At 64.3% G+C, this 56,914-nt stretch carries 52 protein-coding genes (2 of these 52 cut by a window edge); 38 read left to right on the plus strand and 14 right to left on the minus strand.

All coding sequences use genetic code 11. The annotated features are described in order from the left end of the window. Positions 1-407, plus strand: the 3' portion of a protein-coding gene (locus tag BM436_RS04445; protein WP_093553949.1) for an Lrp/AsnC family transcriptional regulator. It extends 67 nt beyond the left edge of the window; only the last 407 of its 474 coding nucleotides appear in the window; its start codon lies off the left edge, out of view; its stop codon occupies positions 405-407. A 476-nt stretch (positions 408-883) separates the two neighbouring features. Further along, complete coding sequence (locus BM436_RS04450; RefSeq protein WP_093553951.1) at positions 884-1,264, plus strand: phosphopantetheine adenylyltransferase; 381 nt, start codon at positions 884-886, stop codon at positions 1,262-1,264. 173 nt (positions 1,265-1,437) lie between these two features. On the opposite strand, the gene glmU is transcribed toward BM436_RS04450, so the two are convergent. Next, complete coding sequence (gene glmU / locus BM436_RS04455; RefSeq protein ID WP_093553953.1) at positions 1,438-2,814, minus strand: bifunctional UDP-N-acetylglucosamine diphosphorylase/glucosamine-1-phosphate N-acetyltransferase GlmU; 1,377 nt, start codon at positions 2,812-2,814, stop codon at positions 1,438-1,440. Between the two features lie 25 nt (positions 2,815-2,839). Here glmU and BM436_RS04460 point away from each other — a divergent pair, with 25 nt between their 5' ends. The 5 genes from BM436_RS04460 (at position 2,840) to BM436_RS04480 (ending at position 5,994) form a co-directional block, all read left to right on the plus strand. Next, complete coding sequence (locus BM436_RS04460; protein WP_177306955.1) at positions 2,840-3,739, plus strand: DUF6279 family lipoprotein; 900 nt, start codon at positions 2,840-2,842, stop codon at positions 3,737-3,739. Between the two features lie 46 nt (positions 3,740-3,785). Beyond that, the gene (gene rsmD / locus BM436_RS04465; protein ID WP_093553957.1) at positions 3,786-4,424 is read left to right on the plus strand and encodes a 16S rRNA (guanine(966)-N(2))-methyltransferase RsmD; all 639 of its coding nucleotides are present in this window, start codon (positions 3,786-3,788) and stop codon (positions 4,422-4,424) included. A gap of 115 nt (positions 4,425-4,539) precedes the next feature. After that, positions 4,540-5,043, plus strand: a complete 504-nt coding sequence (coaD, locus tag BM436_RS04470) for a pantetheine-phosphate adenylyltransferase (protein ID WP_093553959.1) — start codon at positions 4,540-4,542, stop codon at positions 5,041-5,043. A gap of 26 nt (positions 5,044-5,069) precedes the next feature. Beyond that, positions 5,070-5,321, plus strand: coding sequence for a YfhL family 4Fe-4S dicluster ferredoxin (locus BM436_RS04475; protein ID WP_093553961.1), 252 nt, complete (start codon positions 5,070-5,072; stop codon positions 5,319-5,321). 76 nt (positions 5,322-5,397) lie between these two features. Beyond that, the gene (locus tag BM436_RS04480; RefSeq protein WP_093553963.1) at positions 5,398-5,994 is read left to right on the plus strand and encodes a chalcone isomerase family protein; all 597 of its coding nucleotides are present in this window, start codon (positions 5,398-5,400) and stop codon (positions 5,992-5,994) included. A 55-nt stretch (positions 5,995-6,049) separates the two neighbouring features. On the opposite strand, the gene BM436_RS04485 is transcribed toward BM436_RS04480, so the two are convergent. Then, positions 6,050-6,343, minus strand: coding sequence for a hypothetical protein (locus BM436_RS04485; protein WP_093553965.1), 294 nt, complete (start codon positions 6,341-6,343; stop codon positions 6,050-6,052). A gap of 127 nt (positions 6,344-6,470) precedes the next feature. Between BM436_RS04485 and BM436_RS04490 the strand changes: the two genes are divergently transcribed. After that, positions 6,471-7,439, plus strand: coding sequence for a LysR family transcriptional regulator (locus BM436_RS04490; RefSeq protein ID WP_093553967.1), 969 nt, complete (start codon positions 6,471-6,473; stop codon positions 7,437-7,439). Positions 7,440-7,544: 105 nt separating this feature from the next. On the opposite strand, the gene putA is transcribed toward BM436_RS04490, so the two are convergent. Beyond that, complete coding sequence (gene putA / locus BM436_RS04495) at positions 7,545-11,189, minus strand: trifunctional transcriptional regulator/proline dehydrogenase/L-glutamate gamma-semialdehyde dehydrogenase (RefSeq protein ID WP_093553969.1); 3,645 nt, start codon at positions 11,187-11,189, stop codon at positions 7,545-7,547. Between the two features lie 203 nt (positions 11,190-11,392). On the opposite strand from putA, the gene BM436_RS04500 reads away from it, so the two are divergent. The 3 genes from BM436_RS04500 to BM436_RS04510 all read left to right on the plus strand — a co-directional run bounded on the left by BM436_RS04500 (position 11,393) and on the right by BM436_RS04510 (position 14,291). Continuing rightward, positions 11,393-11,848 carry an Lrp/AsnC ligand binding domain-containing protein gene (locus BM436_RS04500; protein WP_028833852.1) on the plus strand — a complete coding sequence of 152 codons (456 nt, stop codon included), beginning with the start codon at positions 11,393-11,395 and terminating at the stop codon, positions 11,846-11,848. 40 nt (positions 11,849-11,888) lie between these two features. Next, positions 11,889-13,448, plus strand: coding sequence for a methyl-accepting chemotaxis protein (locus BM436_RS04505; RefSeq protein WP_093553971.1), 1,560 nt, complete (start codon positions 11,889-11,891; stop codon positions 13,446-13,448). Positions 13,449-13,601: 153 nt separating this feature from the next. Then, complete coding sequence (locus BM436_RS04510; RefSeq protein ID WP_093553973.1) at positions 13,602-14,291, plus strand: transposase; 690 nt, start codon at positions 13,602-13,604, stop codon at positions 14,289-14,291. 69 nt (positions 14,292-14,360) lie between these two features. On the opposite strand, the gene BM436_RS04515 is transcribed toward BM436_RS04510, so the two are convergent. Next, positions 14,361-15,068 carry a 5'-methylthioadenosine/adenosylhomocysteine nucleosidase gene (locus BM436_RS04515; protein WP_093553975.1) on the minus strand — a complete coding sequence of 236 codons (708 nt, stop codon included), beginning with the start codon at positions 15,066-15,068 and terminating at the stop codon, positions 14,361-14,363. Between the two features lie 525 nt (positions 15,069-15,593). After that, positions 15,594-18,611, minus strand: a complete 3,018-nt coding sequence (locus BM436_RS04520) for an EAL domain-containing protein (RefSeq protein ID WP_143132968.1) — start codon at positions 18,609-18,611, stop codon at positions 15,594-15,596. Positions 18,612-19,054: 443 nt separating this feature from the next. On the opposite strand from BM436_RS04520, the gene BM436_RS04525 reads away from it, so the two are divergent. From BM436_RS04525 to BM436_RS04560, 8 genes are all read left to right on the plus strand, one after another. Beyond that, the gene (locus BM436_RS04525; RefSeq protein ID WP_093553979.1) at positions 19,055-20,092 is read left to right on the plus strand and encodes an NAD(P)H-dependent flavin oxidoreductase; all 1,038 of its coding nucleotides are present in this window, start codon (positions 19,055-19,057) and stop codon (positions 20,090-20,092) included. Positions 20,093-20,124: 32 nt separating this feature from the next. After that, the gene (locus BM436_RS04530) at positions 20,125-21,750 is read left to right on the plus strand and encodes a GMC family oxidoreductase (protein WP_093553981.1); all 1,626 of its coding nucleotides are present in this window, start codon (positions 20,125-20,127) and stop codon (positions 21,748-21,750) included. Between the two features lie 155 nt (positions 21,751-21,905). After that, entirely contained in the window at positions 21,906-22,676 is a 771-nt protein-coding gene (locus BM436_RS04535) for an ABC transporter ATP-binding protein (RefSeq protein ID WP_093553983.1), read from the plus strand. Between the two features lie 5 nt (positions 22,677-22,681). After that, positions 22,682-23,395: an ABC transporter ATP-binding protein gene (locus BM436_RS04540; protein WP_093554368.1), complete on the plus strand. Its 714-nt coding sequence runs from the start codon at positions 22,682-22,684 to the stop codon at positions 23,393-23,395. A gap of 37 nt (positions 23,396-23,432) precedes the next feature. Then, a complete protein-coding gene (locus tag BM436_RS04545) occupies positions 23,433-24,641 on the plus strand; it encodes an ABC transporter substrate-binding protein (RefSeq protein WP_093554370.1) in 1,209 nt (402 codons plus the stop codon). Positions 24,642-24,716: 75 nt separating this feature from the next. After that, entirely contained in the window at positions 24,717-25,601 is an 885-nt protein-coding gene (locus tag BM436_RS04550) for a branched-chain amino acid ABC transporter permease (RefSeq protein WP_093553985.1), read from the plus strand. Between the two features lie 12 nt (positions 25,602-25,613). Next, positions 25,614-26,585, plus strand: a complete 972-nt coding sequence (locus BM436_RS04555; protein ID WP_093553987.1) for a branched-chain amino acid ABC transporter permease — start codon at positions 25,614-25,616, stop codon at positions 26,583-26,585. 73 nt (positions 26,586-26,658) lie between these two features. After that, positions 26,659-28,731, plus strand: a complete 2,073-nt coding sequence (locus BM436_RS04560; protein ID WP_093553989.1) for a 3-hydroxybutyrate oligomer hydrolase family protein — start codon at positions 26,659-26,661, stop codon at positions 28,729-28,731. 79 nt (positions 28,732-28,810) lie between these two features. Here BM436_RS04560 and BM436_RS04565 read toward each other — a convergent pair whose 3' ends face one another. After that, positions 28,811-29,968: an iron-containing alcohol dehydrogenase gene (locus tag BM436_RS04565; RefSeq protein ID WP_093553991.1), complete on the minus strand. Its 1,158-nt coding sequence runs from the start codon at positions 29,966-29,968 to the stop codon at positions 28,811-28,813. Positions 29,969-30,100: 132 nt separating this feature from the next. Between BM436_RS04565 and BM436_RS04570 the strand changes: the two genes are divergently transcribed. The 15 genes from BM436_RS04570 to BM436_RS04640 all read left to right on the plus strand — a co-directional run bounded on the left by BM436_RS04570 (position 30,101) and on the right by BM436_RS04640 (position 43,359). Beyond that, positions 30,101-30,871 (plus strand): sulfite exporter TauE/SafE family protein, encoded by a 771-nt coding sequence (locus BM436_RS04570; protein WP_093553993.1) that lies wholly within the window; start codon positions 30,101-30,103, stop codon positions 30,869-30,871. Between the two features lie 202 nt (positions 30,872-31,073). After that, positions 31,074-33,005: a tRNA uridine-5-carboxymethylaminomethyl(34) synthesis enzyme MnmG gene (gene mnmG, locus BM436_RS04575; RefSeq protein WP_093553995.1), complete on the plus strand. Its 1,932-nt coding sequence runs from the start codon at positions 31,074-31,076 to the stop codon at positions 33,003-33,005. After that, the gene (gene rsmG, locus BM436_RS04580; protein WP_093553997.1) at positions 33,002-33,658 is read left to right on the plus strand and encodes a 16S rRNA (guanine(527)-N(7))-methyltransferase RsmG; all 657 of its coding nucleotides are present in this window, start codon (positions 33,002-33,004) and stop codon (positions 33,656-33,658) included. Before mnmG ends, rsmG begins: the two co-directional genes overlap by 4 nt. 103 nt (positions 33,659-33,761) lie before the next feature. Then, positions 33,762-34,532 carry a ParA family protein gene (locus BM436_RS04585; protein ID WP_093553999.1) on the plus strand — a complete coding sequence of 257 codons (771 nt, stop codon included), beginning with the start codon at positions 33,762-33,764 and terminating at the stop codon, positions 34,530-34,532. A gap of 80 nt (positions 34,533-34,612) precedes the next feature. Continuing rightward, the gene (locus BM436_RS04590; RefSeq protein ID WP_093554001.1) at positions 34,613-35,509 is read left to right on the plus strand and encodes a ParB/RepB/Spo0J family partition protein; all 897 of its coding nucleotides are present in this window, start codon (positions 34,613-34,615) and stop codon (positions 35,507-35,509) included. A gap of 288 nt (positions 35,510-35,797) precedes the next feature. Then, positions 35,798-36,166 carry an ATP synthase subunit I gene (locus tag BM436_RS04595; protein WP_093554003.1) on the plus strand — a complete coding sequence of 123 codons (369 nt, stop codon included), beginning with the start codon at positions 35,798-35,800 and terminating at the stop codon, positions 36,164-36,166. A gap of 19 nt (positions 36,167-36,185) precedes the next feature. After that, on the plus strand, positions 36,186-36,989 hold the full coding sequence (gene atpB / locus BM436_RS04600; RefSeq protein ID WP_093554005.1) for a F0F1 ATP synthase subunit A: 804 nt from the start codon (positions 36,186-36,188) through the stop codon (positions 36,987-36,989). Between the two features lie 62 nt (positions 36,990-37,051). Then, positions 37,052-37,333: a F0F1 ATP synthase subunit C gene (atpE, locus tag BM436_RS04605; protein WP_057154289.1), complete on the plus strand. Its 282-nt coding sequence runs from the start codon at positions 37,052-37,054 to the stop codon at positions 37,331-37,333. A gap of 38 nt (positions 37,334-37,371) precedes the next feature. Next, positions 37,372-37,842: a F0F1 ATP synthase subunit B gene (locus tag BM436_RS04610; RefSeq protein ID WP_093554007.1), complete on the plus strand. Its 471-nt coding sequence runs from the start codon at positions 37,372-37,374 to the stop codon at positions 37,840-37,842. A 2-nt stretch (positions 37,843-37,844) separates the two neighbouring features. After that, a complete protein-coding gene (locus BM436_RS04615) occupies positions 37,845-38,378 on the plus strand; it encodes a F0F1 ATP synthase subunit delta (protein ID WP_093554009.1) in 534 nt (177 codons plus the stop codon). 81 nt (positions 38,379-38,459) lie between these two features. Next, positions 38,460-40,001, plus strand: a complete 1,542-nt coding sequence (atpA, locus tag BM436_RS04620; RefSeq protein WP_093554011.1) for a F0F1 ATP synthase subunit alpha — start codon at positions 38,460-38,462, stop codon at positions 39,999-40,001. A gap of 61 nt (positions 40,002-40,062) precedes the next feature. Continuing rightward, a complete protein-coding gene (atpG, locus tag BM436_RS04625; RefSeq protein WP_093554013.1) occupies positions 40,063-40,938 on the plus strand; it encodes a F0F1 ATP synthase subunit gamma in 876 nt (291 codons plus the stop codon). Between the two features lie 30 nt (positions 40,939-40,968). Then, a complete protein-coding gene (gene atpD / locus BM436_RS04630) occupies positions 40,969-42,369 on the plus strand; it encodes a F0F1 ATP synthase subunit beta (protein ID WP_093554015.1) in 1,401 nt (466 codons plus the stop codon). Positions 42,370-42,429: 60 nt separating this feature from the next. Next, positions 42,430-42,852 carry a F0F1 ATP synthase subunit epsilon gene (locus BM436_RS04635; protein WP_093554017.1) on the plus strand — a complete coding sequence of 141 codons (423 nt, stop codon included), beginning with the start codon at positions 42,430-42,432 and terminating at the stop codon, positions 42,850-42,852. A gap of 84 nt (positions 42,853-42,936) precedes the next feature. Then, positions 42,937-43,359: a F0F1 ATP synthase subunit epsilon gene (locus BM436_RS04640; protein ID WP_093554019.1), complete on the plus strand. Its 423-nt coding sequence runs from the start codon at positions 42,937-42,939 to the stop codon at positions 43,357-43,359. A gap of 14 nt (positions 43,360-43,373) precedes the next feature. On the opposite strand, the gene BM436_RS04645 is transcribed toward BM436_RS04640, so the two are convergent. The 3 genes from BM436_RS04645 to rsgA form a co-directional block, all read right to left on the minus strand. Next, a complete protein-coding gene (locus tag BM436_RS04645) occupies positions 43,374-43,925 on the minus strand; it encodes a hypothetical protein (RefSeq protein ID WP_093554021.1) in 552 nt (183 codons plus the stop codon). Between the two features lie 38 nt (positions 43,926-43,963). After that, complete coding sequence (locus BM436_RS04650; RefSeq protein ID WP_093554023.1) at positions 43,964-44,329, minus strand: VOC family protein; 366 nt, start codon at positions 44,327-44,329, stop codon at positions 43,964-43,966. A gap of 184 nt (positions 44,330-44,513) precedes the next feature. Further along, a complete protein-coding gene (gene rsgA, locus BM436_RS04655; RefSeq protein WP_093554025.1) occupies positions 44,514-45,563 on the minus strand; it encodes a ribosome small subunit-dependent GTPase A in 1,050 nt (349 codons plus the stop codon). 397 nt (positions 45,564-45,960) lie between these two features. Here rsgA and BM436_RS04660 point away from each other — a divergent pair, with 397 nt between their 5' ends. Beyond that, positions 45,961-48,408, plus strand: coding sequence for a beta-galactosidase (locus BM436_RS04660; RefSeq protein ID WP_093554027.1), 2,448 nt, complete (start codon positions 45,961-45,963; stop codon positions 48,406-48,408). Between the two features lie 289 nt (positions 48,409-48,697). Next, a complete protein-coding gene (locus BM436_RS04665; RefSeq protein ID WP_093554029.1) occupies positions 48,698-51,280 on the plus strand; it encodes a TonB-dependent receptor in 2,583 nt (860 codons plus the stop codon). Positions 51,281-51,373: 93 nt separating this feature from the next. On the opposite strand, the gene speD is transcribed toward BM436_RS04665, so the two are convergent. The 5 genes from speD to BM436_RS04685 are packed head-to-tail and all read right to left on the minus strand — an operon-like array spanning position 51,374 to position 54,884. Continuing rightward, positions 51,374-51,769 carry an adenosylmethionine decarboxylase gene (speD, locus tag BM436_RS04670; protein WP_093554031.1) on the minus strand — a complete coding sequence of 132 codons (396 nt, stop codon included), beginning with the start codon at positions 51,767-51,769 and terminating at the stop codon, positions 51,374-51,376. Positions 51,770-51,774: 5 nt separating this feature from the next. Continuing rightward, positions 51,775-51,954, minus strand: coding sequence for a hypothetical protein (locus tag BM436_RS36930; protein ID WP_177306945.1), 180 nt, complete (start codon positions 51,952-51,954; stop codon positions 51,775-51,777). Continuing rightward, entirely contained in the window at positions 51,951-53,426 is a 1,476-nt protein-coding gene (locus BM436_RS04675) for a DUF4178 domain-containing protein (RefSeq protein ID WP_093554033.1), read from the minus strand. The genes BM436_RS36930 and BM436_RS04675 overlap by 4 nt, the downstream gene beginning before the upstream one ends. Positions 53,427-53,436: 10 nt before the next feature. Continuing rightward, entirely contained in the window at positions 53,437-54,477 is a 1,041-nt protein-coding gene (locus BM436_RS04680) for an SPFH domain-containing protein (protein WP_093554035.1), read from the minus strand. Between the two features lie 20 nt (positions 54,478-54,497). After that, on the minus strand, positions 54,498-54,884 hold the full coding sequence (locus BM436_RS04685) for a DUF350 domain-containing protein (RefSeq protein ID WP_093554037.1): 387 nt from the start codon (positions 54,882-54,884) through the stop codon (positions 54,498-54,500). 61 nt (positions 54,885-54,945) lie between these two features. On the opposite strand from BM436_RS04685, the gene BM436_RS04690 reads away from it, so the two are divergent. Together BM436_RS04690 and BM436_RS04695 are read left to right on the plus strand one after the other, a co-directional pair. Continuing rightward, positions 54,946-56,457, plus strand: a complete 1,512-nt coding sequence (locus BM436_RS04690) for a polyamine aminopropyltransferase (protein ID WP_093554039.1) — start codon at positions 54,946-54,948, stop codon at positions 56,455-56,457. Further along, positions 56,457-56,914 carry the start of an NAD(P)-binding protein gene (locus BM436_RS04695; protein ID WP_093554041.1) on the plus strand. It continues 1,186 nt past the right edge of the window, so the window shows 458 of its 1,644 coding nt (coding positions 1-458); it begins with the start codon at positions 56,457-56,459; the stop codon falls past the right edge of the window. The genes BM436_RS04690 and BM436_RS04695 overlap by 1 nt, the downstream gene beginning before the upstream one ends.

The raw sequence follows: 56,914 nt of genomic DNA on the forward strand, positions 1-56,914 counted from the left end.
CCTCGCTGAACAACGCGGAGCTGGCCCGGCTGGTGCATGTGTCGCCGCCGACGTGCCTGCGCCGCGTGAAGCAGTTGACCGACAGCGGCGTGATCGCGCGTCAGGTCGCCATCCTGTCGCCGGAGATGGTGGGCGCGCGCCTGACCGCCATCGTCGAGATCACCCTGGACGTGCAGGCCGCCGAGCGGATGGAGGAGTTCGAGCGCCACGTGGCGGACCAGGAGGCTGTGCTGCAGTGCTACCGCGTGTCGCCGGGGCCGGACTTCGTGCTGGTGGTGCAGGTGGCGGACATGCCGGCCTACCACGCGCTGGCGCACCGGCTGTTCGCCACGCACACCAATGTGCGCAATGTGAAGGCCTACTTTTCCACTTTCCGCAGCAAGTTCGAGACGCGCATCGGCGTCTAAGTTATACAGGGTTTTCAAGGTGGTTTCCCCAGCTTGCCCACTCGCTTATCCACGGGGTTATCCAGCGCTCATCCCTGGTTGTCAGTCACTTTTCCAGCGGTTCTACACAGGGTTATGTACATTCCGTGATTTCCGTGACGCGATGCGCAATGGGGATAGGCACAGCAAAGTTATCCGAAGGTTACGCGCCGATTATCCACAACTTTATTCACACCAAAACAAGTTATCTGCCCTTATCCAGCGGTTTTCCACCACTTGCTCGACGGGTTGCACACATCTTTATGCACAGGCCGGGCTGGTTGCGTGCGCGGAGTTATCAAGCGTCTGCCCACACCTTATCCGGAGCTTGTCCGCAGGCTTACTCACAAATTTATCCACAAGCGAAACGGGCTTATGTCTAGAGCGCATAACGGTAGGCCCGCCATGCGCCATCCAGTAAAATCCGGCGACTCATATCAGACACGGGAGAAGCTCTAATGCGTCATGTTTTGACCGCCGCACTCATCGTCACCGGAGTTATCCACATCCTGCCGCTTGCCGGCGTGCTCGGACCGGAGCGGCTTCAGTCCTTGTACGGGGTCGCATTGACCGATCCCAGCCTGGTCTTGCTCATGCGGCATCGCGCGGTGTTGTTCGGCATCCTGGGAACATTCTTCCTGGCATCCGCGTTCGTTCCGAAATTGCAGCTCAGCGCGCTGGTTGCGGGATTTGCCAGCGTCGTGTCGTTTCTCGCCCTCGCGGCCATGACCGGCTCGTACAACGCCTACATCGGCAGGATCGTCACGGCGGACTGGGTGGCGCTCGGCGCGCTGGTGGTGGCTACGGCCGCCTACGCGCTCCCGCAGCAACGGACCTGACCAGCACAAACCGCGGCGCCAAATAAAAAAGGGGTCAGGTTCGGTATTAAAAAATACCGAACCTGACCCCTTTTGGAAGCCGCGTTTCCCGGAAAATCCGTGAAGACTATAAGAAAGCCTCCTGGATTGACAATCCCAGGAGGCTTTTTAGCTTGCACGGCCTGCGCGCCCGCTTACTTTTTGACTTTGACCGGGCGCTTCCAGCCGTCGATGGTCATCAGCTTGGCGCGGGAGATGGTCAGCTTGTCGGCCGGCGCGTTCTTGGTCAGCGTGGTGCCGGCCGCGATGGTGGCGCCGCGGCCCACGGTGACGGGCGCCACCAGCTGCGAGTCGCTGCCGATGAAGGCGTCGTCCTCGATCACGGTGCGGAACTTGTTGGCGCCGTCGTAATTGCAGGTGATGGTGCCGGCGCCGATGTTCACGCGCGAACCCACGGTCGCGTCGCCCACGTAGGACAGGTGGTTGGCCTTGCTGTGCGCGGCGATCTGGCTGTTCTTCACTTCGACGAAGTTGCCGATATGGACGTCCTCCGCCAGCTCGGTGCCCGGGCGCAGGCGCGCGTACGGGCCGATGACGGAGGCGGCGCCGACCACGGCGTCCTCGATGTGGCAGAAGGGCTTGATCTGCGCGCGGTCGGCGACGCGGGCGTTGACCAGCACGCTGTGCGCGCCGACGGTCACGCCGTCGCCCAGCACGACCTTGCCCTCGAACACGCAGCCGACGTCGATGGTCACGTCGCGGCCGCAGTGCAGCTCGCCGCGCACGTCGATGCGGGCCGGGTCCATCAGGGTCACGCCGCTTTCCAGCAGCGCCCGCGCGATGTTGGCCTGGTGGATGCGCTCCAGTTGGGCCAGCTGCACCTTGCTGTTCACGCCGGCCACTTCCCACACGCCGGAAGGCTGGGCCGACACCACCGGCACGCCGTCCGCCACGGCCTGGGCCACGATGTCGGTCAGGTAGTACTCGCCCTGGGCGTTGTTGTTGCGCAGCGCGGCCAACCATTTCTTCAGGTGGCGGGTGGGCACGGCCAGGATGCCGCTGTTGATTTCCTTGATCGCGCGCTCGGCGGCGCTGGCGTCCTTTTCCTCGACGATGCGGACGATGCGCCCGTCCTCGCGCACGATGCGGCCCAGGCCGAAGGGATCGTCCTGCTCCACGGTGAGGATGCCCAGCTTGTCGGCGCCGGCGGCCTCCACCAGCGCGTGCAGCGAGGCAGCCGTGGTCAGCGGCACGTCGCCGTACAGGATCAGCGTGGGCAGCTTGTCGTCCAGCGCGGGCAGCGCCTGCATGACCGCGTGGCCGGTGCCCAGCTGCGGTTCCTGCAGCGCGGCCGAGATGTCCGCCCCGGGCACCAGCTTCTCTTTTTCAAGGTGCTCCAGCACGGCTGCGCCGCCGTGGCCGTAAATAACGCATAATTTGGACGGGGACAGACTGCGCGCGGTGTTGATCACGTGCGACAGTAATGGCTTGCCGGCAAGCGGATGCAGCACCTTGGGCAAAGCGGATTGCATACGTTTTCCCATGCCGGCGGCGAGGATGACTACGTTCATAGGCCACTATCTAAGAGTTAAAAATATGAAAAAGTTTAACATGCAAGACCCGCGCTTCCGGGGCGCACGCTACTTTTTCCTGATCGCCGTGCTCGCGCTGCTGGGCGCCTGCAGCTCCCTCAAATTGGCCTACAACAACGGCGACACGCTGCTGTTCTGGTGGCTGGACGCCTACGTGGACGTGACCTCGGACCAGAAGCCCGAGGTCAAGGAAGACATCAACGACCTGTTCCGCTGGCACCGCAAGACCCAGCTCCAGGACTACACGCAGGTGCTGCGCACGGCGCAGAAACAGCTGCAGGGCAACGTCACGATGGCCGACCTGCAGGCCGACTACCGCGAGATCCGCGGCCGCACGGAAACCGTGATGATGAAGGCGGTGCCGGACTTGGCCGAGCTGGCGCTGAAACTGACGCCGGAGCAGATCAACCGCCTGGAGAAGAAGTTCGACAAGAACAATGTGGACTTCCGCAAGAAGAACATGAAGGGCGACCGCAGCGACCAGCTCAAGTTCCGCTACAAGAAATCGATGGAGCAGTTCGAGCTGTGGTTCGGCGACTTCAGCAAGGAACAGGAGGCGGCGATCCGCAAGGCTTCCGACGCGCGTCCGCTGGACAACGAACTGTGGCTGGATGAACGCATGCGGCGCCAGAAGGGCATCCTGGAACTGGTGCGCAAGATCCAGCAGCAGAAACCGCCCCAGCCGGCGGCCGAGGCGATGATACGCGAGCTGCTGAAGGAGAACTTCGACCGCATGGAAAAACCGTCCGACCGCAAGCCCTTCTTCGACGCCTACCAGGCCGGCACGCTGGAACTGGTGCACACGGTGATCCGCATCGCCACGCCGGAGCAGAAGCTGCACGCGCACAAACGCATGCAGGGCTGGATCGACGATCTGAACACGCTAGCGGTGCAGGCCAAGTAGGCCGGGGCGTGATTGGGCCTGTTAGGGCGCATGCTATAGTTCTGCAATGCAAAAGAAGCCAGCCAAAAAACCCCATAAAGTGCCGGTCCACGGCCCGAAACACAGCAACCAGGTGCGCATCATCGGCGGCGCCTGGAAGCGCACGCCGCTGCCCGTGCTCGAGGCGCTGGGCCTGCGTCCCACGCCGGACCGCGTGCGTGAAACCGCCTTCAACTGGATCAACCACCTGCGCGACGGCGACTGGGCCAGCGCCCACGTGCTGGACCTGTTCGCCGGCAGCGGCGCGCTCGGCTTCGAGGCCGCCAGCCGCGGCGCGCAATCGGTGCTCATGGCGGACACCAACACCGCCGTGGTGCGCCAGCTGGACGCGGTCAAGACCAAGCTGAACGCGGCCAATGTGCAGCTGCTGCGCTCGGACGCGCTGGCCACCGCCCAGTCGCTGGGCGTGCGCGGCCAGCGCTTCGACGTGATCTTCCTCGATCCGCCCTACCAGCAGGATTTCCTGGCCCGCGTACTGCCGCTGTGCGGCAAGCTGCTGAAGGAGGACGGCCTGGTGTACGCCGAGTCCGGCCTGCCCTTGAGCTTCGAGGACGGCGAGCCGCCCGAGTGGATGGCGGGCTGGGAAGTGATCCGCGCTGACAAGGCCGGGATGGTGTTCTATCATTTACTGAAGTACGTGGGATAAGACCGGTTCGCGGCGCGGGCGGACGGCGGCGAAAATGCTGCTATGCGGAAAAACGCCTGATTTTCAGGCATAATGCGCTTTCTATCTTTATTTGGTGCATCTCCAGGGAGCCGCAATGGTTGTAGCCGTTTATCCGGGCACGTTCGATCCGCTCACCCGCGGCCATGAGGATCTGGTGCGCCGCGCATCGGGCCTGTTCGACAGCCTCGTCGTCGGCGTCGCCGACAGCCAGAACAAGCATCCCTTCTTCTCGCTGGAAGAACGCCTGACCATCGCCAACGAAGTGCTGGGCCACTACCCGAACGTCAAGGTGGAGGGCTTTTCCGGCCTGCTGAAGGACTTCGTGCGCAAGCACGACGCCCGCGTCATCGTGCGCGGCCTGCGCGCCGTGTCCGACTTCGAATACGAGTTCCAGATGGCGGGCATGAACCGCTACCTGCTGCCCGATGTCGAAACCCTGTTCCTGACCCCGTCCGACCAATACCAGTTCATCTCGGGCACCATCGTGCGCGAGATCGCCCAGCTGGGCGGCGACGTGTCCAAATTCGTTTTCCCATCCGTGGACCGCTGGCTGCAGAACAAGATTTCCGCGATGCAGGCGGCGGCGGCGGGCAACTAAGCAGTCCCTTAGCAGCGAGCAATATCATGGCCTTAATGATTACCGACGAATGCATCAATTGCGACGTGTGCGAGCCCGAGTGCCCGAACGACGCGATCTACATGGGCGTCGAGATCTACGAAATCGACCCCAACAAATGCACCGAATGCGTCGGCCACTTCGACGAGCCGCAATGCGTGCAAATCTGCCCGGTCGAATGCATCCCGCTCAATCCCGCCTGGGAGGAAAGCAAGGAACAGTTGCACGCCAAATACGAACGGCTGACCGCGACAAAATAGTATGCACGTACTAATCCATGGGGTGTAGGCCGGTGGTATATTCATCGGCACACAACAACCACCCCATGGAGACAGCATGACCTTCCCCCGCAGGACCATCCTGAAAAGCGCCGCCGCGGCCGCCTTGCTCGCTGTCGCCTCGCTGCAACCGACGTTCGCGGCCGAAGTGGCCGGCGTGAAATTCGACGACACCATCACCCTGGCCGGCCAGCCGCTCAAGCTGAACGGCGCGGGACTGCGCACCAAGGTCATCTTCAAGGTCTACGCGCTGGGCCTGTACCTGACGGAAAAGAAAACCACGGTGGCCGACGTGCTGGCCGCGTCCGGCCCGCGCCGCGTGCAGATCGTGGTGCTGCGCGAATTGACGTCCGAGGAATTCGGCAAGGCCTTCATGGCCGGCCTGAACGACAACACCGACCAGGCCGAGCGCGGCAAGATCGTGCCACAGACCAAGCAGTTCGGTGAAATGTTCGCCGCCATCCCGGCGCTGAAAAAGGGCGACACGCTGACGGTGGACTGGATCCCGAACAGCGGCACGCAAGTGGCGCTGAACGGCAAGAACGTGGGCGCGGCGCTGCCGGACGTGGCGTTCTACAACGCCATCCTGCGCATCTGGCTGGGCGACAAACCGGTGGACTCGTCGCTCAAGCCGGCGCTGCTGGGAGAGAAGTAAGAGGGTGGGCGCGGCGGTTCCGCCGCGCCGTCAAAGGCCGGGCGCCGGCTCAGGCTCAGGCGCGGGCCGCCATCGCGCGCAGCTCGGCCGCGTGGCTGGGAGCGCCTTCCAGCGAATTCAACATACGATTCAGCATCATCGCGTCGCGCATCAGCCGGCGCTGCAGGCGTTGCTCCTTGCTCAGCTTGGGCTTGACCACCAGCATCAGCGCGCGGCCGATACCGCGCAGAAGCGGCTTGAACAACAGCAGGAACGCCAGCGCCAGCAGGGCGCCCAACAGCACTTGCAGGGCGGCCAGCATCGAAATATCCAGGAACAGGGCTTGTACGGCAGAAATGAAGGTAGACATTGAAGTTCAGGTGCAATTACAATCAAGCGTAACTATAGTGCGCTGCAACATATAAATCCAATTCCGTATCCCGATACCGATCATACGGGACGTGAATAAGGGTCCAACCATTCCTCGCTGGGCGACCATGAGCTTTCTGACGCTGGACTTGAACCTGCTGCGTGTCTTCGACGCGGTGATGACCGAACAAAACCTGACGCGGGCGGCCGGCCACCTGGCCATGACGCAGCCCGCAGTGTCGAACGCCATCAAGCGCCTGCGGGAAAGCCTGGGGGACGAGTTGCTGATACGCACCGCCTACGGCGTCAAGCCCACGCCGCGCGCCGAGGCGCTGTGGCCGTCGGTGCGCAGCGCGCTGGCCAGCCTGGAGGCGGCGGTCACGCCCGAAACCTTCGACGTCTCCAAGGCGCACGCCACCTTCCGCCTGGCGATGGCCGACGCCACCGCCGCGTTCTGGCTGCCGTCGCTGATGCGTTCGATCGAGCGCGAGGCGCCCGGCGTCAATGTGCGCATGGTGCCGCTGACCACGCGCGAGCCGCGGCCCATGCTGCTGCGTGGCGACGTCGACCTGGCGGTCGGCTTCTTCCCCGGCGTGGCGGCGCAGCTGTCGAGCGACACCAGTTCCCCGATCCGCCACGAGCGGCTGTATTCCGGCCACTACGTGTGCGTGATGCGGCGCGAGCACCCCTTGGCCAAGGTCGACCTGACGCTGGAAAACTACTGCGCGGCCAACCACCTGCTGGTGAGTTTCTCCGGGCGCGCGCACGGCCTGGTGGACGAGGCGCTGGCGCAGATGCAGCGCGAGCGGCGCATCCTGTTGACGGTGAACCAATTCTTCACGGCGGGGCGGGTGGTCGCCAACTCCGACCTGATCACCGTGCTGCCGAAGCACCTGATCGCCTCCACAGGCATGACGGACGCGCTGATCCACAAGGAACTGCCGTTCCAGCTGCCCGCGGTCCACCTCGACATGCTCTGGCACGAGCGCGACGCCCGCAGCCCCGCCCACAAATGGCTGCGCGCCAACCTCGAAGGCATGAACAACGTCGCCCAGCGCAGCGCCCCCGGCACCAGCCCCCGCAACGACACCTATTAACAAAAACACATCGGTGTCAGGCGCGACATTCGGACATCACTACGGTGAATGTCCAAATGTCGCGCCTGACACCGATGGTGTGGGTGCAACTATTTGAGCCGTTGATCAGGCGCCGAGGGTCATCAGGCTGGCGTTGCCGCCGGCGGCGGTGGTGTTGACGCACACGGCCCGCTCGGCCACCAGGCGCCACAGCGGGATGGCGCCACTTTCATCCGTTTCGATCACGCCCACCAGCGCGCCGTCACGCGCGGCCAGCTGTTCGCGCACCGACGCGGCCAGCGACGACTCGATCAGGGCGATCTGGAATTCACCCGTGTGGCCGTCCAGGCCGCCCACCACCTGGATGCGTTCCTTGACGGCCGCGGGCAGGTCGGCTGGCACCAGCTCGGGCGCCGGCGCGACGATCACGGCCTTGTTGCCGGTCGCCAGCACGGCGGCCAGCTGGTTCAGCAGCACTTCCCGCGTCGCCGCCATGCAGACCACCGCGCCGCGCGCGGCGAAGCTCAAGGTGTTGCGCTCGCCCGTCGGGCCCGGCAGGGTGATGGTGCTGCCCAGCGTGGTGCTATGGGCGTACTGGCCGGCCAACGACACCACGCGCCGCAGGCCCTTGGCCTCGGCCCAGCTTTCCAGCGCGTCCAGCGCCGGGGTGGCCAGACGCTGGTGCTTGGCCAGGACGGCGGCGTTGCGCCGCAGCCGCCTCAGGTACAGCGGACCGCCCGCTTTCGGGCCGGTGCCGGACTTGCCCTCGCCGCCGAAGGGCTGCACGCCGACCACGGCGCCAACGATGTTGCGGTTGACGTAGATGTTGCCGACGTGCGCGCGCGAGACGATGAAATCGATGGTTTCGTCGATGCGCGAGTGCACGCCCAGGGTCAGGCCGTAGCCGCTGGCGTTGATCTGGCCGACGATCTTGCCCAGGTCGGCGCGCTTGTAGCGGATCACGTGCATCACGGGGCCGAACACTTCCTTGCTCAGCTCGTCCAGCGAGCGGATCTCCAGCACGGTCGGCGGCACGAAGGTGCCGGACGCGGCCGCGGGCAGCCGCAGCGAGTGGTGCGCCAGCGCCGTCTTCTTCATCTTTTCGATGTGCGCCAGCAGGTTTTGCTGCGCCTCGGCGTCGATCACGGGGCCGATGTCGGTCACCAGGCGGTCCGGCGTGCCGATGTTGAGCTCGCCCATCGCGCCTTTCAACATGGCGATGGTCTTGTCGGCGATGTCTTCCTGCAGGAACAGCACGCGCAGCGCGGAGCAGCGCTGGCCCGCGCTGTCGAAGGCGGACGAGATGGCGTCCTGCACCACTTGCTCGGGCAGGGCGGAGGAGTCGACGATCATCGCGTTCTGGCCGCCGGTCTCGGCGATCAGCGGGATGTCGGCGCCCTCGGCGGCCGCGCGCTTGGCCAGCGTGCGGTTGATCAGTTGCGCGACCTCGGTGGAGCCGGTGAAGATCACGCCCTTGACGCGGGCGTCGTTGCACAGGCCGGCGCCGACCACGTCGCCGCGGCCCGGCAGGAATTGCAGCGCGGCGCGCGGCACGCCGGCCTCGTGCATCAGTTGCACGGCGCGGTGGGCGATCAGCGGCGTCTGCTCGGCAGGCTTGGCCAGCACCACGTTGCCGGCGGCCAGCGCCGCCGCGGCCTGGCCGGTGAAGATGGCCAGCGGGAAGTTCCACGGGCTGATGCACGTGACCGGACCGAGCGCCAGGGTCGCGCCCTGCGCCCCGGCCTCGCCGCGGACCTGCGCCGCGTAGTAGCGCAGGAAGTCGACCGCCTCGCGGATCTCGGCGATGGCGTTCGGCAGCGACTTGCCCGCCTCGCGGATGGCCAGCGCCATCAGTTCCAGCTTGTGCGTCTCGAACAGGTCGGCCGCGCGCGTCAGCGTGGCGGCGCGGTCCGACGGCGCCGTGGCCTGCCACTCGGCGGCGTAGGCACTGGCGTTGGCCAGCGCCTGGTCGACGTCGGCGGCGGTCGCCTCGGTGACTTGGCCGACGATGTCGCCGTGCTCGGCGGGGTTGACCACGGCCTGCGGGGGCTGGCCCGCGGTCGGCGCCCCCGCCAGCAGCGGACCCGCGGTCCAGGCGCGCGGCTCGGCCAGCACGCCGGACACGACGCGCAGCACTTCCTCGTTCGACAGATCCAGGCCGGAAGAGTTCCGGCGCTCGGCGCCGAACATGTCCATCGGCAGCGGAATCGCGGGGTGCGGCAGTCCGCCCTGTTCGCGCGCGGCCGCGACCGGGTTCTTGATCAGCGATTCGATGGGGATGGCCTCGTCGACGATCTGGTTCACGAACGAGGAGTTGGCGCCGTTTTCCAGCAGGCGGCGCACCAGGTAGGCCAGCAGCGTCTCATGCGAGCCGACCGGGGCGTAGATGCGGCAGGCCTTGTCCAGGTTGTCCTTGCCCACCACCTGGTCGTACAGCGACTCGCCCATGCCGTGCAGGCACTGGAATTCGTAGTTGTCTACGCCGTCGCGCTTGGCCCAGGTGTGGATGGTGGCCAGGGTCTGCGCGTTGTGGGTGGCGAACTGGGGATAGATGACGTCGGTGGCGGCCAGCAGTTTTTGCGCGCACACCAGGTAGGACACGTCCGTGTAGACCTTGCGCGTGTAGACCGGATAGCCGGGCATGCCGTCCACCTGGGCGCGCTTGATCTCGGCGTCCCAGTAGGCGCCCTTGACCAGGCGCACCATGATCTTGCGGCCGCTGCGGCGGCACAGGTCGACCAGGTAGTCGATCACGAACGGGCAGCGCTTCTGGTAGGCCTGCACCACGAAGCCGATGCCGTCGAAACCGGCCAGCTCGGGATCGAAGGCCATCGCCTCCATCAGGTCCAGCGACAGTTCCAGGCGGTCGGCCTCCTCGGCGTCAATGTTCAGGCCGATGTCGTACCGCTTGGCCAGCAGCGCCAGCGCGGTCAGCCGCGGCAGCAACTCGTCCATCACGCGGGCGCGCTGGGCGCGCGAGTAGCGCGGGTGCAGGGCGGAAAGCTTGACCGAAATGCCGGGGCCGTCCTTGATGCCGCGGCCGTTGGCGGCGCGGCCGATGGCGTGGATCGCCTTCTCGTAGGCGTCGTAGTATTTGGCGGCGTCCTCCCCGGTCAGCGCGGCCTCGCCCAGCATGTCGTAGGAATAGCGGTAGCCGCGCGCCTCGTTGGGCTGGCCGTTCTTGATCGCCTCGGCGATGGTCTGGCCGGTGACGAACTGGTTGCCCAGCATGCGCATGGCCAGGTCCACGCCCTTGCGGATCAGCGGTTCGCCGCCCTTGGCGATCAGGCGGGTGATGGCCGAGCCCAGGCCCTCCTCGCTGCTCGAGCCGACCAGCTTGCCGGTCACCAGCAGGCCCCAGGTGGCCGCGTTGACGAACATCGACGGCGACTCGCCCAGGTGCTTGCGCCAGTCGCCCTTGCTGATCTTGTCGGCGATGAGGCGGTCGGCGGTGGCCGCGTCCGGAATGCGCAGCAGCGCCTCGGCCAGGCACATCAGCGCCACGCCCTCCTCGGACGACAGCGAGAACTCGTGCATCAGCGCGTCCACGCCGGAGGCGCGGGTGCGCTCCTTGCGCACGGCGGCCACCAGCTTGTGCGCCAGGGCCTGCGATTCGGCGATCGTGTCGCCCTCGCGCACCTGTTCCAGCAGCCATTGCACGGCGCCGGCCTCGTCGCGGCGGTAGGCCGCCGTGACGGCCGCGCGCAGCGGGCTCGGGTCGCGCAGGACTTCGGCTTCAAGGGAGGAGAACGGGGTGGCGGCTGCGGGCATGTGGACTCTCTACGGTGGGTAATTGGAAAGCGTCAGTAAAAAACGCTCTTCCGGCTTGTGGCTGGAGAGCGTTTTTATCTTGCTGCTTGATGATTCGATTGTAGAGCGAAATTGTCTGGATTAATTCTGGTATTACTTAGGACTAGCCATACATTGTTTTTGGTGAGAGAATTTGACCAAATATAATTAGAAAGGGGTTATCCATGCTGGACAAAATCAGTAAGAAGATTCTGATGGAATTGCAGAGCGACGGACGCATCAGCAATGTGGAGCTGGCGGCGCGCGTCAACTTGTCGCCGGCCGCCTGCCTGGAGCGGGTACGCAAATTGCATGAGTCGGGCTACATCATGGGCTACACCGCCCAGCTCAATCCGCAGCTGCTGGACGTGTCGCTGCTCGTGTTCATTGAGGTGGTGCTGGATCGTACCACGCCGGAAGTGTTTGATGCGTTTAAACATAGCGTTCAAGTCATTCCCGAGGTGCTGGAGTGCCATATGGTGGCGGGCGGTTTCGACTACCTGGTCAAGGCCCGGGTCAAGGACATGGCGGCGTACCGCGAGTTCCTGGGCAAGACACTGCTGCAAAAGGGCGTGCGGGAGACACACACGTACGCGGTCATGGAAGAAGTGAAAAACACGAGCAAGCTGCCCATCAAGTAGACGAAGGGACAAGCGAGCCGCTGACGGAGACGGAGGAAGAATGAAGTTGCAGCATAAGCAGGTGCGACAGATTTTGTGGATAACCGGAGCGACAGCGGCGGGCGCGCTCCTCTCATGGCTGGCCCATCTGGCGTTCGGGGCCGGACCCGGCCCCGTCTGGCAGGCGGCGTTGGCCGCGCTGGTGGCGGCCTGCGTCGCCAGGCTGGCCGGCCAGGGCGGCGAGACGGACGGCGCGCGCCGCTTCGCGCGGACGGTCAGCGAGGAGATCGACGCCATCATGATCGGCGCGGCCGAGACCTCGTATTTCGTCGATTCAGTCAAGAAGAAGATCGAAAGCGACGTGCGCACGGCCAGCGAGATCGTCACCAGTTCCGGCCAGAACGCCCACACCACCGAGAAAATCGCCGCCAACGCCGAGCGCGCCGCCAAGGTCGCCGCCCGCGTGCGCTCCGAGACGGAGGCCGGCCGCGCCGAGGCCGACCAGGGCCTGGCGCGCATCAGCCGCGCCAGCGACGACGCGCGCCAGGCCGCCGCCGTCATGGCCGACCTGCAGGACAAGGCGCGCCGCATCTACGGCTTCACCGAGGCCATCACCGAGATCTCCGCGCGCACCAACCTGTTGGCCCTGAACGCCGCGATCGAGGCGGCGCGCGCGGGCGAGCAGGGGCGCGGCTTCGCGGTTGTCGCGGGCGAGGTGAGACAACTGGCTCAGCGGACCAAGGAAGCCACGGACGAGATCAGCGCCATGGTGCGCGGCATCAACGAGCAGGCGGAGAAGGCCAGCAAGGGGATGAATTCGCTGTCCGGCGTGGTGGCCGAGGCCGCGAAGAACGTCGAGACGGTGCACGGGCTGCTCAGCAGCATCGAGCAATCGTCGGGCGTGTCCGAAAACGAGATCGGGCAAATCGCCCGCGCCTCGCGCGAGCATGTCGAAACGACACAGGTGATCGCCGACTCGATTGCTCAAATTCGGGACAGTATGTTGAGTACCGACGCAGAACTGCCGCGCGCGACCGGATCGGCGATGGCGCTGGCCGAGCGCGCCGAGGTGATCACGGCGGCGCTGGGCGCCTCCGAGGTGCCGACCGCGCACGACGAGATACGGATCGCGGCCCAGACCGCGGCGAAGGAGGTCGGCCGCATCTTCGAGGCCGCCATCGCCGCCGGCAGGATATCGCGCGACGCGCTGTTCGACCGCCGCTACGTGCCCATCCCGGACACCGACCCGCCCAAGCACAGCACGCGTTTCGACGGCTTCACCGACCGCGTGCTGCCCGAGCTGCAGGAAGGGCTGCTGGCGCGGATGCCGAATCTGGCGTACGCGGGCGCTGTGGACAACAATGGATATTTCCCCACCCACAACAAAAAGTTCTCCCAGCCGCTGACGGGCGACTACGACGTCGACATCGTCAACAACCGCACCAAGCGCATCTTCAGCGACCGCACGGGCAAGCGCTGCGGCGCCAACACCCAGCCCTTCCTGCTGCAGACCTACAAGCGCGACACGGGCGAGGTCATGCACGACCTGTCCGCCCCGATCTACGTGAACGGCCAGCACTGGGGCGGCTTCCGCATCGGCTACCGCTCCGCCGGCCACTAACAAATAGCCCAGGGCGTTTTTTCCCGCACAGAAAAAAGCGCCCAGGGCTATTTTTCCCTCACAGCAATAAGCGCCCAGGGCTATTTTCGGGTAAGCAGCTTGATCCTTGCGATAGCGCACAGTTCGCTCGTGAGGGCTGTCTAAGCTGGCGGAATGCCTGCGAACCCTAGAATCCATCCGCCCGGATACCCTCTGCACATTGTTCAGCGTGGACACAACCACGCCCCATGCTTTCTCGATGGTGAAGATTTCGATACCTATCTGCGCATGCTGAATGTTGCGTTGGAAAAGACCGGATGCCGGCTACACGCTTACGTGCTGATGAAAAATCATGTTCACCTCTTGCTGACCCCGTCAGAACCAGGCGCGGTCGCCAAGCTGTTCATGTCGCTGGGCGGCTCCTACGTTCCTTACTTCAATCGAAAATATGGTCGCTCCGGCACGTTGTGGGAACGCCGCTACTACTCGTCGGTGATCGACAGTGAGGAATATCTGCTGTGCTGCTACCGCTACATCGAGATGAACCCGGTGCGCGCCGCCATCGTCGATGATCCCGCCTTCTATCGCTACAGCAGCTACCGCGCGAACGCGTTGGGAGAGCCGTGCAAGCTCATCACTCCGCACGAGTCATACATGGGCATGGCTTCCGACGCGTACGAGCGTCGCCTAGCCTACCAGGCACTGTTCCGTGAGCAACTCGAACCTGGGGTAATGGCCGCGATCCGGGCCTCACTGCATCAGAGCAAGCCTGTGGGCAATTCCAAATTTATCAACAAGGTGGCCGAAATCACCCGGCAGAAATGCGAGATCGTGCCTCGAGGAAGACCGCAGGCCGATAAATAGCCCTGGGCGCTTATTTCTGGGAAGGAATAATCGCCCAGGGCGCTTTTCGTAAATAGCCCTGGGCGCTTTTTAGCGGGCGCAGAAGTTTTTGAGGACGCCGAAGGCGTAGCGGGAGGCGACGGTCTGCACGAAGTGCATGAAGTCGACCGCGGCGTCTTCGTTGGCGTTGTCGGAAATCGTGCGGATGACGCCGAACGGGATGCCGAACTCGAAACACACTTGCGCGACCGCCGCGCCTTCCATTTCCACCGCCAGCAAATCCGGCAACGCGTCTTTCAGGGCGCTGATCTGCGACCGTTTGTTGATGAACTGGTCGCCACTGGCGATCAGTCCGCGGTGCATTTGCGGCGCCAGCGCCTCGTTTTCCAGGAATTCGCGGGCAGCCACCGCCAGGCGGCGGGTCAGCTCGCGGTCGGTGGCGATGTGGGACTGGCCGGTCAGCGGGATGTCGAATCGGGGAAACAGGGGACTGGCGTCCATGTCGTGCTGAACCAGCGATTCGGCCACCACGATGTCGCCAACCCGCACCCCGAGGTCGCCACTGCCGGCGACGCCGGTAAAGATGATGTGGGTAACTCCGAACTTTTCCACAAGGATGCTGGCCGTCATCGCGGCGGCGACCTTGCCTATACGCGACAGGACGCACACAGCGTCGATTTCCCACAGCTTGCCCGCCGTGTACTCACGCATGCCATGGATGAGCTTGGCGGGGCCCTGCATGGCTTCTATCAGCCCGTATTGCTCTTCAGCGAGTGCGCTGATGATCCCTAAACGCATTTTTCCCCCGGTTTTTGCTGTTTTTGCCTTGCCGCGTTTTTCGCTTCAAGGTTCTACAGGTTTACAAAAGATATATATAAAAACATAGTAGTAGATAGTAAACGGACGATTTTTTTGTGGATAAGTCTGTTAACAACCAAAAAATCAGTGGTTTACGACGCTTAAAACGTGCTGAACAAGCATTGTATCCAGCCAGGACGACTTCTGGACAAGAAAAAAACCGTCCCCAACTCCACCGCTTTCCCACAACTCATCCTGTGGATATGCATGAGCTTATCCACAATCGCCCTTTTTCCCGATTTCTGGCCTCCAGGCTTTTCGCTTGCGGACACGCGTCTTCCTTAGCTTGTTAACTAGAGCTTTATATAAGAATGATAGTAATAGTAAACGTCGCGACTTCTGTGGATAAGCACGTTAACCACAGCGAAATCAGGGATTTAGGAAAAAGATAAGCGACTGGACAAGGCTTGTACCAGCGCAGGGGCAAAAACTGGATAAAATTTCAGCTGTGTAGTATTCAGTGGTTTACTCACACGCCGTCCTGTGGATATCCATGGACTTATCAACAGACCCCATCAGACTTGCCAATTCCTCCCCCGACAGGGGCCTGGAAAACAGGTAGCCCTGGCCGAAATCGCAGCCGGCGTCCCGCAAAGTCCTCATGTTGGCGGCCGTTTCCAGCCCCTCGGCGATGATCTGGATGCCCATTTTGTGCGCCAGCCCCACCATCGCCGCGCAAATCGCGCCGCCATCGGCGCCGTCGGCCAGATTGGTAAAGAAGGCGGGGTCGATTTTGAGGAAATCGAGGTTGTAGCGCTTGAGGAAGGCCACCGAGCAGTAGCCGGTGCCGAAGTCGTCCAGCGAGAGCTGGATTTCCGCCTCGTGCAGGGCTTGCAGCTTGCGGCCGACCTCGTGATTGGCCTCCAGCAGCAGGCTTTCCTTGACTTCGATGATGACGCTGCGCGGATGGAGCTGTATCTCGTCGAGGAAATCCAGCCATTCGCCGAAGTTGCTGCCGCCCTCGCGGAACTGCCAGGCCGAATTGTTCACCGCGACCTGGAAATCCGGGTCGTGCAACTGCTGCATGCGCTTGGCGTGGCGGGCGGCTTGGCGGAACACCCAGTCGCCGATGCCGACGATGGCGCCGGTGTGCTCGGCGATAGTGATGAAATCCGCCGGTCCGAGCAGGCCGCGCGTCGGATGTTGCCAGCGCACCAGCGCCTCGGCCTTGCGGATGCGGCCGCTGTCGAGTTCGACGATGGGCTGGAACAGCACCCGCAGCTGGTCGCCGCACAGCGCGTCGCGCAATTCATTGGCCAGCGCCACCCGCGCCCGGCTGGCTTCCTGCATGAAGGGCGCGAAGTAGTTGAAACGGTCGCGGCCCTGCTGCTTGGCGGCGTACATGGCCTGGTCGGCGTTTTTCACCAGCGTCTCGGCGTCGTGGGCGTCGTCCGGATACAGCGTGATGCCGATGCTGGCGGAGATGTGGACAACTTCATTGCCCAGCTGGAAGGGCGTGGCCGAGGCCTTGAGGATGTCCTGGGCGATGCGCAGCACGTCGGCCGGATCGCGCAGCTCGCCCAGGATGACGGTGAACTCGTCGCCGCCGAGACGGGCCACGGTGTCGGTGCTGCGCACGCTTTGCAGCAGCCGCCGCGCCACGTCCTTGAGCAGGATGTCGCCGGTGTCGTGGCCCAGCGTGTCGTTGACCTCCTTGAAACCGTCCAGGTCGATGAACACCAGCGCCATCGGCAGGTGGGCGCGGTCCGATTTGCGCATTTCCTGCCGTAGCCGTTCCTGGAACATGCGCCGGTTCGGCAAGCCGGTCAGCGCGTCGAAGTTGGCTTGCTTCCAGATCAGTTCCTCGTTGGCCTTTTTCTTGGTGATGTCGGAGAACAGGGCGACGCGCCGGTAGGCCACGCCGTGCTTGTCGAACACGGCGTTGAAGCGCAGCGAGACCAGGTAGTGTTCGCCGTGCTTGTTCTGGTGCCAGACTTCGCCCTCCCACTGGCCGGTGTGGATGATGGCGTGCCGCATCTTGTGGAAAAACTCGTAATCCTGGCGGCCCGAGGTCAGTTCGTAGGCCCAGTGGCCTTTGACTTCCTCTTCGCTGTAGCCGCTGATGCGGGAAAAGGCGGGATTGACCGACAGGATCAGGCCGTCGAAGTCGGTCACCATCATGCCTTCGCTGCTGTTTTCGTACATCAGCGCGGCCAGCTTCATGCTTTCCTCGCCGGCCCGGCGCTCGGTGATGTTTTCCGCCATCACGATCAGGCCGCGCACCTGGCCGTCGGCGCCGACGTCGGGCACATAGGTGATCGCGTCCCAGCGCTCGCCGGCGCGCGTGGTCAGCGGACGCTCGAAACTGACGATCTCGCCCGCCAGCGCCTTGCGCAGGTATGGCTCGGACAGGGCGTAGGCGTTGCGGCCGATGACCTGCGCGACGTCGAGGCCGAGCGCCGTGCCCGGGAGCAGGTCGAAGGCCTGTTCGAAACGCTGGTTGGTGAAGGTGTAGCGTTCGTCGCGGTCGACATAGGTGATGACGATGGGCAGGTTGTCGGCGATCAGCCGCAGCCGCTGCTCGCTGGCGGACAGTTTTTCCTCCGTGTCCCGGCTGGAGACGTAGAGCTGGCGGTAGCGCGCCTCGCGTTCCTCCACCTTGGCGTAGGAGCGCAGCGCGAAATGGCCGCTGACGACCATCAGCACCAGCAACAGCGCGAGTCCGGGCACGCCGACCATGAAGGCCGGACCGGAGAACCACACGGCGTCCAGGTCGGAACTGCCGACCGCGACCACCAGCGGCAGCTTGTCCATGGAGCGGTAGCTGAAAATGCGCGGTAATTTGTCGATTTTGCTGACGGTCCGATAGCTGCCGGACGGGCTTTTCGCCAGGCTCTCGAACAAAATCGTCTTGCTCAGGTCGAAATTGAACGCGGTGTCGAAGTTCGGCGCGCGGGCGATCACCCGGCCGTTCTTGTGCACCAGGGCGATCGACACGTCCTGCGCGATGCGCGAGTTTTCAAACACGGTGGCGAAGCGGGTCGCGTCCAGCGGGGCGACGATGACGCCGAGGAACTCTCCGTTGGCCGATTCGATCCTGCGGCTAAGGAAGAACAGCTTTTGTCCGGAAACGCGGCCCAGGCCGGGTCCGCCGATGAACAAGCCCTGGATGACGCCGTTCTTGTGGGCCTGGAAATAGTCGCGGTCCGAGTAGTCGGTTCCGGCGACCGCCAAATCGGTGGAGGTGGCGACGGCCTTGCCCCGCGCGTCGAGGATGGTGATCCAGAAATCATGGGTGAACGAGGAGCCGTGCGAGGACAGCATCGCGTTCAGTGTTTCCGGGGAGCGGCTTTGTTCGGGCGGCAGCACCTTGATGGCGTTGGCGTAGCCGATCAGCGACAGGTCGACGAACTGGATCGCATACATGACATGCGCTTCCATCGCGCGAACGAATTGTTCGGTCTGGCGTTGCAGGGCGGCTTGGCGTTCCAGCGCGGAAGAGCGGATTTGCCATCCGACCAGGGCGCTCGCCAGCAAAGCCATGGCGATCAGGCCGGCCAGCAATCGTCCGCGAAAGCGCAGGTAGGCTTGGGACCGGGCTGATTTCGTTGTTGTCGTTGGTCGTGCCACAGTCACCCCGGTATGTCGGCTGTGTTGTCTCGACCAGTATAGGGGAAGCGGCAGGCGTTTTGTTGCCGAGTGTGTGGTTTTGCCGTCAGCACCGGGTAAGTCGCCTTTGGTTTACTTTAAAAAGACGTGTATACAAAATAGTAGTAATTGTTAACGTAGCCACATTTCTGTGGATAACCGCGTTTACTGGATTAGAATCAGTTGTTTGCGAACTGCATAAGCGGGCGCGCAAGCGGTGTACTGGCGAGGGACGGTATCTGGACAATAAAACGCGTTCCGGTTTACCTTTTGCTTACTCACAATTCGTGCCTGTGGATATCCAATGAGTTATCAACAGGCCTGACGGAGGGTTGCCCATGGAGTTGCTATCGCTTTTTCCGCATCCCATCATCCAGGGACCGACCGCCGGCGGCGCCAACACGCCGGCGCAGGTGGCCGCCGTGTCGAACGCCGGCGCGCTTGGTTCGCTGGCCGGCTCACTGTTGACGCCGGACACGCTGCGCGCCCAGGTCGACGCCATCCGCGCGCTGACCAAGGCGCCCTTCCTGCTCAATTTCTTCGTCCAGAACACGCCGTCGCCCTCCGCGGATGAGTTGGCGCGCGCCGTGGAACTGCTCAAGCCGGTATGGACGGAACTGGGCTGGGACGCCTTGCCCATGCCCGCCAAATGGTGCGAGGACTTCGCCGCCCAGTTCGAGGCGCTGCTGGCGCTGCGTCCGGCCGTGGCCAGCTTCACCTTCGACCAGTTGAACGCGGTGCAGGTGGCCCGCTTGCACGAGGCCGGCATCGCCGTGGCCGGCACCGTGACCACGGTGGACGAGGCGCTCGCCTGGCAGGCCGTGGGCGCGGACGCCGTGATCGCCTCGGGCGTGGAGGCCGGAGGCCACCGCGGCACCTTCATCGGCGCCCAAACCGACGCGACGCTGGCCGCCGCGGAACTGCTGCCGGCCGTGGTGGCCGCCGTGAAGATCCCCGTCGTCGCGGCCGGCGGCATCATGGACGGCGCGGACATCAACCGCATGCTGGCGCTGGGCGCCCGCGCGGTGCAAATGGGCACGGCGTTCCTGGTGACGGACGAATCGGCCATCCACCCGGCCTACAAGCGGCGGCTGCTGACGGCCGGCGACCAGCCCACGCGCCAGACCCGCGCCATTTCCGGCCGTTACGCGCGGGGCCTGGAGAACCGCTTCATCCGCGAACTGGCGGCGGTGCAGGAGCAAGTGCCCGCCTATCCGGTGCAAAACGCGCTGACCGGCGCCATCCGGGCGGAGGCCGCCAAGCGCGGCGACACGGAATGGATGTCGCTGTGGTGCGGCACGGGAGTGGGGCGCGCGCGCGCCATGCCGGCCGCGGCCCTGGTGGAAACGTTGTTGAGGGAAATGCGGGCGGGTTGAACAATAAATCAGTCAACACTAAGGAGTCGTCTTTGGAATCAGCGGGACAGTTCGACTACATCATCATCGGTGCCGGCACCGCCGGCTGCGTGCTCGCCAACCGGCTCACCCGCGACAAGGACGCCTCGGTATTGCTGATCGAGGCGGGCGGCAAGGACGACTACGTGTGGATCCACATCCCCGTCGGCTACCTGCACTGCATCGACAATCCCCGCACGGACTGGCTGTACCGCACCGAGGCCGATCCCGGCCTGGGCGGGCGCAGCCTGCTGTATCCGCGCGGCAAAGTGCTGGGTGGCAGCTCCTCCATCAACGGCATGATCTACATGCGCGGCCAGTCCGGCGACTACGAGCGCTGGGCCGACGCCTGCGGCGACGACGGCTGGCGCTGGAACGCGGTGCTGCCGCTGTTCCGGCAGAGCGAGGATCACCACGGCGGCGCCTCCGAGTTCCACGGCGCGGGCGGCGAATGGCGGGTGGAGAAGCAGCGCCTGTCGTGGAAGATCCTGGACGCCTTCCGCGACGCGGCCGAGCAGACCGGCATTCCCAAGGTCGACGATTTCAACCGGGGCGACAACCTGGGCTGCGGCTATTTCGAGGTCAACCAGAAACGCGGCATACGCTGGAACACGGCCAAGGCCTTCCTGAAAACGGCGGCGGCCCGGGGCAACCTCACCATCATGACGGGCTGCCATGTGGAAAAGCTGCTGATTGTCCACAGCGAGCTCGGACCGGTTTGCCGCGGCGTGCAATTCACCGGCGGCGGCACGCGCTACACGGCGGACGCGGCGCGCGAAACCATCCTCGCCGCGGGCGCAATCGGTTCGCCGCAGCTGCTGCAGCTGTCGGGCATCGGTCCGGCCGGCCTGCTGCGGGAACACGGCATCGAACCGCTGGCGGACCTGCCCGGCGTGGGCGGCAACCTGCAGGACCATTTGCAGTTGCGCATGGTGTTCAAGGTGAGCGGGGCGCCGACCTTGAACATCCTGGCCGGCAACTTGTTCGGCAAGATGCGCATCGGCCTGGAATACGCGATGTTCCGCAGCGGGCCGATGTCGATGGCGCCGTCGCAGCTGGGCGCGTTCGCCCGCTCGGACCCGGGCCAGCCGGCGCCGAATCTGGAATACCACGTGCAGCCGCTGTCGCTGGAAAAGTTCGGCGATCCGCTGCACGCGTTTCCCGCGTTCACGGCCAGCGTGTGCAACCTGCGGCCGACCTCGCGCGGCCATGTGCGCATCGGCTCGGCCGACGCGTACGCGCCGCCGAAGATCTCGCCCATGTACCTGAACACGCCGGAGGACCGCAAGGTGGCCGCCGACGCGCTGGGCTTGACGCGCAGGATCGCCGCCGCGCCCGCGCTGGCCAGGTACAAACCGGAGGAATACCGCCCCGGCCTCCAGTACCGGACGGAGGAGGAACTGGCCCGCGCGGCGGCCGATATCGGCACCACCATCTTCCATCCGGTGGGCACTTGCAAAATGGGACGCGCCGACGATGCGACAAGTGTTGTTGACAGTGAACTCAAAGTGCGCGGTGTAACTGGACTACGCGTGGTGGACGCCTCCATCATGCCGTTCATCACCTCCGGCAACACCAACTCCCCCACCATCATGATCGCTGAGAAAGCGGCGCAGATGATCCATAAAGCCTGGAGTTAGCCTCAGAAGATGTCCGTTTTGAGATAAATCATGGCGCTTGATTTGTGGCAAAAAATCCAAAGTTAACGGTAGTTATACTGTATTGTTCATCATTTCCAAGCTGTGTATGATTTGTTGATAATTTGGCAGTTCCTTAAGAATAACCAGGAGACGCGATGTCAAACTTTATCTTGGAAACAAGAAATTTGACCAAAGAGTTCAAGGGATTCACTGCTGTAAACGACGTGAACTTGAAGGTCCAGCGAGGCCATATTCACGCCTTGATCGGCCCCAACGGCGCCGGCAAGACCACCTGCTTCAACCTGCTGACCAAGTTCCTGGTGCCCACCTCGGGCCAGATCCTGTTCAACGGCAACGACATCACGGCCGCCAAACCGGCCCAGATCGCCCGCATGGGGGTGATCCGCTCGTTCCAGATCTCCGCCGTGTTTCCCCATCTGACCGTGCTGCAGAACGTGCGCATCGGCTTGCAGCGCCAGCTGGGCGGCACCTTCCAGTTCTGGAAAAGCGAGCGCGTGCTGGACAAGCTCAACGCGCGGGCCATGGAGCTGCTGGCGGAGGTGGACCTGACCGAGTTCGCCGACACGGTCACGGTGGACATGCCCTACGGCCGCAAGCGCGCGCTGGAAATCGCCACCACCCTGGCGATGGAGCCGGAGCTGATGCTGCTGGACGAGCCGACCCAGGGCATGGGCCACGAGGACGTGCACCGCGTGACCGAACTCATTAAAAAAGTGTCGGCCGGCCGCACCATCCTGATGGTCGAGCACAATATGAACGTGGTGTCCGGCATTTGCGACAAGATTTCCGTGCTGCAGCGCGGCGCCATGCTGGCCGAGGGCAGCTACGCCGAGGTGTCCAGGAATCCGCAGGTGATGGAAGCCTATATGGGCACCGAGGCGACCGAACTGGTGGGAGCGCATTGATGAACATGAAAGCGAACGCGGCGCTCGAAATCAGCCACCTGCAGGCCTGGTACGGCGAATCGCACATCCTGCACAACGTGAACATCCTGGTGCAGCCGGGCGAGGTGGTGACCTTGCTGGGCCGTAACGGCGCCGGCCGCACCACCACGCTGCGCGCCATCATGGGCCTGACGGGCGCGCGCAAGGGCTCGATCAAGGTCAACGGCGTGGAGGCGATAGGGTTGCCCACGCACAAGATCGCCCACCTCGGCGTCGGCTATTGTCCCGAGGAGCGCGGCATCTTCTCGTCGCTGTCGACCGAGGAGAACCTGATGCTGCCGCCGCAACTGGCCACGGGGGAGAAGGGCATGTCGGTGGAGGAGATCTACCAGATGTTCCCCAACCTCGAGGAGCGCAAGCACAGCCAGGGCACCCGCCTGTCCGGCGGCGAGCAGCAGATGCTGGCGGTGGCGCGCATCCTGCGCACCGGCGCCCGGCTGCTGCTGCTGGACGAGATCTCGGAGGGCCTGGCCCCGGTCATCGTGCAGGGGCTGGCGCGCATGATCACGACCTTGAAGGCGAAGGGCTACACCATCGTCATGGTGGAGCAGAATTTCCGTTTCGCCGCTCCGTTGGCGGACCGGTTTTACGTGGTGGAGCACGGTCAGATCGTCGAGACTTTTGCTGCATCGGAGTTGGGCGCCAAGATGCCGGTGTTGACCGAGCTGCTGGGCGTGTGAGTTGGGCAAGACCTACAAATCCTTTGACGGAGACAACATGAAACTGAAAACTATCGCCACCGCTACCGCCGCCATCTGCGCCTTCGGCCTGACTTGCACCGCCCAGGCCCAGGTTTCCGGGGACACCATCAAGATCGGCTTCATCACCGATATGTCCGGCCTGTACTCCGATATCGACGGCCTGGGCGGCGCGGAGGCGATCAAGATGGCGATCGCAGATTCCGGCGTCGTCATCGCCGGCAAGAAGGTCGAATTCATCTCCGCCGACCACCAGAACAAGGCCGACATCGCCGCCTCCAAGGCGCGCGAATGGTTCGACCAGCAGGGCGTGGACCTGCTGATCGGCGGCACCAATTCCGGCGCCAACCTGGCCATGGCCAAGGTCGCGTCCGAGAAGAAAAAGGTCTTCATCTCGATCGGCGCCGGTTCGGCCCGCCTGACCAACGAGGAGTGCACCCCGTACACCGTGCACTACGCCTACGACACGGTGGCGCTGGCGCGCGGCACCGGCGGCGCGATCGCCAAGCAGGGCGGCAAGAACTGGTACTTCATGACCGCCGACTACGCCTTCGGCCAGTCGCTGGAGAAGGACACGGCGGACGTGGTGAAGGCGTCCGGCGGCAAGGTGCTGGGCAGCGTCAAGCACCCGCTGTCGGCGTCCGACTTCTCGTCCTTCCTGCTGCAGGCGCAATCGTCCGGCGCGCAGATCCTGGGCCTGGCCAACGCGGGCGGCGACGCGATCAACTCGATCAAGGCGGCCAACGAGTTCGGCATCACCAAGAAGATGAAGCTGGCCGGCCTGCTGATCTTCATCAACGACGTGCACTCGCTGGGGTTGAACACCACCCAGGGCATGTACCTGACCGACGGCTGGTACTGGGACCTGAACGCGGACACCCGCGCCTGGGCCAAGCGCTATTTCGACAAGATGAAAAAGGAGCCGTCGATGCTGCAGGCGGCCGACTACTCGGCCACGCTGAACTACCTGAAGGCCGTGAAGGCGGTCGGCACCGACGACGCCGACAAGGTCATGGCGCAGCTGAAGAAAACGCCGGTCAACGACATGTTCGCCAAGAACGGCGTGATCCGCCCGGACGGCCGCATGGTGCACGACATGTACCTGATGGAGGTCAAGAAGCCGTCCGAGTCGAAATACCCGTGGGACTACTACAAGGTGGTGGCCACCATCCCCGGCGACCAGGCCTATGTGACCAAGGCGGAAACCAAGTGTTCGCTGTGGAAGTAACGTCGTAGCCACTTCCGTCGTCCCCGCCCGCGCGGGGACGACGTCTTATTTCCCCCTCTTTTTTCTAGCGTAGCCATGGATATATTCGGCGTTCCCCTGCCCGCAATGTTGAGCCAGCTGCTGCTGGGCCTCGTCAACGGTTCCTTCTATGCCATGTTGTCGCTCGGCCTGGCGGTCATCTTCGGCTTGCTGAACGTGATCAATTTTTCCCACGGCGCCCTGTACATGGTGGGCGCCTTCGTGGCCTGGATAGGCATGACCTACCTCGGCCTCAACTACTGGGCCATGCTGCTGCTGGCGCCGCTGCTGGTGGGCGTGTTCGGCGTCGTCATCGAAAAGACCATGCTGCGCTGGCTGTACAAGCTGGATCACCTGTACGGCCTGCTGCTGACCTTCGGCATCACGCTGGTGCTGGAGGGCGTGTTCCGCTCCTTCTACGGCGTTTCCGGCCAGCCGTTCGAGACGCCCGAGCTGCTGCAGGGCGCGACCGACCTCGGCTTCATGATCCTGCCGAACTACCGCGCCTGGGTGGTGGTGGCCTCGCTGGTGGTGTGCCTGGCCACCTGGTACGTGATCGAAAAAACCAAGCTCGGCTCCTACCTGCGGGCCGGCACCGAGAACCCGAAACTGGTGGAGGCGTTCGGCATCAACGTGCCGCTGATGGTCACCCTGACCTACGGCTTCGGCGTGGCGCTGGCGGGCTTCGCCGGCGTGCTGGCCGCGCCCATCATCCAGGTCTCGCCGCTGATGGGCTCCAACCTCATCATCGTGGTGTTCGCCGTGGTGGTGATCGGCGGCATGGGTTCCATCATGGGCTCCATCCTCACCGGCCTGGGCCTGGGCGTGATCGAGGGCCTGACCCGCGTGTTCTACCCCGAGGGCTCGGCCGTGGTGGTCTTCGTGGTGATGGTGATCGTGCTGCTGCTGCGTCCCGCCGGCCTGTTCGGCAAAGAGAAATAGGAGAGGGTTCAGATGAATAAAAACATAGGCTACGGGATCGCGCTGGCGGTGGCGCTGGCGGCGCCGTTCTTCGGTTACCCGGTGTTCCTGATGAAGCTGCTGTGCTTCTCGCTGTTCGCCTGCGCCTTCAACCTGCTGATCGGCTTCACCGGCCTGCTGTCCTTCGGCCACGCGGCCTTCTTCGGCGGCGCCGGCTACGCGGCCGGTCACGCGCTGAAGGTGTGGGGCCTGCCGTTCGAGCTGGGCGTGCTGGCCGGCGTGCTGGCGGCCGCGCTGATCGGCCTGGTGATGGGCGGCCTGGCGATCCGCCGGCAGGGCATCTACTTCTCCATGATCACGCTGGCGCTGGCGCAGATGGTGTACTTCGGCGCGTTGCGCGCGCCGTTCACCGGCGGCGAGGACGGCCTGCAGAGTGTTCCACGTGGAAAGCTGCTGGGCGCGCTGGACCTGGGCAACGACGTCACCCTGTACTACGTGGTGCTGGCCATCGCCGTCGCCGGCTTCGCGCTGATCGTGCGCACCGTGCACTCGCCGTTCGGCCAGGTGCTGAAGGCGATCAAGGAGAACGAACCGCGCGCCATCTCCCTCGGCTACGACGTCGACCGCTACAAGCTGATGGCCTTCGTGCTGTCGGCCGCGCTGGCGGGCCTGGCGGGCGCCACCAAGACCGTGGTGCTGGGCTTCGAGACGCTGACCGACGTGCACTGGGCCATGTCCGGCCTGGTGATCCTGATGACCCTGGTGGGCGGCATGGGCACCCTGGCCGGCCCCATCCTGGGCGCGATGATCATCATCGTGCTGGAGAACAAGCTGGGCGACATCGGCGAGTTCCTGGGCGCGGCCACCGGCGTCCAGTGGTTCAACACCCTGGGCGAGGCGGTCAGCATGGTGACGGGGCTGATCTTCGTGGCCTGCGTGCTGTTGTTCAGGCGCGGAATAGTCGGAGAAATCATGGGGCGCCTACCCGCGAGGAAAGCGGCCTGACAAGCAAGAAAAACGCCGGCCAGTCCGGCGTTTTGCATTTTTGGACAACTACTAAGTAGAAAGTGGAGATCTCATGAAATTGCCCGCACACATAGCCAAGCTGAGCCTGTTGGCTTCCGCCGCCGCCCTCGCCGGTTGCGGCGACCACAACAACGAGCCGGAGGAATTGAACGCCGTGCCGTCCTATCTGGGGGCGATCACCACCACCAGCTACGACGGGACCAGCGACGACCTGTTGACGGCCGGCCTAGGCAAAACCGGCCTGGGCGCCGCCGCCGCGCCGGCCTATGTCGATCCGCTCAATCCCACCGCCAAGGAACTGCGCCGCAACGCGATCTTCGCCAATTACCGCGCCGTGCTCGACATCAACCCCAACAGCGGCTATGGCACCCTGTACGGCCCCAACGTCAACGCCGTCGGCGTGGCGGGCGCGGGGGAGGGGATGGTGGCCGGCACCGAGTACATGGCGTACGCGGACGACGGCAGCGGCAAGATGAACGTGACGCTGATGGTGCAGGTGCCGGCCGGCTTCGACCCGGTCAACCCCTGCATCGTCACCGGCACCTCCAGCGGCTCGCGCGGCATTTACGGCGCCATCGGCAGCGCCGGGGAATGGGGCCTGAAGAACAACTGCGCGGTGGCCTACGCGGACAAGGGCAGCGGCACCGGCCTGTACACCTTCGACGACGACGGCGTGAACCTGCAGAACGGCCTGCTCGCCACGCGCACGGCGGCCGGCAAGAACGCCAGCTTCGCCCCCGCCGTCACCGAGGCGGAGCGCGCCGCGTACAACGCCAGCTACCCGGGCCGCGTCGCCTTCAAGCACGCGCACTCGCAGCTGAACCCGGAGAAGGACTGGGGCAAGGTGACCCTGCAGGCGGTCGAGTTCGCCTACTACGTGCTGAACGAGAAATACGGCACCCTGGCCTCCGACGGCAAGAGCCACATCGTGCGCCTGACGCCGAAGAACACGGTGGCGATCGCCTCCAGCATCTCCAACGGCGCCGGCTCCGCGCTGCTGGCCGCCGAACAGGACACCAAGGGCCTTATCAGCGCCGTGGCGGCCACGGAGCCGCAGATCCAGCCCAAGGCCGCCACCGGCTACACGGTGCGCCAGGGAGGCTCTGCCGTGGCCGCGCAGGGCAGGGCGCTGTTCGACTACTCGACCTACGCGGCGCTGTACCAGCCCTGCGCGGCCGGCGGCGCCACCGGTCTGGCGCGCTGCGCCTCGCTGGCCGCCAAGGGGCTGCTGACGGGCGCCAACGCCGCCGAGCAGCAGGCGAACGCCTTGACCAGGCTGAAAGCCTATGGCTGGACCGCCGACTCGGATGTGCTGCAGGGCCTGCACGCCGGCACCAACATCCTGGTGGCGGTGACCTACGCCTACGCCTACGGCAAGTTCGCCGTCACCGACAAGGTCTGCGGCTTCAGCTTCGCGCCGACCGACGCGACCGGCGCGGTGCTGCCATTCACCGCCGCGCAAAAGGCCGGCAGCTTCGCCACCCAGAACGGCATCATCGGCAACGTGGTGTACGAGGATTCGGTGGGCGGCGCCAGGCAGTACGCGTTCGGCGTGTCGTCCTCGACCGGGCAGGCCGATCAGTCGCTGGACGGCTTCCTGTGCCTGCGTTCATTGGCCACCGGCGTCGACACGGTCACGGGCACGGCGCTGACGGGTGCGCTGGCGGCGCAAAGCGCGCGCGTGAAAACCGGCATCGCCGAGGTGCAGGCGACCGGCAATCTGAAGGGCAAACCGGCGATCATCGTGTCCGGCCGCAGCGACGCGCTGATCCCGGTCAACCACGCTTCGCGCGCCTATCTGGGCATGAACGCGGCGGCGGAGGGCGGCGCCAGCAAGCTGCGCTACATCGAGGTGACCAACGCCAACCACTTCGACTCCTTCAGCTCGGCGCTGCCGGGGCAGATCGTGCCGCTGCACGTCTACCTGTTCCGCGCGCTGGACGCCGTGTACGCCAATCTGAAGAACAGCACCGCCTCGCCGCTGCCGCCGTCGCAGGTGGTGCGGACGGTGACGCGGGCCAGCGCCACGGTGCCGATCACGGTGGCCAACGTGCCGCCGATCGCGGCGACCGCCGGCGCCAACGCCATCACCGTGAGCGGCACCGTGGTGGACGTGCCCAACTAGGCCGCCATCCCCGCGCCGCGAGCGCAAGGCGGGGATGCGGCAGGGGAAACGGTTGGGGACGCGGACGGGCCCGCCCGGGCTACAAGGCCGCCGCGTAGATGGCCCGGGCATCCTCCCGGCTCATCTCGCGCGGGTTGTTGCCCAGCAGCCTGGTCTGCAACATCGCGTCATCCGCCAGCCGGTCCAGATCGCGCTCCGCGATCCCGACTTGCTGCAGCGTCCGTTCTATCCCCGTCACGATGGCGATCTGCTGCATCGCCACCACCAGCGCCTCCGCCCTCGCCTCCGCCGTGCCCGTCGCGTGCGGCACCACGATGCCCGCCAGTTCCGCGTACAGCTCGGCCGCGGCCGGCGCGTTGAAGCGCATCACATGCGGCAGCACCAGCGAGTTCGACAAGCCATGCGGCACGTGGAAAATGCCGCCTATGGGGTAGGCCAGCGCGTGCACGGCCGCCACCGGCGCGTTGGAGAAGGCCTGTCCCGCCAGCATCGCCCCCAGCAGCATGGATTGCCGCGCCGCCAAGTCCTTGCCGTTTTCGCAGACGCGCAGCAGGTTCGCAGACAGCAGCGACAGCGCCTGCCGCGCCAGCATGTCCGACAAGGGATTCTTTTTATGGCGGCTGGTGTAGGCCTCGATCGCGTGCACCATGGCGTCGATGCCGGTGGCGGCCGTCACCATGGGCGGCAGGCCGACGGTCAGTTCCGCATCCAGCACCGCCAGGTCGGCGTACAGCTGCGGCGCCACCACGCCCATCTTGGTGGTCTCGCCGGTGGTCACGATGGCGATGTTGGTGACCTCCGAGCCGGTGCCGGCGGTGGTGGGCACCTGCACCAGCGGCAGGCGCGCGCCGCGCACGTTGCCGATGCCGTAGATGTCGCCCAGCGCCTGCCCGCCGCCAGCCAGCACGGCGATCAGTTTCGCCACGTCCATCGAGCTGCCGCCGCCCAGGCCGATGACGATGTCGGCCTGGTGCGCGTGCGCCGCGTCCACGGCGGCCAGCACCACCGGTTCGGGCGGATCGGCGACCACGTCGGAGAAGATTTTCACGTGGAACCCGGCGCCCTCCAGGCTGTCCAGCGGCGCCTGCACCAGTCCGGTTTTCAGGAACCCCGGGTCGGTCACCAGCAGGACGCGTTGAGCGGAAGGGAAGCGCAGGTGCACGTGCGTCCCTAGTTTGCGGGCCGCGCCCAGTTCGGAAACGATGTGAGCGACGGTGCTGAAGGCGAAGTCATTCATGGCGGTTTCGGAGTCGTATAGGGCCTTTCAGCTTACACCAAAACATCTCGGCTTCGGGCGGGCGGGGGGCTTCTTCCGTACAATGTCGGCTTCGCTTTTTGGCCGCCGTTTCGCGCGTGTTGTGGAATTCATATGGTTGATTATTTGCTGCTCGGTGTGGCGGCTTTCTCCGCGGGGCTGGTGGACGCGGTGGTCGGGGGCGGCGGACTGATACAGATCCCCGTCATGTTTTCGGTCTTTCCCAATATGGCGCCGGCCACGCTGCTCGGCACCAACAAGCTGGCGGCGATCTTCGGCACCGCCGCCGCGGCGGTGAACTATGCGCGGCGCGTCAGCATCGCCTGGTCGACCGCCGCGCCCGCGTCGATGGCGGCGCTGATGTTCTCCTTCATCGGCGCCTACACGGTCACCAGGATACCGGCGGACTTCATGCGCGCCTTGCTGCCGGTGGTGCTGGTGGCCGTCGCCGTCTACACCTTCCGCCGCAAGGACCTGGGCAGCGTACACAAGCCCCTCTTCACGGGCTTCCAGGAAAAGGCGTGGGCGGTCGGCGTCGGCGCGCTGATCGGGTTCTATGACGGCTTCTTCGGCCCCGGCACCGGCAGCTTCCTGGTGTTCATGTTCGTGCGCTTCTTCGGCTTCGACTTCCTGGCCGCGTCGGCGGTGTCGAAAGTCGTCAACGTCGCGTGCAACTTCGCCGCGCTGTTGTGGTTCGGCTACAGCGGGCACCTGCTCTGGCAACTGGGTTTGATGATGGCGGTGTGCCAGGTGACCGGATCCATCCTCGGCACCAAGCTGGCGCTGAAGCACGGCAGCGGCTTCGTGCGCCGGCTGTTCCTGGTGGTGGTCACCATCCTCATCGTGAAGTCCGCCTACGACGCGTGGGCGCGCTGGCAGATGTGATGCCGGCGGTGATTGTTTCACGTGGAACATCGGAGAGGGCGCTTGCGGCGCCCTTTTTTACGTCCATACACTTGCCATGAGCCGGGCTCACGCGATGTTCCACGTGGAACAATCCACCTAATATTTTTGCCTAAAAAAGTCGCAGCACGGAAAAGACTCTATAATCTGGCTTCATATCCTCGCTTTCTACACAAATCCCAACATGTTATTTCCTACTGAATTCGACGTTATCGTTGTCGGCGGCGGTCACGCCGGTACGGAAGCCGCGCTGGCCGCGGCCCGTATGGGGCAGAAGACCCTGCTGCTGACGCACAACATCGAGACCCTGGGCCAGATGTCCTGCAACCCGTCCATCGGCGGCATCGGCAAGGGCCACTTGGTCAAAGAAGTCGACGCCATGGGCGGCGCGATGGCCATCGCCACCGACGAGTCCGGCATCCAGTTCCGCATCTTGAATTCCTCGAAAGGCCCCGCCGTGCGCGCCACCCGCGCCCAGGCAGACCGCATGCTGTACAAGCAGGCCATCCGCTCGCGCCTGGAAAACCAGCCCAATCTGTGGCTGTTCCAGCAGGCGGTGGACGACCTGATGGTGGAGGGCGACCGCGTGGTCGGCGCCGTCACCCAGATCGGCCTGAAGTTCCTGGCGCCCGCCGTGGTGTTGACCGCCGGCACTTTCCTCGACGGCAAGATCCACGTGGGCCTGCAGAACTACTCGGCCGGCCGCGCCGGCGATCCGCCCGCCATCTCGCTGTCCGCGCGCCTGAAGGAACTGAAGCTGCCGCAGGGCCGGCTGAAGACCGGCACGCCGCCGCGCATTGACGGCCGCAGCATCGACCTGTCCGCCATGACCGAACAGCCGGGCGACCTGGATCCGGTGCCGGTGTTCTCCGTCATGGGCAACACCGCCATGCATCCGCGCCAGCTGCCGTGCTGGGTGACGCACACCAACGCCCGCACGCACGACATCATCCGCGCCGGCCTGGACCGCAGCCCAATGTATACCGGCGTGATCGAGGGCGTCGGCCCGCGCTACTGCCCGTCCATCGAGGACAAGATCCACCGCTTCTCGTCCAAGGAGTCGCACCAGATCTTCCTGGAACCGGAAGGCTTGACCACCAACGAGTTCTACCCCAACGGCATCTCCACCAGCCTGCCGTTCGACGTGCAGATCGAGCTGGTGCGGTCGATGAAGGGCATGGAAAACGCCCACATCCTGCGCCCCGGCTACGCCATCGAGTACGACTATTTCGACCCGCGCGGCCTGAAGGCCTCGCTGGAAACCAAGGCCGTGGGCGGCCTGTATTTCGCCGGCCAGATCAACGGCACCACCGGCTACGAGGAGGCGGCGGCGCAGGGTATGCTGGCCGGCATCAACGCCGCGCTGCAGACCCAGGGCAGGGAAGCCTGGACCCCGGCGCGCTCGGAGGCCTACCTGGGCGTGCTGGTCGACGACCTGGTCACGCAGGGCGTGCAGGAGCCCTACCGCATGTTCACCAGCCGCGCCGAGTACCGCTTGAGCCTGCGCGAGGACAACGCCGACATGCGCTTGACCGAGATCGGCCGCAAGCTGGGCTGCGTCGGCGACGCGCAGTGGGAGTCCTTCGAGCGCAAGCGCGAATCGGTCGCGCTGGAGCTGGAGCGCCTGCGTTCCACGTGGGTGAATCCGCGCATCCTGGCCGCCGCCGAGTCCGAGCGCGTGGTGGGGCAGGCCATCGAGCGCGAGTACTCGCTGGCCGATCTGCTGCGCCGTCCCGGCGTGGAATATGAGACCCTGATGACCTTGTCCGGCATGGAAGGGCAGGCCCTGGCCGGTCCCGGCGTGGCCGATCCGGCGGTCAAGGAACAGGTGGAGATCCAGCTGAAATACGCCGGCTACATCGAGCGCCAGAGCAAGGAAGTGGAGCGCCACGAGCACTACGAGAACCTGAAACTGCCGGAGGGCTACAACTATCTGGACATCACGGCGCTGTCGGTCGAGGTGCGCCAGAAGCTGCACAAGCAGCGCCCGGAGACGCTGGGCCAGGCCTCGCGCATCTCGGGCGTGACCCCGGCGGCGATCTCGCTGCTGCTGGTGCACCTGAAGAAGAGCGGTTTCGGCGGCTTCGCGAACCTGAAAGACGAGGCCGTGCAATGAAGTTCTTCGACCGGACTGCGTTGGCCGAGGTATTGAATCAAGGCGTGGCGGCGCTGAAGCTGGAGCTGTCCGCCGCGCAAAAAGAGAAGCTGCTGGACTACCTGGCGCTGCTGAACAAGTGGAACGGCGTGTACAACCTGACGTCGGTGCGCGATCCCATGCAGATGATGACCTTGCACCTGCTGGACTCGCTGGCCGCCGTGCCGGCCTTCCAGGGCGCGAAGAGCGTACTGGACGTGGGCGCAGGCGGCGGCCTGCCGGGCGTGGTGCTGGCCATCGCGCTGCCGGACACGAAAGTGGCCATGATCGACACGGTCCACAAGAAAACCGCCTTCCTGACGCAGGTGAAGGCCGAGTTGGGCCTGGCCAACGTGACGGTGTACACGAAGAAGGTGCAGGAACTGGAGGCGCGGGAGCCGTTCGACGTGATCAGCTCCCGGGCCTTCGCCGACCTGTCGGATTTCGTCACCTGGTCCGGGCACCTGCTGGCCGAGGGCGGCCGCTTCATCGCGCTCAAGGGAACGGCCCCGGCGGAGGAGCGGGAGCGCCTGCCGGCGCCATGGAAAGTGAGCGGTTTACAACCCCTGGAAGTGCCGGGGCTGGACGCGGAACGGCACCTGGTGTTCATAGAAAAATCGATCGAAATTCAGTAACGGTATAAATGGTATAAACCATTTATACCGTATAAACCGTATAAACCGAATAAACAATATAAACCATTTATACCGTATAAACCGTATAGACCATAAGAGATTCATGGCCAAAATATTTTGTGTAGCAAACCAAAAGGGCGGCGTGGGCAAGACCACCACCACAGTCAACCTCTCCGCCGGACTGGCCAAACTGAACCAGCGCGTGCTGCTGGTCGACCTGGATCCCCAAGGCAACGCGACCATGGGCGCCGGCATCAACAAGGCGGGCCTGGCCGCGTCCACCTATGAGGTGCTGCTGGGCCAGTCGGACGTGGCCACGGCGCGCCAGCGCTCGGAGGCGGGGCGCTTCGACGTGCTGCCGTCCAACCGCGAGCTGGCCGGCGCCGAGGTCGAGATGGTGGAGCTGGACAACCGCGAGCGCCGCCTGAAGGACGCGCTGGCCTCGGTCGACAAGGAATACGACTTCATCCTGATCGACTGCCCGCCGGCGCTGTCGATGCTGACCCTGAACGGCCTGTGCGCCGCCAACGGCGTCATCATCCCGATGCAGTGCGAGTACTACGCGCTCGAGGGCCTGTCGGACCTGGTCAACACCATCAAGAAGGTGCACGCCAACCTGAACCCGGACCTGAAGATCATCGGCCTGCTACGGGTGATGTTCGATCCGCGCATGACGCTGTCGCAGCAGGTCTCGGCCCAGCTGGAGCAGCACTTCGGCGACAAGGTCTTCAAGACCATCATCCCGCGCAACGTGCGCCTGGCCGAAGCGCCGTCCTACGGCATTCCCGGCGTGACCTTCGATCCCGCCTCGAAAGGGGCGCAAGCCTATATCGCGTTCGGCGCCGAAATGGTGAAACGCATTAAGAAGATGTAAACCAACTGCAAAGGCCGGGGTCAGACCCCTTGGGGGTCTGACCCCATGGGTTGCATCTGGGTTTGGCATAGGAAATATAAATGGCAACGAAAAAACTGAAAGGCCTCGGTCGCGGCCTGGACGCCCTGCTGGGCGGCGACGGCGATCCCTCCAATCCGGCGTCGAACCCGGCCGCGCAGGCGCCGGGCGAACTGGCGATCTCGCAGATGCAGGCGGGCAAGTACCAGCCGCGCACCCGCATGGACGAGAGCGGCCTTTCCGAGCTGGCCGCGTCCATCAAGGCGCAGGGCATCATGCAGCCCATCCTGGTGCGGCCGATCGCCGCCGCCAAGGGCGACACGCTGGCTCGCTACGAGATCATCGCCGGCGAGCGACGCTTCCGCGCCGCGCAGATGGCCGGCCTGGAACAGGTGCCGGTGCTGGTGCGCGACGTGGACGACCGCGCCGCCGCCGCCATGGCGCTGATCGAGAACATCCAGCGCGAGGACCTCAATCCGCTCGAGGAGGCGCAGGGCATCCACCGCCTGATCACCGAGTTCACGTTCACGCACGAGCAGGCGGCCAGCGCGGTCGGCCGTTCGCGCAGCGCCGTGTCCAATCTGCTAAGGCTGATGAACCTGGCCGCGCCGGTGCAAACCATGCTGATGGCCGGCGACATCGACATGGGCCACGCCCGCGCGCTGCTGGCGGTCGACGCCGCCACGCAGATCACGCTGGCCAATGTTGTTGTGGCAAAACGACTGTCGGTGCGAGAAACGGAAAAACTCGTGCAGCGCGCCCAGGAGGAGCAATCCGAGCAGGCCGAGCGCAAACCGAAGGAGAAATCCGGGGACATCCTGCGCCTGGAGGAGGAGCTTTCCGACGCGCTGGCCACGCCGGTGGTGTTCAAGATGGGCGCCAAGGGCAAGGGACAGATGGTGATCGACTTCGCCGACCTGGACGTGCTGGACGGCCTGCTGACCCGCCTCAGGGGCTGACGCCCCCAAACAACGGTCCGCCGGGGTGTTTCCCGCGCCGGGCGGACCGGCCGCGTCCCCCTATGGGAAACACTTAATCTGTTGCGAATATACCCGGTTATCGCTTGCGGGATGATAGCGCTGACATCGGTCGCTATCTTGGTGCAACTCCTCCAAATCCGCCGCAAAAACGTCGCTTTCAAGCAGCAACTGCCCCGGGATGGTGCGAACGATGTTTGACCAAAGTGGCGAATTCCTAATATAATCCCGTGTCTTTAGTTGTATACGCTTTCTCTGGGAACCTGGCAAGTGAGTGATTTTACGCAAACTGTAGCCCGTCCCGTGTTTAAAGTAGTTGCCTTGCAGTTCACAATCGCCGTCTTTTTCTCCGCCGCCACCGCATATTTTGGCAGCCTGGGGAACGGCTGGTCTGCCGCCATGGGCGGAGCGATCGCGGTCATCGGAAGTCTGGTGTACGCGATTATTGTCGCGCGCGGAACTAATGACGCTAAGCAAGCCTTCCGGACGCACTTCCGCGCCGAGATGGTGAAAGTATTCTTGACAGCCGTGCTGTTCGTTTGCGCACTCGTGCTGTTCCCGTCGGCCGCCTATTTGTGGCTGATTCTAGGTTTTGCGGTGGCGACCCTCGCGTATTGGTTCGCGCTGCTAGCAGTTTAATTAACAAAATCTGACTATTATGACCACTGAACACGGGGGCCACGCGGCTCCGGCTAACGCCACACAGTATATCCAGCACCACCTGTCCCACCTGCAAAGCGGAGAAGGCACTGCGGCCATCAACCTGGACACGTTCTGGGTTTCGGCGCTTCTGGGCCTGGTGTTCCTCGGCATCTTCTCGCTGGCCGCCCGCCGCGCCACCTCCGGCGTGCCTGGCCGTCTGCAGAACTTTGTCGAATGGATCATGGAATTGGTGAACGACACCGTAAATTCCGCCTTCCACGCCAAAAGCGCCGTCATCGCCCCGCTGGCCATCACCATCTTCGTGTGGGTCTGGCTGATGAACGCGATGGACTTCCTGCCGGTGGACTTCCTGCCGCGCGTGCTGGAGTTCTTCGGCGTCTACAAGCTGCGCGTGGTGCCCACCGCCGACGTGAACCACACCTTCGGCATGTCGATCGGCGTGCTGCTGTGCATCATCGGCTTCTCCATTAAAGCCAAGGGCGTGGGCGGCTGGGGCAAGGAACTGTTCACCGCGCCGTTCCACGCGCACGGTGTCGCCGCCATCTTCCTGGCGCCGGTCAATTTCATCTTCCAGATGCTGGAATTGCTGGCCAAACCCATTTCGCTGTCGCTGCGACTGTTCGGCAACATGTACGCCGGTGAGCTGATTTTCATCTTGATCGCGTTGTTGCCTTGGTGGGCGCAGTGGCTGTTGGGTGGTCCATGGGCAATCTTCCACATCCTGATTGTAACTCTGCAAGCTTTTGTGTTTATGGCGTTGACGGTTGTGTACCTCTCCCTTGCGGTTGAGAAGCATTAATCAGCAACTTTATTTTTAGTTTTGAAGTATCTTTCGTTTTTTTTAAATTTAGGAGAAATCTAATGCAAGCTCTGATCGCACAAGTACAAAGCATGACCGTTCTGGCCGTAGCAATCATCATTGGCCTGGGCGCCATCGGTACCGCACTCGGCTTCGCTATCCTGGGCGGCAAGTTCCTGGAAGCTTCGGCACGTCAACCAGAACTGATGCCACAACTGCAAACCAAACTGTTCGTTATCGCCGGTCTGCTGGACGCGATCTCCATGATCGGCGTCGGTGTTGCTCTGCTGTTCACGTTCAACAACCCATTCCTGACCGCCCTGACCGCTGCCGTAGCACAGTAATCAACGCTCCAACCAGGGAAACTTTTTAGGAGCAAGGCATGGACATTAATTCGTCCCTCATCGGCCAGATGATCACCTTCGCGGTGCTCGTTTGGTTCTCGATGAAGTTTGTATTCCCGGCGCTGAATTCGGCGCTGGATGAGCGCGAAAAGCGCATCGCCGCAGGTCTGGCCGCCGCCGACCAAGGCCAGGAAGCAATGAAGGTCGCTGAGAAGCGCGCCGCCGAGGCCCTGTCGTCCGCCCGTGACGAAGCCGCCCAGCGCGTGTCGGACGCCGAAAAGCGTGCGCAGCTGGTCGCCGAGGAAATCAAGGCCAACGCCAAAGCCGAAGCGGACCGCATCATCGCGCAAGCCAAGGCCGAAGCCGAGCAGCAAGTCACCCAGGCCCGCGAAGCACTGCGCGCCCAGGTCGCCGACCTGGCCGTCAAGGGCGCCGAGCAGATCCTGAAGCGCGAAGTCACCGCGTCGGCCCACGCCGATCTGCTGACCCGTCTCGCGACCGAGCTGTAATCATGGCTGAACTCGCAACCGTCGCCCGTCCCTACGCGGAAGCCCTCTTCCGCGTAGCTCAAACCGGCAACCTCGCGCAGTGGTCCGACCTGGTGTCAGAAATGACCCAGGTCGGCGGCCATGCCGACGTGCTGGCCTACGCGCGCAATCCGAAAGTCTCGGATAGCGATGTCGCCGCCACCATTCAGTCTCTGCTGAAATCGCCGCTGAACGCGGAAGCCAAGAACTTCCTCGACATGCTGGTTGCCAACGGCCGTATCGAATTGCTGCCGGAAATCGGCGCCCAATTCCAGCTGTTGAAAAACAGCGCGGAAGGTGCGGCGGATGCCGAGATCTCGAGCGCATTCGAGTTGAGCGCCGCCCAGGTTACTGAGCTGGTCGCTACGCTGGAAAAGAAATTCAACCGCAAGCTCAATCCGAGCGTAACCGTGGATCCATCGCTGATCGGTGGCGTGCGCGTGGTGGTCGGAGACGAAGTGCTCGACACTTCGGTACGCGCCAAGCTGCAGCAGATGCGCACCGCGCTGGTTCAATAAGAACCGTGCAGTGACGCCGGCGGCAGCGGCAGACCCCATATACCCTCGCGCAAGCGGAGAGAACTACATTTAGGAGTTAGTATGCAACTCAACCCATCTGAAATCAGCGAGCTGATCAAGAGCCGGATCCAAGGCATTGACGGCGGCGCTGAAGTGCGCAATCAAGGCACGGTTATTTCCGTAGCCGACGGTATCTGCCGCATCCACGGCCTGTCCGACGTGATGCAAGGCGAGATGCTGGAATTCCCGGGCAACACCTTCGGCCTGGCGATGAACCTGGAGCGCGACTCGGTCGGCGCCGTTATTCTGGGTGCTTACGAGCACATCTCGGAAGGCGACACCGTCAAGTGCACCGGCCGTATTCTGGAAGTGCCGGTCGGCCCCGAACTGCGCGGCCGCGTGGTCAACGCGCTGGGCCAGCCGATCGACGGCAAAGGTCCGATCGACGCCAAGCTGACCTCCCCTATCGAAAAGATCGCACCGGGCGTTATCGCCCGCGAGTCCGTGTCGCAGCCCATGCAGACCGGCCTGAAGTCGATCGACGCGATGGTGCCGATCGGCCGTGGCCAGCGTGAGCTGATCATTGGCGACCGCCAGACCGGTAAATCGGCCGTCGCCGTCGACGCGATCATCAACCAAAAAGGCCAGGGCATGACGTGTATCTACGTCGCCATCGGCCAAAAAGCCTCGACCATCAAAAACATCGTGCGTTCCCTGGAACAGCACGGCGCGATGGAGTACACCATCGTCGTGGCCGCGACCGCTTCCGAGTCCGCCGCGATGCAGTACATCTCGGCCTACTCCGGCTGCACCATGGGCGAGTTCTTCCGCGACCGCGGCGAAGACGCCCTGATCGTGTACGATGACTTGTCGAAGCAAGCGGTTGCCTACCGTCAGATCTCCCTGCTGCTGCGCCGCCCACCGGGCCGCGAAGCGTATCCAGGCGACGTGTTCTACCTGCACAGCCGCCTGCTGGAACGCGCGGCCCGCGTCAACGCCGACTACGTCGAAGCCTTCACCGGCGGCGCAGTCAAAGGCAAGACCGGCTCGCTGACCGCCCTGCCGATCATCGAAACCCAGGCCGGCGACGTTTCCGCCTTCGTTCCAACCAACGTGATTTCGATCACCGACGGTCAGATCTTCCTGGAAACCTCGCTGTTCAACTCCGGCATCCGTCCCGCGATCAACGCCGGTATCTCGGTGTCGCGCGTTGGTGGCGCCGCCCAGACCAAGGTCATCAAAAACCTGTCCGGCGGTATCCGTACCGACTTGGCGCAGTACCGTGAGCTGGCCGCGTTCGCGCAGTTCGCCTCCGACCTGGACGAATCGACCCGCAAGCAGCTGGACCGCGGCGCGCGCGTGACCGAACTGCTGAAGCAGGCCCAGTACTCGCCGCTGTCGATCTCCCTGATGGGCGCCTCGCTGTTCGCGGTGAACAAGGGCTACCTGGACGACGTGCCGGTCAAGAAGGTGCTGCCGTTCGAAGCCGGCCTGCACTCGTACCTGAAGACCAAGCAAGCTGCCCTGCTGTCCAAGATCGAAGAAACCAAGCAACTGGACAAGGACGGCGAAGCCGCCCTGTCGGCCGCCATTGCTGATTTCAAGAAATCCGGCGCATTTTAAGCGGCTCGGCGGCTCCCACCCAGGTGGCGAGCCGCCATTAGCGCAGAAGGAGTAAGGACTCATGGCAGTAGGCAAAGAGATACGTGGCAAGATCAAAAGCGTAGAAAATACGAAAAAGATCACCAAGGCGATGGAAATGGTCGCCGCATCGAAAATGCGCAAGGCGCAGGATCGCATGCGCGCCGCCCGTCCCTACAGTGACAAGGTTCGTAACATCGCCGCCAACCTGGCGTCCGCCAATCCGGAATACACCCACCCGTTCCTGGCGCAAGCCCAGGGCGACGAGGCGAAGGCCGTTGGTTTCATCATCGTCACGACCGACAAGGGTCTGTGCGGTGGCCTGAACACCAACGTGCTGCGGATGGTGACGGCCAAGACGCGCGAGCTGGAAACGGCCGGCGTCAAGGTGGAAGCGGTAGCGATCGGTAACAAAGGTTTGGGGTTCTTGAATCGGGTTGGCGTTCCTGTCGTCGCGCAAGCGACGCAGATCGGCGACACGCCGCATCTGGACAAGCTGATTGGACCTGTCAAGGTCATGCTTGAGAAGTTCCAGGAAGGCAAACTCGACGCAGTGTACCTGTGCTATACCAAGTTCATCAACACGATGAAGCAGGAGCCGCAAGTGCAGCAGTTGCTGCCGCTGACGGCCGACAAAGTCCAGGCGGACAAAGGTAGCCTCAAGTGGGACTACATCTACGAGCCGGACGCTGCGACCGTGATTGACGAGCTGCTGGAGCGCTATGTTGAGGCGCTGGTATACCAGGCGGTGGCGGAAAACCTGGCGTCCGAGCAATCGGCGCGCATGGTGGCGATGAAAGCCGCCAGCGACAACGCGGGTAGCGTCATCGGTGAACTGAAGCTGATCTATAACAAGACGCGTCAGGCTGCGATTACCAAAGAACTCTCCGAAATCGTCGCCGGTGCGGCCGCGGTTTAAACGAATTTAACTATATTTGAAGGAACGAACATGGCTGACGGCAAAATCGTTCAGTGTATCGGCGCTGTGGTGGACGTAGAGTTTCCACGCAACGCGATGCCTAAGGTTTTCGACGCCCTGAAGATGGCGGGCTCGGAACTGACCCTGGAAGTACAACAACAGCTGGGTGACGGCGTGGTCCGCACCATCGCCCTGGGCTCGTCCGACGGTCTGCGTCGCGGCATGATGATCCAGAACACCGGCAAGCCGATCATGGTACCAGTGGGTAAAGCCACCCTGGGCCGCATCATGGACGTGCTGGGCAACCCGATCGACGAATGCGGTCCGGTCGCGCACGACCAGCTGGCATCGATCCACCGCGTGGCTCCAGCGTACGACGAACTGTCGCCGTCGCAAGACCTGCTGGAAACCGGCATCAAGGTTATCGACCTGGTGTGCCCGTTCGCCAAGGGCGGTAAAGTCGGCCTGTTCGGCGGCGCCGGCGTGGGCAAGACCGTGAACATGATGGAACTGATCAACAACATCGCCAAAGCGCACTCGGGTCTGTCCGTGTTCGCCGGCGTGGGCGAGCGTACCCGCGAAGGTAACGACTTCTACCACGAGATGGCCGATGCCAAGGTGGTCGATCTGGAAAACCCGGAAAACTCCAAAGTGGCGATGGTCTACGGCCAGATGAATGAACCACCAGGCAACCGTCTGCGCGTCGCGCTGACCGGTCTGACCATGGCGGAAGCGTTCCGCGACGAAGGCAAGGACGTTCTGTTCTTCGTCGACAACATCTACCGCTTCACGCTGGCCGGTACCGAAGTGTCCGCACTGCTGGGCCGTATGCCTTCCGCCGTGGGCTACCAGCCTACCCTGGCCGAAGAGATGGGCCGTCTGCAAGAGCGCATCACCTCGACCAAGACCGGTTCGATCACCTCGATCCAGGCCGTGTACGTTCCAGCGGATGACTTGACCGACCCGTCGCCAGCGACCACCTTCGGTCACTTGGACTCCACCGTCGTTCTGTCGCGTGACATCGCCTCGCTGGGTATCTACCCCGCCGTCGATCCACTGGACTCGACCTCGCGCCAGCTGGACCCGCTGGTCGTTGGCCAGGAACACTACGACACCGCGCGCGCCGTTCAGGGCACCCTGCAGCGCTACAAGGAACTGCGCGACATCATCGCGATTCTGGGTATGGACGAGCTGGCGCCGGAAGACAAACTGCTGGTGGCGCGCGCACGTAAGATGCAGCGTTTCCTGTCGCAGCCATTCCACGTCGCCGAGGTGTTCACCGGTTCCCCAGGTAAATACGTTTCGCTGAAAGACACGATCAAGGGCTTCAAGATGATCGCATCGGGCGAACTGGATCACCTGCCGGAACAAGCGTTCTACATGGTCGGCACGATCGAAGAAGCAATCGAAAAAGCCAAAAAACTCAACTAATCGCTGAGTTTGGCGCGGTTCCGCCGGAAGGTGGGGCCGCTCACCCCCGATAGGACACACATGGCAAATACCATACACGTAGACGTGGTCTCCGCCGAAGAGCTGATCTTCTCCGGCGAAGCCACTTTCGTCGCGTTGCCTGGTGAGCAGGGCGAGCTGGGCATCTACCCCAAGCACACCCCGCTGATCACCCGTATTCGTCCGGGCGCGGTGCGCATCCAGGTGGCAGGCAAGGCCGAGGAAGAGTTCGTCTTCGTCGCCGGCGGCCTGCTGGAAGTGCAGCCGAACGCCGTGACGGTACTGGCGGACACCGCGATCCGTGGCAAGGACCTGGATGAAGCCAAAGCCCAATCCGCCAAGAAACTGGCGGAAGAGGCGCTGGCCAACAACACCGGCAGCATCGACTACGCGAAAGCGCAAGCCGAACTGGCGGCGGCGATCGGCCAGCTGGCCGCCATCGCCAAACTGCGCGCCAAGCACTAAGCTGCGTCGCGGTGAACAAAAAAGGCAGCTTCGGCTGCCTTTTTTGTTTTACATTATGCCAACCCCCATCAGATCACCATCAACATGGCAAACACTATCCAGGTAGACGTGGTTTCCGCCGAAGGCCAGCTGTTTTCGGGCCAGGCCACTTTTGTCGTGCTGCCGGGCGTGGAGGGCGAACTGGGCATTTATCCCCGGCACACGCCGCTGATCACCCGCATCAGTCCCGGCGCGGTGCGCATCCAGGTGGTGGGTAAGGAGGAAGAAGAGTTCATCTTCGTCGCGGGCGGCATCCTGGAGGTGCAGCCCAATGCCGTCACGGTGTTGGCGGACTCCGCCATCCGCGGCAAGGATCTGGATGAAACCAAGGCGGAGGCCGCCAGAAAGCTGGCCGAAGAGGCGCTGGCCCACACCACCGGCAAAATCGATTACGCCAAAGCCCAGGCCGAACTGGCCACCGCGGTCGCCCAACTGGCGGCGATCGCCAAACTGCGGCATAAGCGCTAAATCAGTTATACCCGTCAGGTGCACATGCCGTAGGTTTTGCGGTCCTCGAAATAGCGGTAGGTGAATGTCCGCACGGGATAACGCTCGCGTTTGATCACCATGGTCGGCGGGGTGAAATCGAAACGCTGCGGCAGTTTCCCCTTGAATTGCAGGCGATAGCGGAATTGCGTGGCGTCGGAAGTGGCGACGGCCGCCATCATGACCGGCACCTTTTCAAGCACTTCCACGATCTCCGCGCGCTGATTCGTGCCGCGCTGGTAAATACTCGCCACTTCCGCTGTCATGATGGCCGGGCCTTTGGGCTCCCCTATCTTGAACGAGCGGCTGGTGAATTGAATCTGGGTGCCGCGGGGCAGCATATAAACCAGCCCGATTTCAACGCCGCCGTCCGGCAATGGCGTGGGCGCCGTCGCGCCAACCGTGATTCCCTCGGGAAGCACGAATGTCGATTCATCCGCCCAATTCCTGCAATCCGGCGTCGTCGCCTGATACAGATTGACGGGCGTGTATTTGTCGCCGCAAGCGGAAACCAATAAAAGCAAGGCTAGCGGTGCGATACGGCGCATGGGATTGACTCTCGACCTGAAATACAAATTATACCTCGTTATCGTTTCTCTTCCATCAGCGCCAGCAAATGGCCATCCGGATCGCGGAAGAATGCCATCCATAATTCATGGTCGGGCATTTTCGCTATTAAATGCGGCTCGCCATCGAAAGCGACACCTTTCTTTTTCAACTCCGTCACCACGGTTTCAATGGCCTCGGCATAAAAATAATGGCATATGCCCGCCGCCGGCTGAACGGTTTTGGACGAGCCTTCCAGCATCAGGCGCACGCCGGCGCAATCGAGGAAAACCAGGTCGCCGAAACGGAACAGTTTCTTCAAACCCAGGGTCTCGGCATAAAAAGCCTCCGACCTATCGGCATTGGAAACGGGCAGGGCGATCTGGCCTATGCGGGATAACGCCATGTTTTCCTCCGATTGTTATTGGCAGACACCAAGCGTAGTCGCTTTCGCCTCCCCGCTCAAGTGCCTCATGGGCGGTATGTACCAGAAACCGGCATGATCGCGCCAGATATTGGCATAAAACGCCCGACGGCGGCGCCGTGCAGCCCGGCGGCGCTTATGCCGCCAGCGCCGTCGGGCCTATACCTTAGCCGCGCTTGTCGCGGTTGCGGGCCGAGGCCGCCTTATGGATCACTTTCCACCGGGAGCGTTCGGCTATCCGCTCCAATGGGGTTTGCTGGCTGCGCTGTATATCGCGCATCAGCTTGCGGTAATTGAACAGGCGATCCGGATCGATATTGTCCCGTACCGCGCAGCCGGGTTCCAGTTCGTGTTTGCAATCGCGGAATTGGCATTGCGCCGCCAATGAATCGATATCGTCGAAGGCCGCCGCGATACTGTCCTCCCCGCCATCCGGTCTTAAAGTACGCAGGCCGGGCGCATCGATAATGCACGCGCCCGTCGCGCAAATATGCATGGAACGGAATGTCGTGGTATGCCTTCCCCTGCTATCGCCTTCACGTATTACCCCTGTTTCCTGATGCGCGGCGCTCAAGGTATTGGTCAGTGTCGATTTTCCCGCGCCGGACGAGCCGAGCAGGCATAAAGTCTGTCCATATCCCAACCAAGGATCCAAGGCCGAAACCGAAGCGGCATCCAGGGCGTTTACCGCGACGATGGGATAGCGCGCCGGTATGCGGCGCCTTAATTCATCCACACGCTGATGAATATCATGGCCGATATCGCATTTCGTCAGAACGATCAATGCCGAAACCTCGGAGGCCTCGGTCAATGCGATATAGCGTTCCAGCCTGCGCACATTGAAATCATGATCCAGGCCCATGACCAACAGGGCAGTGTCGATATTGCTGGCGATGGCTTGGCGGCGTCCGTCATAAGATCTGCGGCTGATATGGTTGACTGGGGATAAACGCTGGCTTATCCACAGTTCTCCGTGGGCCATATTGTCAACCACCACCCAGTCGCCGACGGCGAGCACATATTCCCCGTGCAATTTGGCGAGCGCGCGGGCTTTTAACTCGCGGACCCCGTCGTGGACTGTCAGCCATTCACGCTGGACTTCCGTGATGCGCATGAGCCGCGCGTCATCGGCGACTGGCTCGAGCAGGCCCAATTGGCCGGCGATTAACTGCTTGAATCCGATATGGCGTAATTGTTCAAAATTGAAAGCTATCATGATGAGCTGTATTTCCCGTGTTCCGGTACGCTCGCGGCGCGCGCGAGCACAGCCATCCACTGAATAAGGGATGGCACGAATTGAAAACGGAAGGTCGGCGCGCGATCAGGCGCGGCGCGGAACTAGCTCAACAAGCTGGAGCGGCGCGGAAGATCAGGCAGCCGACAGGATGGCAATATCCAAGATACGCATGGTTTAGTCTCCTGTGGTGGTTGATGGAGTGGCAAGTGTCGCACCGATGGCGCCGACGGTCAATCTGTAACCCTGCCAGCCGGGGTAGGCCTGCGTCTCCAGCTATGTGATTTGGGTATATGTTTTGATTGATTCTTCATATTTCCATGTTGACAACGCCACTTAGACTCCGTGCTTATAACCAAAATATCCATACGGAGAAAAAATGAACCGGACTATCACCTTCGCGCCCTTGCTGGCCGCGATGCTGGCCAGCGGCATGGCCTCAGGCCAGACCCTGTTGAAGATCGACGCCAGCGCGCCAGTCAAGGCGCCTTTGGAAAACCAGTTGCGGATGGGCGCCGCCGTCTCGCCCTCCGGCGAACGCCTCGGCGTCAACAGCCAGTACCTGACCCGCAACGGTAAGCCGTGGATGCCCGTGATGGGCGAATTCCATTACAGCCGCACCCCGCCCGACGAATGGGAAACCGAATTGCGCAAGATGAAGGCGGCCGGCATCGACATCCTGGCCACCTATGTGATGTGGAACCACCACGAGGAGCGCGAGGGCAAGTTCGATTGGAGCGGCCAGCGCGACCTGCGCCGCTTCGTGCAACTGGCGGCGAAGGCCGGGCTGGAGGTGGTTGTGCGCATGGGCCCGTGGGTGCACGCGGAGGTGCGCTACGGCGGCATCCCGGACTGGGTGGTGAACGCCATGCCGACCCGCAAGGACGACCCGCAATACCTGCGCCACGTCGAGCGCCTGTATACGGAAACCGGCCGCCAGCTCAAGGGCCTGCTGTGGAAGGATGGCGGCCCCGTCATCGGCGCGCAGATCGAAAACGAATACAACCTGGACGGCCCGGGCGAGGGCGCCGGCCACATCTCCACCCTGAAGGGCCTGGCGAGGAAGGCCGGCGTGGACGTGCCGATGTACACCGTCACCGGCTGGGACCAGACCGTCTACCCGTCCGGCGAGGTCACCCCCGTGTTCGGCGGCTACCCGGACGAGCCGTGGGCGCGCGGCACCACGGAGCTGCCGCCGAAGGAAACCTACGCCTTCCGCTTCGACAGCCGCGTCAGCGGCGACCTGGGTGCGCAGACCGTCGGCAAGGGCAAGGGCACGGCCGACAGCGACATCGAGAAGACGCCGTTCCTGGGCGCCGAGTACGGCGCCGGCCTGCCGTTCATGTACCGCCGCCGCCCGGTGGTGTCGCCGGACGACATCGCCTCCATGCTGCCGGTGCAGCTGGGTTCCGGCGTCAACCTGGTCGGCTATTACATGTTCCACGGCGGCCGCAACCCCATGGACCTGACCTCGCTGGAGGAAAGCACGCTGAGCGGCGGCTACAACGACACGCCGATGATCAGCTACGACTTCCAGGCCCCGCTCGGGCCGGACGGCCAGCAGCGTCCGGTGCTGGCCAAGCTGCGCCCCTACCACCTGTTCATGCGCGACTTCGGCGACCGCCTGGCGCCGATGACGGTGCGCAAGCCGGACGTGGTGCCCACCGGTCCGGAAGACCTGGCCACGCCGCGCTACTCGGTGCGCGCCAAGGGCGACAGCGCCTTCCTGTTCTTCAGCAACCACGTGCGCCAGTATCCGATGCCGGCCCAGCGCCAGCTGCGCTTCTCGGTCAAGCTGCCGGGCGGCGACAAGGTCTTCCCGCGCCAGCCGGTGGACGTGGCCGACGGCGGCTACTTCGTCTGGCCGGTGAACTTCGACCTGGACGGCACCCGCCTGTCCTACGCCACGGCGCAGCCGGTGGCGCGCCTGGACACCAGGGAGGGCATCGTCTACGTGTTCGCCGCCAGCGACGGCATCCCGGTCGAACTGGGCTTTGAGTCCGGCGCGGAGGCCTACCTGCTGGCGCCGGGCGCGCGCGTGTCCAAGGCCGACGCGGCCGGCGGCGACGTGGTGGTGGACGGCATCCAGCCGGGCACCGGCGCGGCCGTCACGCTGCGCCGCGCCGCCGGCCGTCCGGTCACCGTGATGGTGCTCACGGCCGAGCAGGCCCGGCAGCTGACGGTCGGCCAGCTGGCCGGCCAGCGCCGCTTGGTGCTGAGCGCGCAGCAGACCTGGTTCGCCGACGGCGGCCTGCGCCTGCGCTCGAACGGCGACCCGGCCTTCCGCTTCGCGGTCTATCCGCCGCTGGCCAAGGCGCCGAAATCGGCCGGCGCGCTGCGCGCCGGCAGCGACGGCCTGTTCCAGGCCTTCGACACCGCGCTGCCCGAGCGCCGCCTGCGGGCCACCATCACGCCGGTGCGTGCCGCCCAGCCGGTGGCGCCCGTCATGACTGGCGGGCTGGCGAAGGCGGCCATCCAGCCGGTGCCGGAAAGCTTCCGCAACGCGGCCGCCTGGCGCATCGACATCCCGCGCGAAGCGGGCGGCAAGCAGGACGCGCTGATCGACCTCGACTTCGTCGGCGACATCGGCCGCCTGTTCAACGGCACCCGCATGCTGGACGACTGGTACTACAGCGGCTACGGCTGGCAGTACCCGCTCAAGCACGCCGGCGCCGGCGCGCTGACGCTGTCCGTGCTGCCGCTGCGCGCCGACGCGCCGGTCTACATCCCGAAAGAGGGCCGTCCGGACTTCGGCGGCAAGCCGCAAGTGGCCGAACTGCGCGGCGTGAGGGTGACACCGGTCTACCACCTCAGCGTGCGGCCATGACGCGGCCCGGCCCTGTGGCGCCTCCGCCACAGGGCGGCTTTTAGCCCGACCCGACAGCCATATCCGCCCGCCCGGCGCCCACCGCGCCGGGCGGGCTTGGCCGTGCGCGCGCCATAGCACGGTCATGCTATTCGCGGGGTTGTCAAGCTGATCAGCTATACAAATTGCTCATAGGTATGAGCGAATTCGATATTGGTTTGCAAAGAGTCCGGTCCCGTAGGATGAATTCGGCGGCAAATTTAGTATTTACACAACGACCGCACAACAACACAAAAGAGGGAGACTACCCATGAAAAAGAAACAACTCAGCTGGCTGATCGCCGGCATCTTCACCGTGCCCGCCGCCGGCGTCGCGCAGGCCCAGACCTCCGCCGTCAAGGCGGAGGAAGTCCAGCAAGTGACCGTGTCCGGCATCCGCGCCTCGGTGCGCAACGCGCTGGCCGTCAAGGAAGCGTCCAACAGCATGGTCGAAGTGATCGCCTCGGAAGACATCGGCAAGCTGCCGGACACCACCATCGCCGAATCGCTTGCGCGCCTGCCCGGCTTGTCGTCCGGCCTGGACCGCGGCAACGCCAGCCAGGTGGTGGCGCGCGGCCTCGGCCCGCGCTTCATCGGCGCCACGCTGAACGGCCGCGAGCTGGCATCCGCCGAACCCAACCGCGCGGTGCGTTTCGAGCAATTCCCGTCCGAGTCGGTCAGCGGCGCCATGGTCTACAAGACGCAGTCGGCGGAACTGGTGGAGGGCGGCATCGCCACCACCATCGATCTGCAAACCGTGTCGCCGCTGAAGTACAGCGGCCGCCAGGCTTCGGTGAAGGCCGACGCGCTGTACTACGCGATGTCCAAGGATGTGCCTGGCGCCAAGAAGACCGCGCCCCGCCTTGGCGGCATCTACATCGACCAGTTCGACGACCGCAAGCTGGGTGTGGCGCTGGCCTTCAGCTACCAGGACCAGCCGTCGGTGGAAAAGAACGTCAAGCACTTCGGCTTCAACGAGGACCATTCCGGCGACCTGAACGGCGACGGCAAGGTGGACAAGACCCCATGGGGCTGGCAGGACGGCATCAAGCGCGGCACCAACGAGCGCTCCAGCGTGCTGGGCAAGGTGGAGTGGAAGCCGAACGCGGACGCCCTCGTCACCGGCGACGCCTACTTCGCCCGCGCCAAGATCAAGGAACCGGGCCTGCAGCACTGGAGCGGCGACATCGGCAACTGGGACGGCTGGCAGAAGGGCAATTACACCAGCCATGACATCCGCGACGGCTACGTGGTGGGCGGCACCGTCAAGGACGTGGGCCTGACCACCAACGACACCTTGTGGACGCAGGACATGGACACCTTCGCCACCGGCGTGAACGGCAAGTTCAACGCGGGCGACTGGAAGCTGGAAGCCGACCTGTCCAGCTCGCGTTCCGGCCGCGACAGCGCCTGGCGCGACCTGCGCCAGTTCGCCAAGAGCGGCGCCACCGTCAGCTGGTCCTTCACCGGCAACGAGCACCAGCAATACAGTTATGGCCAGGACACCGGCAACCCCGCCAACTTCGGTCCCGCCACCTTGTACGTGGACACCGACGGCCACCTGCGCGACCGCCTGGACGCGATCCATCTGTCCGCCGCGCATCCGCTGGAACTGGGTCCGATCAACCGCGTGAAGTTCGGCGCGCGTGTCAGCGACCGCGAGAAGAAGTACCACCAGACCACCTGGAGCCTGAGCCCGACCGGCGCCATCGCGGACTCGGACTATGAGCGCGTCACCATCGCCGGCATGGCCGCGCCATTCATCGCGCTCAAGGACTTCATGGGCACCACCACCAAGGTCTTCGGCGCCAACCCCTGCAACGCCGACGGCCGCGCACCGACGCAGAACGACCTGCTATCGGGCTGGCGCGTGAAGGAACGCAGCTCCTCGCTGTATGCGCAGGGCGACATGGAAGGCGAAGTGGGCGGCCGCGGCTACCGCGGCAACGTCGGCCTGCGCGTGGTGCACACCAGCCAGACCGGCGAAGGCATGCAGTCGCTGAACGGCGCCGCGCCCACGGCGGTCAGCGGCGGCGCCAGCTACACCGAGTTCCTGCCCAGCCTGAACCTGATCTTCAACATGGACGAGCAGCAGGAACGCCAAGTGCGCTTCAGCGTGGCCCGCGCCATGTCGCGCGCGCCACTGGACGAGATGCGCGGCTCGCGCAACCTGAACGTGGACCCGAACCCGGTGCAGCCGCTGACCGGCAGCGCGGGCAATCCGGAACTGAAGCCGATGATGGCCAACCAGGTCGACCTGGCCTACCAGTGGTACTTCGGCAAGGGTTCGCTGCTGTCCGCGGGCGCGTTCTACAAGAAGCTCAGCCGTTACATCGGCATCACCGGCGACACCACCACCATCAACGGCCGCGGCGCCGTGATCACGCGCTCGGTGAACGGCGAGGGCGGCAACGTGCGCGGCGTCGAACTGGTGTACCAGCAATCGTTCGACAACGGCTTCGGCGTCTTCGGCAACTATTCGTACACCAGCAGCGACATCAAGGAGAACTTCCCGACCGCGAGCCCGTTCCCGATCGAGGGCTTGATGAAGCACAACGGCGGCGTCACGCTGTGGTACGAGAACAGCGGCTATGAAGGCCGCCTGTCGGCCAACTACCACAGCGCCTTCGTGCGCAACCCGACCTGGGGCGCGGGCCAGCTGATCAACAACGAAGCGGAAACCTATGTGACGCTGAACTTGTCCAAGCAGTTGACCAAGAGCCTGCAAGTGCGCTTCGGCATCGACAACCTGACCAACCAGAAAGTCGTCTACACCACCGCCAAGAACCCGTTCCAGCAAGAGGTCACCGAGTTCGGCCGCCGCTTCAACCTGGGGCTGTCGTACAAGCTGTAAGAGGGAATGGCGTCAAAAAAAGGGGTCAGGTTCGGTATTTTTAAAAAAGGGGTCAGGTTCGGTATTTTTTAATACCGAACCTGACCCCTTTTTTTATTCCGCGTTCCGCTGGCCGCAATGCGGCGCGCGGCGGATGGTGTGCAGTTCGCACGACCGCGGCGCCAGCGCCTCGCGGATGATGTCCAGCGCCAGTTGCGGCCGGGCGGCGCCGCACATGAAGATGTCGGCCGCCGCATAGCCGTTTTCGGGCCAGGTGTGGATGGAGATGTGGGACTCGGCCAGCAGCACCACGCCGGTCACGCCCAGGCCCTCGCCGAAGCCGTGGAACTGGCTGTACAGCACGTGCGCGCCGGCCGCCTCGGCGGCCGCGCGCAGCAGGCGCTCGATGCCGGCGCAGCCGGTCAGCCGCTCGGGCGCGATGCCGGCCATGTCGGCCAGCAGGTGCGTGCCCGCCGGCTGGTGGACGCGCGGCGCGGGCGTGCCGGCCATCGCCGTCACTTGTGGCCCCCGCCGCCGGAGCCGCCGCCATAGCTGCCGCCCCCGCCGCCGGTGTGCGAACTCCAGCTGGAGCCGCCGCCGCCGCCGCCGCCGCCCGGGCCGGTCGCCATGCCGATCCAGCTGGTGCAGCTGCTCACCAGGGTCACGAACAGCGCGTAGAAGAAGTATTTGATCACGTGTCGTCCTTGTCGGTGAAGTCCAGGAATAGCGCCGGCAGGTAGACCGCCAGCGCGCCCAGCAGCGTGGGGACGAAGGCGCTCCTGAAGGCGAACAGCACCGGGATCGCGTTCAGCACCAGCATGATCATGATGAATTTCTTCGCCATGATGCCGTAGCGGCCCTTCACCCAGACCTCCTTGGGCGTGGCCGGCGACAGCTCGCCATGGAAGGCGGCGCCGAACCAGGCCTTCACCTGGTCCGTGGGGATGGGCGTGGAGCGCGACCACGTCAGTTCCTCGCCCGTCAGCTCGGCCGACAGGCGCACCTGGTTGTGCTTGAACTCGTACACGCGCGCGCTGTCGCCCACGGCGACGCGCCAGTTGAAGGCGCCCGCCGCGTGGACCACGGTGGCGCGGTAGTCGTACAGCTTTTCGTAGGCGACCTTGTCGAACGTCGCCGTGTCCGCGCCGGTCCAGTGCCAGTCCGGCCACTCCTCCATCACGTTGGCGCGGAACCAGCCCTCCTCGGTCTCCACCAGCCAGGAGAAACCCGAGCGCGCGCCGTGCAGCAGGTATTCGGTCCACCGCGCGCCCTCGTCGTCGCGGCGCACCATGAAGCCGATCACGCGGTATTCCTGCTTGTTCAAGCTCGCCACCGCGCCCAGTTCCAGCGAGGTGGGCACCGCCGCGGCCTTTTCGCCCGCCGCCAGCACCCGCGCCTCGGGACCCGCCGCGTCGATCCGCGTGCGGCAGGCGGGGCACAGCAGGTTGGCCGTCATGCCGGGCAGGTACTTGATCGGGCCGCCGCAGGCCGGGCAGTCCAGCGCGGACAGCTTGCCGCGGTAGCGGCCCGCGCTGCGCTGGATCTGGTCCTCGTCGCGCAGCAGCTGGAACTTCAGGCCGTCCAGCGTGACGGACAGGCCGTTGTAGACGGCGGGCGCCGGGCCGTCCGAGTAGTCGAGCGTGACGAAGCTCGCGCCGCGCCGGAAGTCGGCCACCTTGGCCTGCCAGCCTTCGCCCACCTTGAACGGCAGCTCGCCCTGGCCGCCGACGCATTGCGCGGTGCGCAGCTCGGACGTCATGAAGCGCTCGGCGCCGATCGATTCCATGCGGCCCGGTTCCAGCGCGTCGAACGAGGGCAGGGGGCCGCCGGCGTCGCGCGCCGTGGTGATGGTGTACAGGCCGGAGGAGTCGCCCAGCCACGCGGTCTGGCCGTCGTCGAACAGCAGATACCACTCGTTCCACACGCCGGCCGCGTAGCGCAGCTGGATGCGGCCCACCACGCTGAATTGCCGGCCGCCGAAGACGCCGGAGGCGCCGATCTGGATCGGCGAGTAGTCCTCCAGCACGGAGGACATCCTGCCCAGGTCCTGGACCGCGTCCACGTCCTTCAGCACGCTCGTGTTGCAGTACTCGCACACGGCCATGACGGAGGCGTGCGAGCGGAACTTGACCTCCGCGCCGCAGCTGGGACAGGAAACGGTTTGCATGTACGCGGGCTTAGCCTATCAGTTTCTTCAGCAGCTCGGACTTGGCGCTGTCGTAGTCGGCGGCGGAGATCAGGCCCTTGTCCAGCAGGCCTTTCAGCTTTTCCAGGCGCGCCTCGATGCCGTCGTCGGCGGGGGCGGCGGGGGCGCCGGCCGGTTGCGGCGCGCCCACCGGGGTCAGGGTGGAGCCCACCGCCTGGCCCATGGCCTGGCCCAGCATCACGCCCGCGCCCAGGCCGGCGCCGATGCCGGCGATGCCGCCCTCGTTCTGCGCCGCCAGCGGGATCGCGCTGGCCACCTGGAACTTGGTGTAGCCGCTCATCTTGTCGGCGCCCAGGCCGCCCTTCATGCCGGCCGAGATGCGCTCGTCGAGCGCCGCCTGCAGTTCCTCCGGCAGGCTGACGCTGGCCACGTTGAATTCGTCCAGGCCGATGCCGTAGCGGGCGAAGGCGTCCGCCAGGTCGCCGCGCACCTGCTGCGCCATCAGCGCCTGGTTGGCCGCCATGTCCAGGAAGGCCACGTTGGCGCCGCCCAGCGAGCTGGCCATGGTCGCCATCAGGATGCCGCGCAGCTGGTCCTCGACGTTGTCGCGCGTGTATTGCTCGCGCGTGCCGCTCAGCTCCGTGTGGAACTTGCGCGGGTCCGCCACGCGGTAGGAATACATGCCGAAGGCGCGCACGCGGATCATGTCGAAATCCTTGTCGCGGATGGTGATCGGCTGCTGCGTGCCCCATTTGCGGCCGGTCTGCACGCGGGTGCTGAAGAAATACACGTCCGACTTGAAGGGCGCGTCGAACAGCTTGTCCCAGTTTTTCAGGTTGGTCAGCAGGGGCAGGGTCTGGGTGCTCAGCTTGTGGGTGCCGGGGCCGAACACGTCGGCGATCTGGCCCTCGTTGACGAACACCGCCATCTGCGACTCGCGCACCACCAGCACGCCGCCGTTCTGGATCTCCATGTCCTCCATCGGGTAGCGCCAGGCCAGCACGCCCTCGGTGTCCTCCGTCCATTGCAGGACGTCGATAAACTGTTTCTTGATGAAGCTGCCGATGCTCATGGTCTTGTCCCCCGAGGTGTTTAGGATATGCAGGCGGCGTTGATCGCGCCTATCGCCAGCGAGATGGCGCCCAGCAGGCCGCCGAAGGCGGCGTTGCCCGATTCGATATGGTCGCGCGACATGCGCAGCATGCGCGTGGTGCAGAAGTAGGCCAGCACCTGCACCGCCATGGCGCCGAAGGCCCACAGGAAGAACTGCTGGTAGTCGGCCGTGTGCATCAGGCTGGAGGCCACCGTCATCGAGAAGCCCAGCAGCGCGCCGCCCAGCGACAGCGCTGCGGCGGCGTTGCCCTGGCGGATCAGCAGCACCTCGTTGTAGGGCGTGAGCCGGGTGTAGATCATGAAGAACATGATCAGCAGCAGGGCCGCCAGGAACAGGTGGATCAGATAATTTAGGATGGGCGGCACGGCGATCCTCGGTTAAAGTGGCTATCCTGATAATGCCGCATATTAGATCATAAGCACGCCCATGAACAAAAAGATTCTGATCCTGTCCGTTTTCGTTGTCGCCTCCTGCGGACTGGCTTATGAACTGATCGCCGGCGCGCTGTCCAGCTACCTGCTGGGCGACTCCATCCTGCAGTTCTCCACCATCATCGGCTGCTACCTGTTCGCCATGGGCGTGGGCGCCCACCTCTCCAAGTACGTCAGGGACGAGGACGTGCTGGCCCGCTTCATCGACATCGAACTGGCCGTCGGCCTGGTGGGCGGCGTGTCGGCCGCCGTGCTGTTCCTGACCTACTCGTGGATGACCACGCCCTTCCGCGCGCTGCTGTACGTGATGGTGTTCCTGATCGGCGCCTTCGTCGGCATGGAGGTGCCGCTGGTGATGCGCGCGCTGAACGAGCGCAAGACCGAGTTCAATGAACTGGTCAGCCGCGTGCTGACTTTCGACTACCTGGGCGCGCTGGCCGTGTCGCTGCTGTTCCCGCTGGTGCTGGCGCCCTATCTCGGCCTGGTGCGCACCGGTTTCCTGTTCGGCATGCTCAACGTGGGCGTCGCCTTCTGGACCATCCACGTGTTCCGCCATGAACTGGGCAACATGGTGGGCCGGGTGTTGCGCGCCTCGGCCGTCATGTGCGTGCTGCTGTTCGGTTTCGCCACGGCGGACCGCATGACGCACTGGGGCGAACAGGGCCTGTTCGGCGACGACATCGTGTACTCCACCACCACGCCCTACCAGCGCCTGGTGATCACGCGCTGGAAGGACGACCTGCGCCTCTACATCAACGGCAACCTGCAGTTCTCCTCGCGCGACGAGTACCGCTACCACGAGGCGCTGGTGCATCCGGTGATGGAGGCGCTGCCGTGGGCGCGCCGGGTGCTGGTGCTGGGCGGCGGCGACGGCCTGGCGCTGCGCGAGATCCTGCGCTACCCGAACGTCGAGCACGTGACGGTGGTGGACCTGGACCCCGCCATGACGGGCGCCTTCACCACCCGCGACGAACTGGTGAAGCTGAACGGCGGCGCCTTCCGCGACAAGCGCGCCCGCGTCGTCAACGCCGACGCCGCCATGTGGCTGAAGGACACCGACGAGATGTTCGACGCCGTCATCATCGACTTCCCCGACCCGTCCAGTTTCGCGCTGGGCAAGCTGTACTCGGTGCCCTTCTACGGCATGGTGAGGAAGCACCTGGCCGCCAACGGCCTGATGACGGTGCAATCGACCTCGCCCTTCTTCGCGCCGCACGCCTACTGGACCATCGACGCCACCCTACGCGACGTGGGCCTGCGCACCTGGCCCTACCACGCCTACGTGCCCTCGTTCGGCGAATGGGGCTTCATCCTGGCCTCGCCGCAGCTGGACTACAAGCCGCCCACGGCCTACCGGCTGCCGATGCGCTACCTGGACGCGGACACCACGCGCGAGATGTTCATCTTCCCGCCCGACATGCGGCGGCTGGACATGGCGCCCAACCGCCTCAACACCCAGTCGCTGGTGCATGAATTCGAGCAGGACTGGCGGCGGGTGATACGCTGATGCTGCGCCGCTCCTTCCTGGTGTGGGCCGCCGGCAGCGGCCTGGCCGCCGCCGGCAGCGTGGCCGGCTTCCAGCGCTGGCGGGAGATCACGCCCAGGGTCCACTACCCCGGCCGCGCCGAGGGCCATTACCTGCGCGACCGCAAGGCCCTGCCGCCGCCGTCGACGGTGATCGAGACCGACATCGCCATCCTCGGCTCGGGCATCGCCGGCCTGTCCGCCGCCTGGAAGCTGCGCAAACTGGGACACGGCGCGGGGCCGGGGCGCGTGTTGATGATAGACGGCCCCCAGCCCCACGGCAACGCGGCCGGCGGCCGCTTCGGCGACCTGGAATACCCCACCGGCGGCCACTACCTGCCGCTGCCGTCGCCGGAGTCCGCGCACGTGCGCGAGATCCTGGCCGACATCGGCGTCATCCAGAAGGACCCGTACGGCGACAAGCCGACCTACGACGAGCG

The sequence above is a fragment of the Pseudoduganella namucuonensis genome (genome assembly GCF_900116645.1).
Classification (GTDB): Bacteria; Pseudomonadota; Gammaproteobacteria; order Burkholderiales; family Burkholderiaceae_D; genus Rugamonas; species Rugamonas namucuonensis.

Bases quoted from the DNA above. Each gene is read 5' to 3' on its own strand.
- BM436_RS04505 (WP_093553971.1), top strand. From the start codon at position 11,889: ATGAAGTTGCAGCATAAGCAGGTGCGACAGATTTTGTGGATAACCGGA.
- BM436_RS04590 (WP_093554001.1), top strand. From the start codon at position 34,613: ATGGCAACGAAAAAACTGAAAGGCCTCGGTCGCGGCCTGGACGCCCTG.
- BM436_RS04480 (WP_093553963.1), top strand. From the start codon at position 5,398: ATGACCTTCCCCCGCAGGACCATCCTGAAAAGCGCCGCCGCGGCCGCC.
- coaD (WP_093553959.1), top strand. From the start codon at position 4,540: ATGGTTGTAGCCGTTTATCCGGGCACGTTCGATCCGCTCACCCGCGGC.
- BM436_RS04515 (WP_093553975.1), bottom strand. From the start codon at position 15,068: ATGCGTTTAGGGATCATCAGCGCACTCGCTGAAGAGCAATACGGGCTG.
- BM436_RS04640 (WP_093554019.1), top strand. From the start codon at position 42,937: ATGGCAAACACTATCCAGGTAGACGTGGTTTCCGCCGAAGGCCAGCTG.
- BM436_RS04460 (WP_177306955.1), top strand. From the start codon at position 2,840: ATGAAAAAGTTTAACATGCAAGACCCGCGCTTCCGGGGCGCACGCTAC.
- BM436_RS04675 (WP_093554033.1), bottom strand. From the start codon at position 53,426: ATGCAAACCGTTTCCTGTCCCAGCTGCGGCGCGGAGGTCAAGTTCCGC.
- rsgA (WP_093554025.1), bottom strand. From the start codon at position 45,563: ATGATAGCTTTCAATTTTGAACAATTACGCCATATCGGATTCAAGCAG.
- BM436_RS04585 (WP_093553999.1), top strand. From the start codon at position 33,762: ATGGCCAAAATATTTTGTGTAGCAAACCAAAAGGGCGGCGTGGGCAAG.
- BM436_RS04475 (WP_093553961.1), top strand. From the start codon at position 5,070: ATGGCCTTAATGATTACCGACGAATGCATCAATTGCGACGTGTGCGAG.
- BM436_RS04650 (WP_093554023.1), bottom strand. From the start codon at position 44,329: ATGGCGTTATCCCGCATAGGCCAGATCGCCCTGCCCGTTTCCAATGCC.
- glmU (WP_093553953.1), bottom strand. From the start codon at position 2,814: ATGAACGTAGTCATCCTCGCCGCCGGCATGGGAAAACGTATGCAATCC.
- BM436_RS04545 (WP_093554370.1), top strand. From the start codon at position 23,433: ATGAAACTGAAAACTATCGCCACCGCTACCGCCGCCATCTGCGCCTTC.
- atpG (WP_093554013.1), top strand. From the start codon at position 40,063: ATGGCAGTAGGCAAAGAGATACGTGGCAAGATCAAAAGCGTAGAAAAT.
- BM436_RS04635 (WP_093554017.1), top strand. From the start codon at position 42,430: ATGGCAAATACCATACACGTAGACGTGGTCTCCGCCGAAGAGCTGATC.
- BM436_RS04520 (WP_143132968.1), bottom strand. From the start codon at position 18,611: ATGGCTTTGCTGGCGAGCGCCCTGGTCGGATGGCAAATCCGCTCTTCC.
- BM436_RS04615 (WP_093554009.1), top strand. From the start codon at position 37,845: ATGGCTGAACTCGCAACCGTCGCCCGTCCCTACGCGGAAGCCCTCTTC.
- BM436_RS04500 (WP_028833852.1), top strand. From the start codon at position 11,393: ATGCTGGACAAAATCAGTAAGAAGATTCTGATGGAATTGCAGAGCGAC.
- speD (WP_093554031.1), bottom strand. From the start codon at position 51,769: ATGGCCGGCACGCCCGCGCCGCGCGTCCACCAGCCGGCGGGCACGCAC.
- BM436_RS04645 (WP_093554021.1), bottom strand. From the start codon at position 43,925: ATGCGCCGTATCGCACCGCTAGCCTTGCTTTTATTGGTTTCCGCTTGC.
- BM436_RS04610 (WP_093554007.1), top strand. From the start codon at position 37,372: ATGGACATTAATTCGTCCCTCATCGGCCAGATGATCACCTTCGCGGTG.
- BM436_RS04525 (WP_093553979.1), top strand. From the start codon at position 19,055: ATGGAGTTGCTATCGCTTTTTCCGCATCCCATCATCCAGGGACCGACC.
- BM436_RS04485 (WP_093553965.1), bottom strand. From the start codon at position 6,343: ATGTCTACCTTCATTTCTGCCGTACAAGCCCTGTTCCTGGATATTTCG.
- BM436_RS04535 (WP_093553983.1), top strand. From the start codon at position 21,906: ATGTCAAACTTTATCTTGGAAACAAGAAATTTGACCAAAGAGTTCAAG.
- rsmD (WP_093553957.1), top strand. From the start codon at position 3,786: ATGCAAAAGAAGCCAGCCAAAAAACCCCATAAAGTGCCGGTCCACGGC.
- atpB (WP_093554005.1), top strand. From the start codon at position 36,186: ATGACCACTGAACACGGGGGCCACGCGGCTCCGGCTAACGCCACACAG.
- putA (WP_093553969.1), bottom strand. From the start codon at position 11,189: ATGCCCGCAGCCGCCACCCCGTTCTCCTCCCTTGAAGCCGAAGTCCTG.
- atpE (WP_057154289.1), top strand. From the start codon at position 37,052: ATGCAAGCTCTGATCGCACAAGTACAAAGCATGACCGTTCTGGCCGTA.
- BM436_RS04510 (WP_093553973.1), top strand. From the start codon at position 13,602: ATGCCTGCGAACCCTAGAATCCATCCGCCCGGATACCCTCTGCACATT.
- BM436_RS04555 (WP_093553987.1), top strand. From the start codon at position 25,614: ATGAATAAAAACATAGGCTACGGGATCGCGCTGGCGGTGGCGCTGGCG.
- BM436_RS04565 (WP_093553991.1), bottom strand. From the start codon at position 29,968: ATGAATGACTTCGCCTTCAGCACCGTCGCTCACATCGTTTCCGAACTG.
- mnmG (WP_093553995.1), top strand. From the start codon at position 31,074: ATGTTATTTCCTACTGAATTCGACGTTATCGTTGTCGGCGGCGGTCAC.
- BM436_RS04550 (WP_093553985.1), top strand. From the start codon at position 24,717: ATGGATATATTCGGCGTTCCCCTGCCCGCAATGTTGAGCCAGCTGCTG.
- BM436_RS04660 (WP_093554027.1), top strand. From the start codon at position 45,961: ATGAACCGGACTATCACCTTCGCGCCCTTGCTGGCCGCGATGCTGGCC.
- atpA (WP_093554011.1), top strand. From the start codon at position 38,460: ATGCAACTCAACCCATCTGAAATCAGCGAGCTGATCAAGAGCCGGATC.
- BM436_RS04690 (WP_093554039.1), top strand. From the start codon at position 54,946: ATGAACAAAAAGATTCTGATCCTGTCCGTTTTCGTTGTCGCCTCCTGC.
- atpD (WP_093554015.1), top strand. From the start codon at position 40,969: ATGGCTGACGGCAAAATCGTTCAGTGTATCGGCGCTGTGGTGGACGTA.
- BM436_RS04450 (WP_093553951.1), top strand. From the start codon at position 884: ATGCGTCATGTTTTGACCGCCGCACTCATCGTCACCGGAGTTATCCAC.
- BM436_RS04665 (WP_093554029.1), top strand. From the start codon at position 48,698: ATGAAAAAGAAACAACTCAGCTGGCTGATCGCCGGCATCTTCACCGTG.
- BM436_RS04540 (WP_093554368.1), top strand. From the start codon at position 22,682: ATGAAAGCGAACGCGGCGCTCGAAATCAGCCACCTGCAGGCCTGGTAC.
- BM436_RS04560 (WP_093553989.1), top strand. From the start codon at position 26,659: ATGAAATTGCCCGCACACATAGCCAAGCTGAGCCTGTTGGCTTCCGCC.
- BM436_RS04490 (WP_093553967.1), top strand. From the start codon at position 6,471: ATGAGCTTTCTGACGCTGGACTTGAACCTGCTGCGTGTCTTCGACGCG.
- BM436_RS04570 (WP_093553993.1), top strand. From the start codon at position 30,101: ATGGTTGATTATTTGCTGCTCGGTGTGGCGGCTTTCTCCGCGGGGCTG.
- rsmG (WP_093553997.1), top strand. From the start codon at position 33,002: ATGAAGTTCTTCGACCGGACTGCGTTGGCCGAGGTATTGAATCAAGGC.
- BM436_RS04680 (WP_093554035.1), bottom strand. From the start codon at position 54,477: ATGAGCATCGGCAGCTTCATCAAGAAACAGTTTATCGACGTCCTGCAA.